This is a genomic window from Prevotella disiens (genome assembly GCF_900454955.1).
GTDB classification, from domain to species: Bacteria; Bacteroidota; Bacteroidia; order Bacteroidales; family Bacteroidaceae; genus Prevotella; species Prevotella disiens.
This window is the reverse complement of the sequence record NZ_UGTL01000002.1, coordinates 1-57,671: the sequence shown is the minus strand read 5'-3', so window position 1 is coordinate 57,671 and position 57,671 is coordinate 1. Positions and strand designations below refer to the sequence as shown.

The window sequence follows — 57,671 nt, the reverse complement described above, 5'->3', positions numbered from 1 at the left end:
TGAATGTTTCTGTGCTCCAATCCTTGTTAGAGGGAGGAATACTGACAGATCCAGACATACTAGCTTTTGCCTTGTTGCTGGAGCCTTGGTTGCTGGAATGATCCTTTCCTTTTACAATATGAGCAATCGTAGAACTTATCGAAATAATAGGGTCACTTCCCAATGCCCATCCTTCAGACTTATTTTCACTGCCAATGGTTCCGATTCCACTATACTTTTCGCCACTGATACCTCCTTGCGAATTTGTATATTGTATGATTCCCTTTTGAAAAATATCCGGGAAACCATCCCCATTGAAATCCATCATAGTGGAGCGAGTTACACTCTTACCACTTGCATCATTGTATGTAAAAGCAATGCCTGCCTGATTGACATCACTTGTTGCAACCATTTCCTGTGTTATAGCTACAGCACCGGTTCCTTGTAGACACGTACCGGAAACTCCTGTTATATCATCAATATGTTCGAAAGGGTTAGTTAATATTACATTTTGTTCAGTTAGTCTTGAAGCCCCAGCCTCTTTAGCTGTAAGGTACAATTCTGCTCGTTGTCCTATCCATCTGTCAAATGAACTTTGGTCTGTTCCTATTGGTACAAATGCCATTGTCAAAGGATCCATCTTGGCATCCTTGCTATCGGGGAGCTTCAGCAGTGATTCATCAATAGGTTTGCCATACCTACCTTCGGAAGCATTATAAACAAAGCCACCCCAACCACGATACATTGTGCCGAAGCCTTTGTTCTCTGTCTGGGCATAGAAGCCTGCCTGTGCTGTTCCTATGCCACTGACAGTAGCTGCAGAAGTTACTGTCTGACCTGAGATGTTACCTGAATAGAAGTAATCTATCCATATCTTGCCTGCACTGATACTGGTGATTATCAGTGGATCTCCTGAAAGACTGCCACCACTGAAAGTATAAGTCTTTTTACCCAGCAGTTTGTCTACAGTCTTGACAGTCATCGTTACCATTCCGTTTGCCGTTGGTGGTAGCATCGTGATACTCGGAGTAACTGTCAGGGTTGAAACATTGGAAGCAAGTACTACAGGCTTACCTTCACTAACCATGTCAGCAAAGAGAACATAATGGGTTGCCCCTGCCGTACGCTGCCTGCTACCATCCTTGCCTATGGTCTCTATTTGTGGGGTCCACTTTATTTTCGACCAGTCCACATTAGAAGAAGAACTGATTTCAAAGTTTAGATTTGTCAAGCCATCCGGATTAGGAATAGTCTGTTTAATTTCTCCGTCAAACGCTTCATTCCATGCTAAGGTACGGGTATAGATTTCTCTTTTTTTATAATTCGGATTATTATTACCCAAGCTGTCTTTTAACTCATTAGATGCGACAATTCTGAGCGTAACGTCATCTGTTGTGACGGGTTTGGTGAACTTGCCTGACAGGTTCAAAGAAGCGCTCTCTGCCACATTGGTCAGTGTATTGGCATCATAAATGGCACCCTCCTGAGGTTGATAAACAGTGGTAGATAATCCGCCGGGGAGTGTTTCTGCCGCACCTGTATAGGTAATGACAGGCGCCCATTTCACGTTGTCAAAGGCACCGTTGCTTGTTTCCTCCGTACCAGACTGGACACGGAAATAAATGCGGTCGTCTTTCTTGACAGTGATATTCTGTGCCGTAGCATTATAAGCCGTTGCATCTCCTTTGGTAATTTTCTTATTCCAGAGTTCCGTACGACCTTTCTGAATGGCTACGCGCACACCATCAGCATGAGCATACTCATCGGTATCGTATTCGCCTGTTGGAGTAATCAAACTAACTGTACCCGAGATGCTGATGATTCCATCTTTAGGTGCCTGCCATACACGTACCATATCTTCCATCGGAGAGGATTTAATCAGTTCTGCCTGTTCGGTAGGATCAACCTCTCCAATAGTTTTATCTATTTTCTTGGCATCATAGATGATGGGGCTTGGTGTATCGGCGCTGCTAAGCGTAAAATGAGGAATAGCATGACCTTGCGCATCAAATTCTATATGATTAAAATAAACCTTACCATTAGAAACTATATCTACAAGCCCATCACCATTAACATCACTGAAATATACAGAGGTTTTAGTAGTTGTGCGGGAGGTACTTGTAGCAACAGTAGCCATAATATACTGCCACCCAGCCTTGATGGCAGGTCCTCCGGAGAAAGTATTACTGGATGAAGCAGAAAATTTAGAGATACCAATAACTTTGATAGGTTCTCCATAGGTTATTTTCTTTTCGTCTGTGCATATTTGCGGACGATAGTACACAGAACCTCCATCCTGATATATCTTGTCGGGTAATCCATCTCCGTTAAGGTCTGCAAAAGTCAATAATCCCTTAGAATTATCATGAGAGTAATTAAAAGAACCACCAATAGTGCCGCTTGTTGAAGAACTTTGATCATCAACTCCTGCACCAGCATAGAAAGAACCACCATAAGAAAGGCTTGTTGTTCCTCCTAAGGCAGTAGGTTTGTCGCTGAATATGCCACCAACTTCTTTGAGAGGACTTATAAACCCTGCGTCAAGGCCGTCATTGTGCGTATTCCATATTTCCTGTTTTTCCTTAAAAGGCACATAACCCTTAGCAGCCTGTACATCATCATAATAGTCAAATTTCTGATACGACACTTCTGCACCTTTGTCGTCGAGTTGCTTCACACCCGTAAGCACATCTTTGTTGAACGCACCCTCGCTATAGGTAAAGGCATAACTGCGGAGCGTACTTCCTTGGAAGTGCACCGTTAGCTTCTCTAACAAACGATTCGATGAGGTTAGGAAGCCATATCTTGCATTGTTGTTTTTGAGTCGTTTCTGCTTACTGCCTTCTAAGACAACCACTGTGTGGGGTGCTTGTCCGCTATTACCAGCACGTACTTCCTTAAGATAAATGGCTTTTGCCACAAGTCCACCACGAACAGGTTCGTCGGCTGTCTCATAGACGTATTCGATATAATCACCGTGTGTTTCTTCCACACGTTTGAGCTTCCATTCGGTAATCACCTCACGGCTTTGACCGCTTGCATCGGTGATGGTACCTTTGAGAACGGCACCTTCTCCACCATAAATATATTTGATTCCTTGTTTGTCGGTTACTTCCCAAGTATAGTCGGCAGGAGAGTTACCCTTGCGGATGATACGGCTGAAGTCTCCTCCCTGACGAGTGTAGAACTGCCTGTCCGCTTTTCGGTTCATCTTCTCACCACGGTGAGCCACACCCATCTTGCCGTCGTCACCCATCGTAGAAAGCATAGAGCCCGACATCAAATAGGTCTCGGTTTCTTTACTTGTATCGTATCTTGGGACACCCCAGCGAGTATCCAACGTAATAGAAGGAACAGAGAGATTCCAACCCTCTCCAAGCCATCCACTACCGCCTTCACTACTGTACTGTATGCCCAAAGATGGAGCCATACCATTGCGTGCGGGAGGCATTTCAAAGCCATACTGAAGATTGGCAGAACCTCGGTTGTTGGCTGTAGGAGGTGTAATGAGATTGATTTTTGATGTCGGATCCGCTGCCTTGATGTCGTTCATCATCGTCGGGGTAAATCCATCGGTCTGTGGTGATTCCGGTGCCTTGATTACACCATTGATCATATCGGTGAAGTGCGTCGTTTTCGATACCACGCAGGCTGTAGCCTTATCCACCTTCACACGTTCCAAAGCCACCCAGTGCCTGGTGTCTTGGTCGAAGTAATAGGTATTGATGTCGTCTTCTGTAAAACCGCTCGGGATTCGCGTGCGGTCGTATTTTATCTTCACCGTTGCACCCTTGCCCTCGAAGTGGTTGCCGTGGGGCAGAAAGCGGTAGCCGTCTCCCTTGGCGGTGACGTTGGTCATGCCGTAGTCAAGGGCAGGAATGTCCGTCTCGCGGAGTGCCGTGATGGAGTATCTGCCATCCCTTGCGATGTCCGCAGCCTTCACGGAAAGGACGTTGCCGCCGATGGCGATGCTGTCCGCCCTGTGTGCGAGGAACTGCTTCTCCGCCTTTCCACCGACGGACACGAGGGCACGGGCATAGTCCGCCCTGCCTCCTTGTATGGGTGTTATTTTCCTACTGATGTTCCTGCCATCAATGACTGCCGTGAGCTTGAGCTGTCTGCCCGTCGATGGCACGATGCCCTCGAATTCTCCGTCATGGACGGTGATGGTTGTGCCGTTCACTGAGATACGGCTTGCCTTCCCTCGTACGAAGCCGTAGAGGTAGGTCTGACCGTCATAGGCTATGGGGGCGGAGGAAAGGATTATTTCTTCCTGCTTATTGGTATTAGTCTTTGTCTTAGCATCCGCTACGGTTTCGATATGTACGTTCCTGACCGAATAGGCGTAGGAAGCATCCGTCGGAATGGTGAAGAGGACGGTGTTCCTGCCGTCCTTCAGCCACTCGGGGCTTATTTCCTCCCTGACGGTCTTCCAGTCCTTGGAGAGAATCGTAAGGTAGCCGCCGACTGCCATGCGGTCGTTGATGCTCCTGCTGATACCCTGACCAGAACTTACGCCCTTGAGGTCATAGACCAGCCATGCGCGCATATTTGGAGAAACTTTCTCGACTGTTATCTCGAAGATGTTGTCCTCGGGGTTGTCCGAAACCCGTCCGTCGGGCTGTCCTATGATGCCCGATGGATGGTCTGCTGCATAGGTGGCTGCGCGGGATGCTGTCACTGTTTTAGTATTACCCCTTCTAATAGCCTGTGAGTTTCCCTGTGCAGCCTTCGCCGTGTTATGTGTGTTCGACGTGAACGTCTCGGTCTGTGCTGTCTCTTGTGATATACTCGTGCCGTTGTTCTCACGTACACTGTCCTGTCCCTTGTATATATGCGTCGCAGCGATGGCTGCGGTGATGGCTATCAGTAATGTCGCCGATATGAGGTAATGCTTTGTCTTCATAGCCGTTGGGGTTTAGTAGTTTGCCATTATCTTCCTTGTGAATTCCTCTTCTAAGGTGAGTGCTTTAACGACGTACACGCCCGTCTGCGGTACGGTGAAGTCGGCACGCTTGATGGTGCCTCCCGTCATGTCCGTCCGGCTCAGCAGTCTTCCTGATGTGTCATAGACGAGCAGTTCGGCATCGGTCTCCTTGGCAAGTCTCAGCTCGGCACTGAACGCCATACCAGTCCCGTCCTTCCTTGTCACGGTGAGGGCAGAATGGGCTTGTCTCTCGATGGAGGAGGTGTTTTCTGCCGACCTTGCCTGTGCCTTGGGCACGTTCGGGCTGCACTCGCTGCCGATAATTACCGCCATGCTGTCCTCGACCGCCTTCTTCGTCTCGTAGGCCACGCCCCTCGAAACGCTCGTCAGGGCGAAGTCTCCACCGTCGATGCTCAGCCCGTCGATGGTCGAGAGTCCCTTGTTGAAGCCCATGCCGAAGAGCCAGCCGAGACCGGCTTTCTTGGCCGCACGGTGGACGACGATGCCGTTTACCGTATAGCTTACCGTGTCGGGGGTGAAGATGATGCCGAGTGCGTCACCTCCATTCAGGGTGACGGCAGCACCCATGGGTTTACCCTCGACCACGACTTGTGCCGTGGCATTCTTCACGTCGAAGCCGTGGAGGATGTTCTTTCCCAGTCCGAGCGTGGTGCAGAGTCCCGCCCTGTAGTCGGAGGTGAGCGAGGGAATAGTCCATGTGACCTCTCCCTGCTTTCGTCGACCGACCGCATGGGCATACTCGACGCCTCCCGTGCTCTCCGCCGTGATGTCGATGCCCGCGTTCTGCTTAATGAGCAGACTGTAGTTTCCCGGGAGCAGGTTCTTCACCGTGTATGTCTTCGTGGTGAAGTTTCCCCGTGAAGCTACGGCACCTTTCTCCATATTCTCCACGGAGTCCGCCAACAGGCTGTATGAAAAACTCGGCAGGCCGACCACCATGCTGATGTCAAGACTGCCGTCCTTTCGCGGCTTTCCGCCCGTGCAGCTCGCATCGTGCGGTGTCAGCCGTGTCAGTATGCCGTCGAAGCTGGCGAAGGTGAACGTGTCGGATCCACTGCCGTCGGTGTCCATGAAGATGTTGTCGAAGACGAGTTTTTCACGGCTCGCGTCCTTGCGCGAGCATCTGATGATGGTGTTTTCCCGTATGTCTGTCTTGTCGCCCGCACCTCTGTCTATGAGCATGAAGACGTTGCGGTAGTCCGTGCCTGCGAACTTGTTGCCTTTGGCGAGGACTCCATATCCGAGCTCGACCATGTTGCCGCTGTCTCCGAATCCATTTCTGCGCAGTCTGGGGATATTTAATGCAGTCTCGCCGCTTGCGATCTCGAAAATCATGCAGGCTGCCTTTGCCGTGCTTTCACCAGGTACGGTTATCTGCAGTTCCTTGCTGCCCCGGCCGTCTATGAGCAGAGTTACGCTGTTTCCTTTCCTGCGTACGATGAAACTCTTTTCGCCCGTATTGCCTGTTAAAACACGATTCTGTATTGTTCCGTCCTCTACGATTCGGATCTCGCCGCGTACGCTGACGTTGAAGCCGTAGGCGCACTTCGTGCCCGATGCCTCGGTGAAGCCCACGTTGTAGGCGGGATGGAGCCTCGGGTTGGTGTATTCCATCGTGCCGTTTCCTGTGTCGAGCGGGGAGCTGACAATATATGCCCCCTCCTTGGGTTCTGCCTGCGACACGGCATCCGTGAAGCCGTCTGAGGTGACGGTGATGCCGTTCTGCGTCCAGATGTCCTTCCTGTACTCGGTGGAGTCGATGTTCGTCCTGACGAGCCACCTGCGACTCATGACGTGCCACGGCGTCTTGCCTTCTGTCTCTTCGGTGGTCGTGGAGCCGTTGTCATCGCCCCATAGCATGTAGCCGCCGTCGGGCATGGGCGAGCCATCCTCGCGTCCCATGACGAGAAGGCGTTGGATCGTCGGCAGGCCGTATGGGTCTGCGTCTCTGAAGCTGTCGTATGTCTTTTCAGTAGAGTATCTTGGTGCTTCCTCGTAGCTCGTCGTGGAGAGGGGCTGGAAGAGGTCGCCCGCATCATCGCGCCAGATGCCCGTCACCCTGTGGTGGTAGGCGGCGCTTTCGTCCCTGTCCCATGAGAGGTCGCCCGTACCCGTGTAGTACGAGCCGCTGAGCGTGATGCCGTACCTGATGGCGAGGTAGGTCTCCACCTGCCTGCGCTCCAGCGGTGTAAGTGTCCTGCCGTATGCGATGAGCTCGGGCGTGTAGCCATTGAGCGCACCGCCCCCGAACAGGGACTTGTCAAAGGCTGTCGTGAAATTGACGTCTCCGTCCCGGTATATTCCCGTGGTGATGGTCGCACGTCTGCCTTCTCCCCACACGGAATGCACGGGGGCGTATGCCCTGATGTATGAGACGATGCGGGGACTCGTGGACTTGAACTCCTCTGCGGTCTGCCTCTCGCCGCCCGAATAAAGAAGATCCTCGCCGACGGTGCTTCCGTAGTTGAGCGGTTCTATGCCCTGCTGCCCGACCGCCTTGTCCCTGTTCACGAGGCTTCCCGCACCCTTGCGTCCGTTGACGGCATATAGCACCTCGTCCTTGTTATAGGCGATAGTCGTCGGGGCAAACACCCCGATGACGGTCATCTGCGCGAGGTTGGAGTATTTCAGCAGGCTCTCCTTCGGCTGATTCCCCTCGGAGAAGTTCAGGGCGGGGTTGAAGTTGAAAGTCCGTATCCATGTGTGCCGCTGCGTGAACTCACCACCGTAGGCTGCGCCCTTGGCATCGTAGAGGTTGGTTCTAACGGAGTCGCCCGAGAAGTCGCGCCAATGATAGTACCCATGCAGATCCATCGTCAGGGGGACGGTCTTCAGCCATGCCTCCGCACCGCTGACCTGACCGGGTGACTGCGCACGGGACTGCACGGGAATGAATAAGGCTGTAACTATTAGAAATGCTGTTTCGTGTAAATGTCGTCCCATAAGTTAATACTGTCTATGTTCTTTTTCAGTCTGATAAGATACCCGCAATAAAAACGGTAAAGAGAGAAAATCCGTAAAATAAAAGTGGGATGGATTGTATCGTGTGTGCGAAAATTGATTAATGCAAAGCCTTTTCAACGAGTCCTGCATATCTCTCTTGACTGCCGAAAGTGGCGTTCCTTATGTCAAGGGGGCTGAAATTGGTAAAATCAACGTTGTCTTCATAAGCATGAGCGTTTAAGTTGTTTTTTCCTAAGTTCAAATATAGGTTATTCTTCTTTAATTTGCAAGGAATTGCACAGAAAAATTTTATTTTTAACACGCAAAAGGATGATGAAGACAATAAAAAGGAAGTATTAGACAGCAAATTCACGATGAGATGGGCTTTGGGCATAAAACGGCAATTCAAGTGCGGAAAAATGAAACGGACTGATAAAAGTGTGGATTTCTTTTGTTTTCATCGAAAATAAAGACTACCTTTGCAACGTTAGATAAGTGGTCTTTGAGGCATTGCAGAATAAAGAGAGGGAAAGAAACTCGCTCGTTTCCAAATCGTAACCCTTTTCTTCTTTATTCGGTGTTATTCTATTGATTATCTGAAAGATATAAAATTCTGAAATCTTTTGCGGGGATAGGTCGTGATTTTCTTCTCATAGAGGCTCTGGGCAATCGAGAGGGTTTTGTCTGCAGAAAAGCCTTGGCGTCTGTTGGCTTCCTTCTGCAAGGCAGTGAGGTCGTACAAGAGGGGTGGCGACGTATGTCCCACCTTTTTTGCGACCGAAGTCACGGTAAGCCGGCTCTGTTCGCGAAGCATGGCGAGAGCGGACTGTGCATCGGCTTCATTGTCAAATGCACTTCCGCTCACGGCTTTCAGCGATACGCCCTCTTTCTCTGCTGCTACGGAGAGTTTCCAATAGGGGACGGAAGAAAAATCACGATTTTCTATGTACCGACGGCAGACCATAGCGAGTGTAGGGGTTTGTACTCGTCCCAAAGAGTAACCGCCTTTGCGTGCGATGGACAGGGCACGGCTTGCATTGATACCCACCAGCCAGTCAGCTTCGCTTCTTGCCTTGGCAGAATGATAGAGATTATCGTAATGGCTTCCCGGCTTAAGATTGGAAAGTCCTTCACGGATGGCTTTATCCGTGAGGGAGGAAATCCAAAGTCTGTCAAAAGGTTTGTGGCAGTTCAAATGGTTGTAGATATAGCGGAAGATGAGTTCACCTTCACGCCCGGCATCGGTGGCTACGATGATGCGGTCAGCCTTGTCAAAGCAAACTCGAATGGCTTTGAGTTGCTTGAGTGCTGCGGGGTCTGATGTGTACTCCTTATCCTTGCGCACTTGTCGCACGATAAGTTGGAAGGGATTGGGACGAATGGGCAGGTCTTCGGCTTTGTAGGCGGAAAAGCCGTAGGCTTCGGGCATGGCAAGGGTAATAAGATGTCCCATCGCCCAAGTAACCACATAGCCACTACCTTCTATATATCCGTCTTGTCTATTATTTGCCCCAACGATACGGGCAATGTCTCTGGCTACCGAGGGTTTCTCGGCGATAATACAAGTTGTCATAGTCGGTAAAGGATTAAGGGTTACATCTTACGTCCACGGGACTTCTTCTGCTTGTTTTCGTCCTGCTTCTGCTTTTGGGCGGCAGTAGGTTGTGTCTGCCCGGTCTTCAACGGCTCCTTCACGTTCTTGGTGGCTTCATTGGTCTTACCGTGATTATTCACGGCAACCTGTGTCTTGTGTTCCTCCGCCACGGCTTCGACCTTGACGTTTTTTTGGCTCTTATCGGGATTCCATTTATAGAAACGAGGACGGTTCTGCTCCTTGTCCATACGGACATAGGCATTAAATGAGTTGCCCTCCTTATCGACCATGTTCTTCAGATAGAGCGTGCGCCCATTGTCCAAGGCTTCACGCTGCTTCGCTGAGAGTTCCAAGCCGCAGAGTTTGCGGGGTGCGCCCTGCTGTTGTGTCTGCTGCTGGCGTTCCTTGAAACCACGGTTGTTGTCGAAGATAAACTCAATCCCCTTCCGTTCGGCATTGACCTGCAGGGTGGCATTGAAGGTCTTGCCGCTCTTGGCTGTCATGCCCTCCATCTTCACGGCTTTGCCCTCCACGAGGTCTTTGTATTGTGCATCGGAAAGCGTAACACCCTTGATTTCCTTGGGAATGTTCACGCGGTCGGCACGCAGGGCGACAAGTTCATTGGTCTGTGGGTCGATGGAAACGTAGGCGGCAAAAGGCTCTCCGTTCTTGGGTGTTACCTCAATGGTCTTGCCGAGGTTGCCTGTAGTGAGTAGTTGCTCCTTATCTTCGGGCGAGAACTTATACCCCATATAGGGAAAATCGAGTTGTGGCTCTTTCCTCAAAGGATGGATAGCCAGCCCGATGTTGCCCTCGCCGTCCGTGCGGAAGGCAAGACGTGCATCGGTGTAGATGGTGGTATCGCCCATCGGGATGGCAATCGTAACGAGATTGCTTTTCTGCCAGTTGAGCATATTTGTGAGTTCTCCGCTCTGCTCCAACTGCTCACGGGAAAGTCCGAGGCGGTCGAGTTGCTTCCAGTCCACTTTCTCCGGGTCGATGGCGGTGGTGTTCTTCTGCTGTGGCAGATAGTCCTCAAAGGGTACGCCAATCTCTGCCAGCTGCTGCTTGCTTTCGGGCTTCTCACGGCTTTGGAGCAGGGTGCGCAGGTTGCCCACGCCCTGCTCCACATTGCTTGCCACCACCTTGTACAGTCCGAAACGGGTCGGCTCGTTGAACTGACGAAGGAAATTCTTCATGAAGTTCTCCAAGAGTCCCTCCTTGCTGTTGAACTTCAGAAATGCTGCTTGGTTGACGGCGGTGGCTTCGGTGGTCTTGAGGTTGCCCTTGTCGTCGATACCAGATACTACGGAGAGTTTCCCCGTTTCTTTCTCGTTCTTTACCTCTGTGCGGTCTTCCAAGACCAGCACATAGTTGTCATTGCTGTTTGATTCCATTTTTTATAAATTGTAATGATGAATACTAAAATCATCTGCTAAATTATAGTTATAATAAGAGAATGAAGAAGATGAAAGAAAAGCGGGAATTATTGGGAAATAACAAGAAAGTCTTTCTGTTTTAAATGAGTTTTTATCAGATGGAATCTGAATGATTGTCACCGTAAAAGTGTTGCGAAAAGTTAAAAAATAGCATTATGAGCATTTTTTTTATTTTTTATTGCGAACGATGCAAAAAAATTGCTATCTTTATGCCGTCAAAGACAATAGATGATTCCGGAATTTTATCGCGTCAAAAGACCTTACTATGGGATTCATAGTTCGTATATGTTTAACTTAAAGCACTTCATCGCTATGAAATTACTAAAAGTTGAAGCCATTGAAGACCTTTTCGCTGTAAAAGGTGGCATAGGAGAGAATGAGCCTGTTGAGCAGGACACTACAATCGTGGTTCATTGTAATGTTGCAAACTCAGGGATTATCGTAAAACATCAAACAGCTGGATAATCCCCACTATTAGGTAGGATTGGAGAATTTATGGTCTCCAATCCTACTTTTAAATATTCACGGTCGCAATGTATATTGTTTTTAATCCCAAATATGCTCTTCGTAGTGATGAAAAGAGAGTCGTTATCTTTGACTCTACTGATGGAGATGGTTGGATGTCATATATACATCCTATCCACGCTATTGTATTGGCTACAATAAGTTACACAAATAATGTAGCAGAAACAGAATCTTGGTTTTATGAAAACATGGGAATTTCTAAACAGATAATTACTTCTTTTGTACATTCTCTATTAGATAATCAAGAGATTACCTATGTTAAATTTGGGGATATGAACATTTCGTTCCCTCCTAATACATTAATATCATCTACAGAAGTAAATAAAAGGAAATTTGATGATATTATCCATATATCTCTGAATATGAACGATGTGGACTTGAAAACGAAAAGATTATATACAAGTCCCGACAAGATCGTTATTATGCTAAATAATAAATGTGCTGTCAAGTGTAATTATTGTTATGCTGATACATACACGACAAGCAGCGATTTAAATTTTGACGATTTTTGTAATCTCATTACAGAATGTAAGACCATTGGAGTAAGGAAAATAGAACTAATTGGAGGAGATGTTTTCGTCAAACCAAATTGGGAAGAATATATTTCATTCTTATTAAATTCTGGTTATCCTGTTGATTTTTTATCAACAAAAAAACCGTTGAAAGAGTCTGATGTCAATAAGTTAATAAATCTTCAATACAGAGGGGATTTGCAAATTTCATTAGACACAGTTGATGAAACAATACATAAATCATTATTATATGCTCCCAATGATTATTTAAAACAATTGCAACAGACATTTGATATATTATCTTCATTTCGTGAGTTACCATTTAAAGTAAGAATAAGTACAGTTCTTTGCTCTAATAACGCATCTTTTGATTCCATATTCCAACTGTTCTCTTTTTTAAATCAGTATAGTATAATTTCTCGATGGGATATTTGTTATGCATTATTGCCATTCAAAAAGGGCAATATTGAGTTATGTACATCTAGGCAAGAAAGTTTAGTACGCCAATACATTCGAAAGATTCAATTATCTTATAATCCATTTTTTGAGATTGTACTAAATGCCAAGGGTGTTGATTCCAAAAGCACAGAATTGCTTTGTAAAAATCAAGATGCTAATTATCGTTGTTCAGCCAATGTTAGTTCATGCTTTATTCTTCCAGATGGAAAAGTTACTTTGTGCGAACGATTATATTGGAACAAAAATTTTATCATAGGAGATTTGAAGCAAGATTCATTGGCAAAAATTTGGAGATCCCCACGAGCGATCTATCTGTCAGAATTAGAAAAACATATTGATGAGAAGAGTCCTTGTTTTTCTTGTATTGGCAAAACTGATTGTTATGGAAAAAACAAAAGATGTCTTGTTAATGTATTCTTACGATATGGTAATAATATTACCTTTCCAGACCCTTCATGTATAAATAGTATTTGAAAATGAAAAGATTCTTTATTTTTTTTATAGTTTTATTCTCGAATATCGTTATGTTCGCTCAGAATCAGAACTATAATATCAGATCACGAGTTTTAACCTTAGAAGATTCCATCCCAGTAAGTTTCGCAACAGTGAGACTCATGCAGACCGACTCCGTTATGGTTGGCTCAACCCTTACGGATTTGAACGGTCTGTTCGGTTTCGACACCCCATTAAAAGAAGGGATGTTTCTTTCCATATCCTCCGTAGGATGCAAAACCACAGATGTAATCCTTCCGTGTGATACCACGATTTATATTGAAAGCACCAATAAACTTGCAGAAGTCGTGGTTCGGGGAAGTAAGAGATATGTCAAGGGAACGCCGAGGGGCTTGCAAATCTCAATGGCAGGAAATCCTATTGCAAAACTTGGCAATGCTATGGAGGCGATCAAGTACCTTCCGATGATTGACGCATCTGGCGGTGGGATATCTGTCCTTGGACATGGAACACCCGTTATCTATATCAACAACAGGCTTGTGCGTTCAATAAGTGAGTTGTCTTCACTTTCCGCCAACGATATATCCAATGTAGAAATTATCACCAACCCTTCATCAAAATATGGCGCCAATGTGTCATCTGTCATTCTCATACGCACAAAAAAACTTAATGAGGGATTCCATGCTGTCGCAGCAGGTAATGTTTCGGCAAGTGAAGAATGGTCAGAATCTGTCGATGTGTCACTGAATTACCATACAGAAAGCGGACTTACCGTCTTGGGAGATTTATCATACGGCTTTTCTGGCTTCAAACAGGATAGACATTATATTGAAGGTTTTTATTCAGAGAGTAACCCTGAATCAAAATATCGTACTGATACTTATTCCAAAGCCAAAAGCAGAAGCCAGTCCCTCATGGCAGACGCTGGCCTAAACTACGATTTCGGGAACAACTCCATTGGTGCAAAATACACGTTTCAGCGCACTCCCAAGAGTCACTATAGCGGCAATGCCAAATCCGTTATGGAAAATCAAGGGACCGAAGATGTAATAGCATCAATAAGTGACCTGCATAGTCAAAGCTCTATGCATCATGTCAACACCTTCGGCAGTTTTTCCTTGCCTGCCAATATCGGGTTACGCATAGACGCCGATTATGTAAAATCCTATCGTACTTCCAACTCGGGTGTAGATGAGAACAATTCTACCAATATGATCTACAATTCGAATGTAAGCAAAGCCTCTTTATGGTCAGGAAAAATTGTACTGTCAAGAAAAATCAGCAAGGTAGAGATAGAGGCTGGCACGGAAATCTCATATACACGCAACAATCAGGATTATTTGGGGTCCTCCACCGGGAATCAGGATTTTATTGCTCCAGAAACAGACAATGTAAAACAAAATCTCTATGCAGGATTTGTCGGTTTTAACTGGACACCCAACAACACATGGAATATGTATGGTGGACTTAGACTTGAATCAACCAATACAGATTTCAGACAAAACAACGTTCTTCGTGAAGATTTATCAAAATCATATACAGACTTGTTGCCTAATCTGGGCATATCCTTTAACTCATCTATTCGTATGAGCTTGTTTTACAGAGCATCCGTGTCTCGTCCGGGATACCAATCTCTTGACAACACATACGTTTATGTTACTCCTACCCTTTGGGAAACGGGCAATCCTGAACTTCGTTCAACTCTCCGCCACAAAATAGGATTGAATCTTTATTATAAGAAATTTATCCTTCAAAGCTCATTCACAATGAACAAACGGAATGTGACCTCAATATATCGCTATGACAACACCGATCGTATTAATGTTGTACAACCAGTCAATCTGCCAGATTATAACTCATTCCAACTTGTGGCTGTCCAACAACTTGATTTCGGCTTTTGGCATCCCACCATACAGGGCGTGTTCTACGTTCAGGATTTGAAGTATGGCTCACCCGTAAGAAAATACAACAAACCACTCTATACTCTGTCGCTTAACAACCGGTTCGATATTCCCAGCAGCTTCTATGCTTATTTTAATCTGTTCGGTCTCGGGACCGGCAATCAAGATGTGATTTATAGCCGTGGTTCGTGGCAGGCATCGGTGACCTTGAACAAAACTTGGAGAAACTGGGTTTTCACACTCTCGGCTAATGATGTATTCAATACATGGAGACAGAAAATTGACACGTTCACCAATACTGTCGATTATTCTTCTGACATCCAAGGGGCATCCCGTTCAATCACATTAAGCATACGATATACTCTTAATGCAGCAAAGGGTAAATATAAAGGAAAAACATCTCGACAGGACGAGATAGATAGATTATAACTCCATACAATGAAGAAGATGAAAATTATCATGCAACGTGATGCTATGCAATGCGGTATAGCATCATTAGCTATGATTTCTAATTATTTTGGTCGATTTATTTCAATCGAAGAACTCTCCAAAATATGTTTTGCATCTTCGGAAGGTGTTTCTTTACAAGGACTATGTGAAGCCGCAACCACTCTAGGCTTTCATTCTATTCCTGGCAAAGTAACTATTGAGTCTTTGTGTAATGAAAATCTTCCATGCATACTTCATTGGAATCAGAATCATTTTGTTGTATTATACAAGGTTAAAAGGAATAAGTTTTATATTGCTGACCCAAGTAAAGGTATCCAGAAATGCACTATTGATCAAGTGAAAACACATTGGATAGCCACAACTTCTAATAACGAAGAGAAAGGAATTGCTTTATTCCTTGAACCGAATGATAATTTCAAAACCTCAAAGCAACAGAAGAGATTCCATCCTCGATCTTTTAGATTTCTATATGGATATTTTAAACAATACCGTAATTTTTTTACTCAAATAATCATTGGCTTAGTTTTAGGATGTGTTTTGCAACTAATCCTACCATTTCTAACACAGTCAATCGTAGATATTGGAATTAAAAATAATAATATTGGTTTCATTTGGCTTATATTATTAGGAGAGTTTTTGATTGTTATAGGGCGCACGGCTACGGATTTTATTCGCAGATGGTTATTATTGCACATATCAATGCGGATTAACATTTCGTTGGTGAGCGACTTCTTTATCAAACTCTTAAAACTGCCCATGTCGTTCTTCGACACCAAACTGATGGGCGACCTTATGCAGCGTATGAGCGACCACAGCCGTGTAAACTCGTTTCTGACACAGCAAACGCTCAGCATCGTGTTCTCGCTTTTTACATTTGTGGTATTCAGCGTTGTACTGCTGTCTTATAACTGGCTCATCTTTACCATTTTCATGCTCGGCAGTCTGCTCTATGGCGGTTGGCTTGCGCTATTTCTCAGACGTAGAAAGATGTTGGACTATGAACTCTTCGAGCAACAAACCATCAATAACAACAAGACCTACGAGTTCATCACCTCCATGCAGGAGATAAAGCTCCAAGATTGTGAACAACGCCGTCGCTGGGAATGGGAGGATGTTCAGGCAGACCTTTTCGGGGTGCAGATGAAGTCGCTGAAGCTCCAACAGACACAGGAGGCAGGCAGCATCTTCATTAACGAACTCAAGAACATTGTCATCACGGTGGTGGCTGCAACAGCCGTCATTCACGGACAGCTTACTTTAGGTATGATGCTTGCCGTGCAGTATATCATCGGACAACTCAACTCCCCCGTTGAGCAGTTGATGAGTTTCTTCTATTCAGTGCAGGACGTGAAGATAAGCCTTGAGCGTATCAATGAGATACACCGCATAGATGATGAGAACGGAAAGCAAGGATTGGAAATGGCAGTAAAAGAAGAACATAAGGGAATTGACCTTGAAAGCGTAAACTTCAAGTACGACCCTCACGCCCTGAAAACTATCATTGATGATGTAAGCCTCACAATCCCCAAAGGCAAGGTAACAGCTATCGTAGGCGCATCGGGCAGCGGTAAGACAACACTCATCAAGCTTATGCTGGGCTATTACCCTGTATTGGGCGGAAAAATCACCATTGGAGGAACTGATGTAAATGAGCTCAATAAGAAGTGGTGGCGCAGACAATGTGGCGTAGTGATGCAGGACGGTGTGATATTCTCCGAGAGCATAGCAAGGAACATTGCCGTAGATGATGGCGAGATAGACAAGGAGCGGTTGCAGAAAGCTGCAGAAATAGCCTGTATTCACGATTATGTGATGGGGCTGCCCTTAAAATACAACACAAAGATTGGTCGCGATGGCGTGGGGTTGAGTCAGGGACAGAAACAGCGTATTCTGATAGCAAGAGCCGTGTATAAGAATCCCGATTACATCTTCCTTGACGAAGCCACCAACTCGCTCGATGCCAACAATGAGCGCATGATTGTGGAACATTTGGACGGGTTCTACAAAGGCAAGACAGTCGTTATCGTGGCGCATAGACTAAGCACAGTAAAAAATGCCGACCAGATAGTGGTGTTAGATAAAGGTAAGGTAGTAGAGACAGGCAACCACGAAGCACTTACAGCGAAGCGTGGTGCTTATTACAACCTTGTAAAGAATCAATTGGAATTGGGTAACTGACAGCAGAAAGGAAGATTATGGCAGACAACAAGATAGAACTCCGCAGCGAGAAGGTAAAACACATCATTGGCGAGATTCCTTCAGGTATTGTACGCTATGGCATCACTATTATCACCATTGTAATATTGGGACTGCTGGTGGGCGCATACTTTATACCTTATCCCGAAACCGTCAGTGCAAAGGTACAGATGACAAATGCCCGTCAAGGCACAATAGACATTCCCTATAAATACGTGAATACGATAACGAGAGGAATGACGGTAAACATCGAAGTTGAGGGTTACGATGCAGAAACATACGGAGCTGCCAATGGTATCATAACATCCACATCGCATACACCCCGACAAACGGCAGCAGGCAGCGTGTTCACGGCACAGATAAGGATAACGGATTGCAGGTATAAAATTATCAGTGGAATGACTGGTACAGCATCTATATTAATAAGCAATGAAAGCATACTTCAAAAGATTGTAAGGCGAATTATAAATGTCCAGTAACTTCCATTGTAATAAAGCGATGAAAGAGGGCAATGTCTATGTTAATATGTCCACATTGCTGTTCAATGGAAATGATCAAAAGTGAGAAGAAACGCAATGGCAAACGGTGCTACTAATGCAAACATTGCCAAAAACGTTTTATTACCGGTTACACCGACAAAGCCTATCTTCCTGACACTGATTCTGAAATCATTCAACTGACCAAAGAAAAGTGGAGTATTCGTAGTACGGCACGAGTATTGGAAAGTTCAATTACCACTTTGCTTAAAAGGATTTTACAGATAACAAGTAAAATCAAATAACCGTCTATCGCTGTACGATAGAGAAATAAATCATGTAGTTGCCTTCAATGTAGGCAGAGTACCAATCGTACTTTGTCGGTAATACTTAAAAGCCCTTTCCTCTTCAAAGCTGAATTTATTTATACCGATAAATTGAAAAACTATGGCTATCTTATCAGTTAGGAAATACTCCATACCCGTTTTTCATTCCACCAACCATATCGAGCTGTACAATCTTACACTTCTCACTCACCTAAAACGGCTAAACCGGAAAACGATTTGTTACAGCCGTAGTTTATCAATGCTAACAGCTATCATAAGGATTTATCTGTGGGTATAGCCATGTTCCGTAATCATCACACTGCAACTACAATACCCAATCCGTGTTTGTATTATTTGTCTGGAATGAGATGGGACAAGGCAGGGGTGTTCTTTATCCTTTGAATCTCTGAATCAACCAGCGAGAGTATTTCTTGCTTTATCTTACGATAATTGGCTTCGATGGTTTCTTTGAGATTGTCTGAGCCATCTTCATTTTTGAATTCCACTATCATAGGGATGGGCTGGTATGCTTTCATTTCAGCCGACACCTTGGCACTATCCACAACAATCTCCGCGTGAAAAATCTTTTGGTCGATACGTTCATCAAAGTTGTCGGACACTGCACCCACAAACATACCCTGTGTAAGGTTACTGATTTTCGATGCAGGGATAAGGCTGTCCATCTGTGTGGAGATAGAGGTGGATTTGTCGTTTCGGTTGATGGTCATAGATTGTCGCTGCTGAAGTACCTTGCCGAAACGCTCGGAAAGAGTTTTGGCTGTTTCTCCAACCACCTGCCCTGAGAACACATTACCCACCGTATTCTGGATTACCTTGCTCTCCTTGTCGCCATAGTCACGGGTAAGCTGCGAAAAGTCCTGAAAACCCAAGCACACTGCCACTTTATTGCTTCGTGCTGTGGCTATGAGATTATCCAATCCACGGAAGTAAATCGTTGGCAACTCGTCGATAATTACCGAGCTTTTAAGTTGCTTCTTCTTGTTGATGAGCTTTACGATACGGCTATTGTAAAGTCCGAGTGCTGCCGAATAGATATTCTGCCGGTCGGGATTATTGCCCACAACAAGTACTTTCGGCTCGTTGGGATTGTTGATGTCAAGCGAGAAATCATCACCTGTCATCACCCAATAGAGAGCCGGAGAAATCATTCTTGAAAGCGGTATCTTGGCACTGGCAATCTGTCCCTGCAACTGGTCTTGCGCCCCTCCTTCCCACGCATCCATGAAGGGAGAAAGGTAGTTGGCAAGTTCATCGTAGGAGGTGAGTATGGGGAAAATCTGTGCGTAGGGGCGATTCAGAAACTCAATAGCGTGTGGAAATGTGCAATACTTCCCGTTTTCATAGATTTTCAGAAACCAAATGATGGCAGCCAGCAAGATAATCGGTGACTCGACGAAGAAATCTCCCTGCTTCTGTATCCACGAGCGGTTGAGGTTAAGCATGATGGTGTAGGCACTCTCGTAGGCATCCGATATATCCGTCATAAAGGCAGGATTGATGGGGTTGCAACGATGCGACTTGCGTGGGTCGTCGAAGTTTATCACATAGAACTGCGGCTTTACTTTGTAGGCGTCCAAATGATGAAGCAAGTGATTGTAGGCTATCTCCGACAAGTCGGGGAACTTGTAGTCATAGATATACATCGCAAAGCCTTTTTCTATCTGCTGCTTGATATAGTTGTTCACGATAGCGTATGATTTTCCCGAACCGGGAGTGCCTAACACCATTGAGGCACGAAACGGATTGACCACGTTAATCCAGCCTTTGTTCCACCTTTTCTTATAATAGAAGCGTGTAGGAAGATTGACCGAGTATTCATTTTCCATCAGCCTTGTTTCCTGCATAAAGCTCTCGTTCTCGGTATTGAACACATCGTCCATCAAGTTGTTTTTGAGCAGTCGGCTCATCCACACACCTGCCATCAGCAGACAGACATAGCCCACAGACAGCGTGAAGATATAGAGCGAAGCAGCACCCACCTTACCAATGGGCAATGCCAACAACCACCAATTCAGAAAGAAGAACACGAACCCGGCGAAAAGCACTGTCCAAATCTTTGGCCATGTGATTTTCTCCTCCTTCACGCCTTTTGTGCCTAAACACGATAAAGCGAGGAATACCACACAAAAGAGTTTCGTCCATAGGATGGATGAAAACAATCCTGTGGTACGCTGGAAATTCATCAGTATCTTATCAATGATTCCAAGCGTAAAACCCCAGACATGAAAAGCCTCGTAGCAGAACCAATAACAGTTAACGAGGAGGAAAATCACCGATATACCCCGCATAAAGTCCATGACCTTACCTAATGCCCTTAAATCATCTTCTTGTGCCATAATGCTGTGTTTTTAGCCTCCCCCAACCCCTCCGAAGGGAGGGGAGTTGTAAAGATCTTGTTTGTTGAATGAGTTTATTTAATGTTTTCTTCGTCTAAGTTTTACCTTACTTTGTCTTCGGAGCTTACGCTGCCATGCTGCTTCCTTCCAATCATCGTTGCCCGAAGAAGAGAAAGATTCTCCCACCATATCGTCGATAAGTTCATCGACAAGATTGTCGCTTTCCTGCTCATCAGACTGTATTGTCTGCATCTGCTGCTGTAAGGTGGTATCAATCTTTCCATAAAGCGATTCATCCAAGAATGGATTGTGTGCTGGATTAGATAGATATGCGTTGAATACATTGGCAGCATATCCTTTACCCAATCGGGAACCATTGAGCGCAATGCCTTCTTTGTCATCAATGAACGTAATACCATAGATGCGTCCATTATCATTCTTTCGGATTACCACTCGCAAGCCTTGTTCCTCCAATCTTTGTCGGAGTATTCCCTCCGTGTGGGGAGAAGTACGCATTACTTCTAATACCTTTCTTCTGATGGTTGGTATCAATGGCTTAACTATCTGCTTCGATTTCAGCATCTTGTTCTGAACGGCAGCATAGCCCACACCTCTACCAATGTCCGAGGCGTGAATGGGCGTGCTCACCTTATTGCCCTTGTCATCGGTAGGCACATAGACCAGTCCGTCATATCGCTTTCCTCGATACTCCGTTTTAACCTCCTCTACCGCAAGGTTGTATTTATGCAGAACGGCATTTAGTTCACCTAAGGAGCAGAATGTATAATGCTTCATCGCAGAACGAACAGTATTTGCCACTTGTTCCTTGATATTTCCTTGCGTAGTATCGACCTTTGGCGTTTCTGTTGTTGTTCTATCACTGACCTTTGAATTTGGAATGAGGTTATATTTCTTTTCCAGAGCATCAGTAATCTTTTTGCTTCGCCTGCCCTCATACCTGTCATTGATTTTTCTGCCTTGGCTATCCACCCGAAGCGAAACGATGTGGATATGCTCACGGGCAATGTCATTATGCTTAAAGACGATGTAGGGTTGCTTGCCATAGCCGAGTTCCTCCATATACTCCTTCGCAATCTGTGTGAGCCTTTCATCAGACAGCTTCTCGTCTGGGTGCGGATTGAGGGAGCAGTGAAAGACCGTTTTCTTTGTTCTGCATTGCTCAGGTATTGCCTTTTGCATATCGGCAAGTACCTTATCCATTTGAAAAGTGCCATCGAAGCCTTTCCGAAGTTCGTTCACGCAGAGAACTGCCGCTTCGTCGTGCTGCACCTTTTTGAAGTTATATCCCAATGCTCCTCCAAGGTTCTCGGTAGAAGAAATCTTTGCAATCATATTCCTTTATCGACTATCAAATTGTTCCGTCAGTTGGATGGCTTTCTGTTGTAGCGTGATGATTTGACCAGAGATTTTTTCCAATTTTTCAAGTAAAATCTGTGCAGTTTTCACGCTGTGATAAGAGTTTATTGCGCGTACTGTTTGGTTGTAGAGTACGCCTATCCGATGATTTTCGGCAATCAATTCCGAGAGTTTACGATAATAGTCCACAGCGGATTTATCCACTGTTATCACCTTGAACTTCCCTCCAAGAATACATCCACGCACAAAATCAGACTTCGATTTTGCACCGGATTTATGGAAAAGTTCAATGACTTTTTGCTGGTCTTTGGGATTGGGAAGGCGGGTATCCCATCTATCCCATCGTTCAATCTTTCCATTCATTGTTTTTATCCTTATCTAATTACGACTTTGGAGTAATTCTCTCCCCTTCGGGGCAAGGGTCTTTGTCGGCAGAAACGGAGTTTGTCGGACAAAGACACACCTTGCCAATATCAAGAAATGATACGATTGAAGTATCCACCCTTGTGGGGTGTCTGCTTCGGGATTTTACCTCCATGTATTATTCTCGCCTGCAAAGTTACGGCGAGTTTTCAAATATCTCATTATCAGTGGTATTCACTCTTTTTCCTCGCATTTCCCTGCACTTCATCGGTGGTTGAAAGTTAGGATAAAACCTTGTTATTTTGCAACCGAATTCAGTGAAAAGTCAACTTAAAATTCATTTGAATGAAGAGTGCAAGAAGATAGTTTCAACCTCTGTGATTCTTATCCGAATGAAATTCAGGATATAGTCAATTTTAATCCTTTGAGCTGAGTCAATTTTAATCTAAGTCAAAATTCGACTTTTGAGTCGGGTCAAGAATAAGGTTTCAACTTTGGACGTAATCAGACTTATCAGTCAAGTTAAAAAATAATTTATAACACAACTAACGACCATTCAAGATTATGAAAAAGAAAAACGAAACACCCATCTATCTGGGCTTCGCCTCACAGAAGGGCGGAGTGGGCAAAAGCAGCCTTGCGGAAATCTTGGCGGCTATCTTATACTACGAAAAGAATATCCCTCTTGCCGTCGTGGACTGCGATGGCACACAGGAATCGTTCTTCAAGCTACGCGAACGGGACAGAGACCTTATCGAGTCCTCCCCCGAACTGGGCAAGGAACTTCACGAGCGTCTGGCTTGCTATGGCAAAAAGTCATACCCAATCATCCGAAGTAAACCGGAGAGTGCCGTCGGTGATATTGAGAAATATATTAAAAAGAAAGCATCCCCTCCGCAACTCGTTATTTTTGACTTTCCCGGTCATGCTGTTACAAGTGCCTTGATGGACTTGTCCATTACGATGGACTACATTATCTCTCCGATAGAAGCCGACCCTCAGTCGCTGGCATCGAGTTTCGCCTATGCCAAAACCATCTGTGAGTTGGGGATTGGCTTTGAAGGTTCACGTATTCAGGACTTCTTCCTGCTTTGGAACAAGATCAATCGCAGTGCGAGTACCACGGTCATTGATTTGTTCACTGAAAACGCAAAAGAACAAGGACTGACCATCCTTGATTCACGTATCTACCATTCTGTTAGGATTAGTCGAGAACTGGCACAGGGAGGAACAAGAGGCGTGTTCCGATGCTCTTACCTTCCTCCTGCAATTTCCCTCCGTCCGCAGACGGGAGTGGATGAATGGGTGGCGGAAGTCATGCGGAAAATCAAACTGTAAACGGAGGATAGTGTATGAGTTCATTAAAGGAACAACGAGAACAGCTGCTTCAGAAAAAAATGAAGGAGATGGCGGATATTGGTGTCAAGAAACGCACGGCAGAAAACACTCCTGATTTTGATGAGCCTATCGACTTGGACGAAGAGATCATTTCGGAAGCCCCAGTCTCTGGGGGTGTGGAAAAAGAGGAAAAGACCAACGAGGTTTCTACCGAATTGATTGCTCTATCTCCTAAACGCAAGAAAGCAGGCAAAGGTATAACTACTCCTTCCATGCCAATGGACTTTGCAGAATACGAGCAGCGTTTTCTCACAAGTGTGCGCAACGGGCGCAACAAGTCAGGTTTCAGCATTCACACCGAAATCCTGCAAATTCTGCGTGATGTGTTGAGCGACCTTCGCTCGGAGGCTTCCATTACAGGATATATAGAAAACATTCTTCTTGACCACCTGAAGACCTATCAGGATATGTTGAACCACACCGCCTCACAGCGCAGGCGCAATAAAACCATAAACTTATGATGATGGAATTACTTATGAATATCTTGTTGCTGCTTGGAATTGTATGGATGCTTTTGGGCATCGCATACCTTTGGAGAATATTCCGACACACAGCACCACAACCGGCAGAAAAAGCCAAAAAGCGACCTGCCGTAACAAATGAGCAGATAGCACAAGCTCGCCATGTTCTGGTGGGCAGAAGTAAACCCTTCGTTTCCCCGTCTGTCCCCGAAGTTCCCGCCGTTTCCCCGTCTGAAAATTCAGCCGATAATCCCGATACCTTTGCAGCGCAAAATGTACGCAAAGAAGATGAAACGGAGTCGCCAATCCCACCTCAATCGCCATCGGAGCATACCGACGAACGGGAGAAGGACAATGAAATGCAGGTCGCCTACACAATGGACGAACCTGACGAGGATTCCATTTTAAAGGAAGACCTGCTGATTGCCGATGAAGCCATGCCCGAAGTTTCACCGACTTCAATCCTCTCACGGGACATCGCCCGTGTCAGTGGCTGGCACAAGAATGACGATGCGCTTCAGACAGAAAATGAGGAAACCATCCATGAGACCCTTCAAGCCATACGAGGCACGGAGTTGATGGAACACCTCAAAGAGAGCACGCTCAAGCAAGAACACGACCATCAACGACTTCTTGCCGCCATTCGCAAAGCTGAGGAGGCGGAACAGCAGGAAAAAGAAACAGCATCCTCTTCCGAGTCCGAAGCGGACGAAAGAGGAGACGACAAAGAAAACACGGCGGACGACAGACCGCTGTCCTATTATCTGTAAAAATGGTTTCTTGATTTTCATATTTCGGAGGAATGCAGGGGTGGCTCAAAAGTAAAATAATCAGCCAATATCTATCATACGATAAAACCGAGCCACCCCTGACACCTCCACAAGAAGACAATTCGTTTAACAACTTAAAATAAACAGCAAAATGAACAACAAAAAAATCACAATGATGCTGCTCCTGACGGCACTGACCACCGCAGCAGCGTACGCACAGGGAAACGGTATGGCAGGTATCAACGAAGCCACAAAAATGGTAACCTCCTACTTCGACCCGGGTACAAAACTCATCTATGCCATCGGTGCCGTAGTGGGTCTTATCGGAGGAATAAAAGTATACAACAAGTTCTCAAGTGGCGACCCCGATACGAGCAAGACAGCCGCTTCTTGGTTCGGTGCGTGTATCTTCCTGATTGTGGCTGCCACCATCTTACGTTCCTTCTTCCTGTAAACGATGGCACAGTGGGAAATCAATAAAGGTGTAGGTCGGACGGTAGAGTTCAAGGGTTTGAAGGCGCAATATCTCTTCCTATTTGCGGGAGGACTGTTGGCGGTCTTCTTTCTCGTGGTGGTGCTCTATCTCTGCGGCATTGACCAGTTGGTCTGCCTTGGTCTTGGCTTAGTGGGTGCAACACTCGTTGTGTGGCAAACGTTCGCCATGAACCGCAAGTACGGCAGATACGGACTGATGAAGCAGGGAGCCATTAAGATGCACCCTCGCTACCTATTGAACCGCCGTACCGTCTTTCACCTGATTCGTAACCTCAAACCAAAACGCAAGGCATAATGAGAAACAACAGTAAAATCACGACCTTGGAAGCGAAGTTCCCGCTACTCTCCATCGAGCAGGGTTGTATGGTGAGCAAGGATGCCGACATCTCGGTGGCTTTCCGTGTGGAGCTGCCCGAACTCTTCACCGTCACCTCCGCCGAATATGAGGCGATGCACTCCGCATGGCACAAGGCAATCAAGGTGCTGCCCAACTATACCATCGTGCATAAGCAGGACTGGTTTATCAAAGAATGCTATCAGCCCAAATCCACAGAGATAGGACTGAGCTTCCTGTCCCGTGCGTCTGAGCGACATTTCAACGAGCGACCCTACCTGCACCATTCGGTCTATCTCTTCCTGACAAAGACCAACAAGCAGCGTATGCAGCGACAGAGCAACTTCTCGTCGCTCTGCCGTGGACACTTACTTCCCAAGGAGATTACCGACAAGGAGGAAGTGATCAAGTTTATGGAAGCGGTGGACCAGTTCGAGCGTATCATCAACGACACGGAGCAAATCCAGCTCAGCCGTATGACGGAGGAGGGTTTGGTGGGTACAGCTGAGAAAAGCGGACTCTTAGACCGCTACTTCTCCCTTTCTGAAGAGGGACACGCCTCTTTGGAAGACATACGATTAGGAGCAGACCTTGTGCGTGTGGGGGACAACCGCCTTTGCCTGCATACGCTGTCAGATACGGACGACCTGCCCACAAGTGTTTCCACCGACACACGCTATGAACGACTATCGACCGACCGCAGCGACTGCCGACTTTCCTTTGCCGCTCCCGTAGGTTTGATGCTGCCCTGCAACCATATCTATAATCAGTACATCTTCATCGAGGATAGCGACGATAACCTGCAAAGGTTTGAGAAGCAGGCACGCAACATGCACTCGCTTGCAAGATACAGCAGAAGCAATCAGATTAACGAAGAGTGGATACAAGAGTATCTCAACGTCGCCCACTCACAGGGCTTGACCTCCATTCGTGCCCACTTCAACGTGCTGGCATGGAGCGATGACAAGGAAGAACTCCGTAACATCAAGAACGATGTGGGCAGCGCGTTGGCACTGATGGAGTGCAAGCCACGCCACAACACCGTTGATACGGCTACCCTCTATTGGGCGGGTATTCCCGGCAATGCCGCCGACTTTCCAAGTGAGGAGAGTTTCTATACCTTTATCGAGCCGGCTCTCTGTTTCTTCACGGCAGAGACCAACTACAAGGACTCGCTCTCTCCCTTCGGCATCAAAATGGCTGACCGACTTTCGGGCAAGCCAATCCACTTGGACATTTCCGACCTGCCGATGAAGAAAGGTATCATTACCAACCGCAACAAGTTCATTCTCGGTCCTTCAGGTAGTGGCAAGTCTTTCTTTACCAACCACATGGTACGCCAGTATTACGAGCAAGGGGCGCACGTGCTTTTGGTCGATACGGGTAACAGCTATCAAGGCTTGTGCGAGCTTATCCACCGCAAGACCAAGGGCGAGGACGGTGTTTATTTCACCTATACCGATGAGCATCCTATCTCTTTTAATCCTTTCTTCACCGATGATTACTTCTTTGACGTGGAGAAAAGAGAAAGTATCTGCACCTTATTGCTTACGCTTTGGAAGAGTGCCGATGAACATATTACCAAGACAGAAGCAGGCGAACTTGGTTCTGCCGTCAACACCTACATCGAACTTATCAGGACGGATCACACCATCGTTCCCTGCTTCAACACCTTCTATGAGTATCTTCGTGATGTGTATCGGGAGGATATGGAGCATCGGGACATTAAGGTAACGCTCTCTGACTTCAATATCAATAACCTCCTAACGACACTCAAGCAGTATTATAAAGGTGGCAGGTATGACTTCCTGCTGAACTCGGACAAGAACATCGACCTGCTCTCGAAACGTTTCATCGTCTTTGAAATCGACCAAGTGAAGGACAACAAGGATTTGTTTCCTGTCGTAACGATTATCATCATGGAAGCTTTCATTAACAAGATGCGCCGATTAAAAGGCATCCGCAAGATGATTCTCATCGAGGAAGCATGGAAGGCGATTGCATCCGCTAATATGGCAGACTATATAAAATATTTATATAAGACGGTCAGAAAGTATTTCGGGGAAGCCATCGTCGTGACACAGGAGGTGGACGACATCATTCAGTCGCCCATTGTCAAAGAGAGTATCATCAACAACTCCGACTGCAAAATCCTGCTTGACCAGCGCAAGTACATGACCAAGTTTGACGGCATACAAGCCATGCTCGGACTCTCCGAAAAGGAGAAGAGTCAGATACTTTCCATCAACCAGAACAACGATACCAACCGACTATATAAAGAGGTGTGGATAGGTTTAGGCGGTATGCAGAGTGCCGTCTATGCCACGGAGGTGAGCATGGAGGAATACCTTACCTATACCACCGAGGAGACGGAAAAGGTGGAGGTGATGCAACGTGCGGAACAGCTGGGTGGCGACATCGAAACGGCTATCAGGCAGTTGGCAAGTGAAAAACGGGAGAAAAGAAAGTAATTTTTCAACAACTTAAATATGACAACAACAATGAAAAAACAAGTTTTTATGCTACTTACCGCTTTGACTTTATTCTGCGGTGGTCAGGCACACGCACAATGGGTAGTAACCGACCCGGGCAACTTTGCGGGTAACATCGCCAATTCCGTCAAGGAAATAGCCACCGCCTCGAAGACGGTGAAGAACACCTTGGACGGATTCAAGGAGGTGGAGAAACTCTACAACGACACGAAGAAGTATTACGACGATTTGCGTAAGATCAAGAACTTAATCGGTGATGCCTATAAAGTAAAAGAATGTATCCTGATGGTGGGCGACATCTCGGAGATCTACGTTACCTCGTACAAGAAGATGCTCTCAGACAAGAATTTTCGTCCTTCGGAACTTGCTGCAATGGCTTCCGGCTATACCAAGTTATTGGAATTGAGCGGCGAGAGCCTGAAAGAACTCAAATCGGTTGCCAAAAGCAATGTGTTCTCGATGAACGACCACGAACGTATGCAGCAGATAGACCATATCTATACCACGCTACGTGAATATCGTTCGCTGGTATCTTACTACACCCGTAAGAACATATCGGTGAGTTTCGTGCGTGCCAGAGAGAAGGGAGAACTGAGCGAGGTAAAATCCCTCTACGGTAATATGGCAAGCCGCTATTGGTAATCAAGTAAGGAAAGGACAAACTTATGGATTTTGCCAGTTTACACGATTTGCTCCGCTCGACCTATGACGAGATGATGCCGCTTTGTTCGGATATGACAGGTGTGGCAAAGGGGATTGCGGGCTTGGGCGCGCTCTTCTATATCGCACTGAGGGTATGGGCTTCGCTTGCCCGTGCCGAGGCAATCGACGTGTTTCCGCTCCTACGTCCCTTTGTGATTGGTTTTTGCATTATGTTTTTCCCTACGATAGTGCTTGGCACAATGAATGGCGTACTCTCCCCAATCGTCAAGGGTACGGAAATGATGGTGGACAAGCAGGAGGGGACACTTGCCAAACTTATAGCACAAAGGGATAAGTTGCAGGAGGAAGCCTATCTGCGCAACCCCGAAACGGCATTTTTGGTATCGAATGAAGCCTTTGACCAAAAGATAGAAGAGATGGGCATCGTCGGTCCGGAGGATGCCATAACCATTGCGGGAATGTATGCGGAACGCTCTGCCTACCAAATGAAACAATGGATTTTGAAGTGTGTTCACGATATTATGGAGATACTCTTCCACGCTGCGGGATTGATTATTGACACGCTGCGCACTTTCATTCTGATTGTGCTCTCCATTCTTGGACCCGTCGTATTCGGCATTGCCGTATGGGACGGACTTTCGGGGTCGATGACGGCTTGGTTTTCTCGCTATATATCGGTGTATCTATGGCTACCGGTGAGCAGCATCTTGACCGCCCTTCTGACAAAGATACAAGTGCTGATGGTGCAGAAAGATATTGAAACCCTTAGCGATCCGAATTTCCTCCCCGATGCGGGCAGTTGGTATCACATCGTCTTCTTCCTCATCGGTATCGTGGGCTACTTCTGTGTTCCAACGGTCGCTGGCTGGATTATCGAAGCGGGTGGCGGCATCGGCTCATACGGTCGCAACGTCAATCAGACGGCTCAACGTGGAGCGCAGGGCGCATACACCGGAGGCAAGTATTTGGCAGGTGGAGCCAGAGCCGTTGCAGGCAATGCCATCGGACGTATCAAGGGTGCATTACTCAAAGGTAAATAACAAAAAACGAAAAAAACAATGGAATTCAAATCACTCACCAATATAGAGACCTCATTCCGTCAGATCAGGCTCTATGCCTTTGTCTTTGCCATCGTATGCGTGGCGGTCAGCGGCTATGCCGTCTATGCCTCGTATGGCTTTGCCAAAGAGCAAAGAGAGAAAATCTATGTGCTTGACCAAGGAAAATCCTTGATGCTCGCACTGAGTCAGGATGCTAGCAAGAACCGCCCTGTGGAAGCGAGGGAACACGTCCGCCGTTTCCATGAACTGTTCTTCACCATCGCGCCCGATAAGGATGCCATCGAGAAGAACATGGAGCGTGCCTTTCTGCTCTGCGACAAGTCGGCGTTCAACTATTACAAGGACTTGGCGGAAAAGGGCTATTACAACCGTGCCATTTCGGGCAATGTCAATCAGCGTATTGAGGTGGACTCCATCCGCTGCAATTTCGAGGTGTACCCCTACGAGGTAACGACCTACGCCCGTCAGTTCATCGTGCGACCGAGCAACATCACGGAGCGTAACCTGATAACGACCTGCACCTTGCAGAACTCTGTCCGCTCGGACAACAATCCGCAGGGCTTCCTCATGGAGCAGTTTATGGTGCGACAGAATCAAGACCTCCAAACCTATAAACGATAGCACGATGAAAAGGACAAGGGGATTTTCATTCGCACGGTACTATCTGAGGGCGCACTTGTGGCTCCGCCATCATTGCGACAGGCTCACGGCAAGGCAGCGCAAGCTGATTGTGTTCGGATTAAGTTTTGTCTATCTCGTCTGTTCCTTAGTGATGATAGCGCAGTTTTTCCTGCCGCACGATAAGGAGGAAAGACTACCTATCCCCAAGGGAAAAATAATAGACAGCGACATCCATACAGATAGCGTATTTATACGACTTTATCAACAATATTCAACTAACAGTAATGAAAATGGATAATAAACAGAAAGAACAACTGAAAAAAGGACTGGTATTCGGTGGGCTGGGACTGCTTTTCGCCCTCTCGATGTGGTTCATCTTTGCCCCGTCGGACAAGGACAAGAGTGCGGCGCAGCAGGGACTGAACGACAGCATACCGCAGGCGACCACCGAACAGTTGACGGGAAACAAACTCAAAGCCTACGAATTGGGCGACAAGAGCCGCCATGACGAACAGACACGCGAGGAGATGGGCAGGCTTTCGGATTACTTTGATAGTAATACCGCCCCCTCGGAAAGCGAGCGTGCGGAAGCAGCCGCTTCGACGGCAAAGATTGAAAGTTCGATGCACCGCTATGAGGAGAACAACCGCCTGCTGAACTCTTTTTATGCGCCCGACCCCAATGAGCAGGAGCGTGAGGCACTGCGCTCGGAGTTGGATAATCTCAAAAAGGAGTTGGCAGCGAAGAACGAGAATGAGGATGCGGAGGAGAAGCGACAGCTCGCACTTATGGAAAAGAGTTACCAAATGGCGGCAAAGTATCTGCCACAGTCTTCTTCAACTACCACTGCTGCCAATGCTTTTACACCCGCAAAGGAAAAAGGTGCTTTGAAAACATCGGCAACAAAACAAGTATCGGTAGCCGGTTCTCTTCCTGCAATGGAGGTATTGGCAGAACGTAAGCAGGTGGTGTCTTCGCTCGACCAGCCGATGACAGATGCCGACTTTGTTCAGCAATACGGCACGAAGCCACGCAATATGGGCTTTCATTCGCTCACGAGTGCGGTTGCTGCCGTGTCCCGCAACACGCTCAGCGTGGTGGTGGACAGGACAGCGACACTCAAGGAGGGCGATAATGTGGCGTTGCGCATGCTCGAAACTGCCCAAGTGCAGGGCTTGCGTATTCCACGACAAAGCCGACTCATAGCCATTGCCAAGATTGAAGGCAACCGTATGCACCTGCTCATTAAGAGTATTGAGGTGGACGGGCATATCATAGCCGTCAAGCTCTCGGCTTACGACACGGACGGACAGGAGGGGGTGTATATACCAGGCTCGGAGGACATCAATGCGCTTAAGGAAGTTGGGGCGAACATCGGCGGTTCAATGGGAACATCCTTTACCTTCGCTTCCTCTGCCAAAGACCAAATTATCTCCGAGACTGCCCGTGGGGTGATGCAAGGTGCAAGTCAGCTGCTTCAGAAGAAACTGCGCACTATCAAGGTAACGCTCAAAGGGGGCTATCGCCTTTTCTTGGTTCAGTCCAAATAAAACAATCAAAAATTACAAGTAAAAAAATAACATCAAATCAACAGCAACAATGAAGAAACTTATTTTATCAATGGCTATGCTTGCCATGGTGGGAGCAACAGCCACAGCACAGGGAAACAATGATGGTCTTACACCAAACCGTCCGCTTACTTCGGGAGAGCTCTTTCAAGGTATGAGCCGTGCCATTCCTACGGGGCGTGTCGTACTGCCGTATGGTCTGGAGGTTACCTTTGACAAAACTGTGCATCTTATCTTCCCTTCTGCCATTCGCTATGTAGACTTAGGTTCGCAGAACATCATCGCAGGGAAGGCGGAGGATGCTGAGAACGTGTTACGTGTAAAGGCTTCGGTGAAGGACTTTGAAACGGAAACCAACATGAGCGTGATTTGTGAGGACGGCTCGTTTTACGCTTTCAGTGCGCCCATAATAGGGGCTTGATAATAATCACTTTGGCAAGTGATTAGGTTAGTATTCCAATTTATAAACCTATCCCAGACCGACTTATCCGAATGGGAAACCAAACGGGGAGTGAAGCATGTCGGTAACGCGATAAGTCAGTTAATTGCTAAACTGCGACTGAATTGCTATGGGAAAAGACAGACACGAGGATGAAACCTGATTGGTTGAACAATAGTCCTATGACTAATGTAGAGGTGGCAACGGAAAGCAGTTATATACGTTGCCTCGCAGTACCCACGCTTATTGAACGGAGTGATGGGCAAGGAATTTACTGCGACATATCCGTCAGAGAACAGAAAAGGATGTACGTTGCATCCGACAGTCTGTCAAGCCAAGTTATCAAGTCCACTAAATGGGGATTGCCTACACGGAGATGCCGAAAGGCTATGAGCACAGGCTCTGAAAACTCCGCATGGCAACGGAGTTCCCGTAGTAGTCTGAGCGTGGGAAAGCCACGTACATGGCGAAGGGGAACAGCTCGGTAATTTTAATATTGTCAAACGATAACGTGTGAGACGTATGAGAAATCCAGAGACCATATTAAACAGTTTATCTGCACATAGCAAAGATGTGCATTACAAGTACGAAAGGTTGTACCGCATCCTATTCAATGAACAGATGTTTTATGTAGCCTACCAGCGCATTTATGCGAAACCGGGCAACATGACACCTGGTTCAGACGGCAAGACCATTGACGGAATGAGTGTTGATAGAATAGGACATCTGATAGCTGCGCTAAAGGATGAAAGTTACATGCCAACGCCTGCCCGAAGAGTCTATATACCTAAAAAGAATGGGAAGAAAAGACCATTGGGCATCCCATCAATTGAAGACAAGATGGTGCAAGAGGTCGTTAGACTTATTCTTGAAGCTGTCTATGAGGGGCATTTTGAGAACACCTCGCATGGATTCAGACCAAGAAGAAGCTGTCATACGGCTTTGCGTTCCATCCAAACTCTTTTCACTGGTGCGAATTGGTTTATCGAAGGTGACATCAAAGGATTCTTCGACAATATTGACCACCATATTCTGATTGAAACTCTTCGTGAGCGCATATCAGATGAAAGATTTCTTCGACTGATATGGAAATTCCTAAAGGCAGGCTATATCGAAGATTTTACATTTCACAAGACGTATTCGGGAACTCCTCAAGGAGGGATAATAAGTCCTATCTTGGCTAATATATACCTTGATAAGTTCGACAAATACATGCGTGAATATGCGGAATCTTTTGACAAGGGTAAGAAAAGGCGGGAAAACCCACTCCACGCAAGTTATAGTCGAAAGGCTGTAAGATTACGCAAGGCTATCCGAAACGCCACTAATGAAGACACGAAACGTAAATTGCTGACACAACTGAAAGAGATGGAAGCAAAGACACGGAGAGTGCCGGCATCTATGGCAATGGATAGTAACTACAAGAGACTTAAATATATCAGATATGCCGATGACTTTCTAATCGGTGTAATTGGTAGTAAAGCAGATTGCGCAAGAATGAAAGAGGACTTTACAAACTTCATGAGAGACAAGCTAAAACTTGAATTATCCGAAGAAAAGACCTTAATCACTAATGCACAGGATTCTGCAAAGTTTCTTGGGTATGAAATCTCTATCAGAAAATCCGAGGCCATGAAGCGAAATAAGCTGGGATGGTTGAAGAGACCGTTCAGCGGACGCATAATGCTGACTCTGCCTATTGCCACAGTCCAAAAGAAATTATTGGAACTGAAAGCAATGGAACTTAGGGTAATCAATGGAAAGGAAATTTGGTATGCCATGCCACGCAATTACCTGACCAAAGAAGACCCTGCTACAATCTGCGCACGCTATACAACTGAAATCAGAGGATTGTACCAATATTATAGGATTGCGGACAACATCTCTTATGCAGGAAGTAAATTCGGTTACATAATGCGATATAGTTTCTGCAAAACTTTGGCAAAGAAACTAAATTCATCAACTGCCAAGGTTATACGAAAGTACAGAAGAGACCATGACTTGGCGATACCCTACCAAGCAAAGAAAGGAGAAACCAAGTTCCGAATATTCTATAATGATGGCTTTGCGAGGCAAGAGCCGGACAAAGACGCAACCTGCGATAATCTACCTAACACATTTGTACTTCCTTTCCCTACTCTTGCGGAGAGACTTATGGAGCGCAAATGTGAATTGTGTGGAGCAACCAATGTCAAGACCATAATGTATCAAGTCCGTAAACTCAGAGGTATAAATACCGATACTGAATGGCACCGACTGATGATTAAGAAATGGCGTAAGACATTGGCTGTATGCAAACATTGTAATGCAAAAATTCATGCCCATGACAAATAAACTGATATTACCAGTGGAGAGCCGTATGCAGGGAGACTTGCACGTACGGTTCGGGGGCAGGCCATGGGAAACCTACCACCGAAAGGTGGCAAGGCACCCATTGCCGAGCCTACACGTGAAGTATGCCGATGAGCCAGAGAAGCTGAGCGTGGAGATGAAGGACTTTCTGTCGCCCGTCGAGGGACGTTTGCCGAGCAATCGTGCGGACATCTACTTCAAGGAACTCGGCAACGAGTCGCCCGTACTCGTCAAGCTGATGATGAAGACCATTTATCAAAATGATAAACGTGTATTTAGGCATATCGGCGCCCAAATGTTCGGTATGAAATTCCTGCTTAGGGGATTGTATGCGCACAATGGCTTGCTATATTTTCATACCCGAATAGACAATATGACCAACATGCCGTATTCGGTGGACTTTATCACCTTCAAGGTTGTGGATAAGAAAGTAGCTAAACGCACTGCCATTCAGGAGAGAGTGCAACAACCACTCCGTGCCTATCATCAGGTGAACTATATCAAGGGAAAGCACACCGAAAGTTCAGTGTTTGCCTTGGAACAGTTCTCACTATCAGAGGATAAACAGCTTGAAGTGACGCTTTATGAGCATAATGGTGGACGAACGCTTACCTTCTATGTCGAGCCGCAAGATTTACTTTTGGCTCAGAAGATTGATAACCTCAAACTTAAATGGTAATGAAGAAGTATCTTTTCCTTCTTATGTGTGCGGTGGCCATTGCGCTGCCCACACAGGCACAACGGCTGATTCCAAAGCAAAAAGGCTTGGAAATAGTAGGTAACGTGCCAATTATCAAAGGCGAGAATTTGTTTGCCAAAGACAATTTTGGCATAGGTATTTTGCTCACTCGCTATCTGAAGCGTGAGAATTATTCATTTCTTACGGTAGAATATGAGCAACAAAATATGCCGTATCGCAGCTATGATGTGAAACTCAAAGATGCCTTCGTGCATTTGGGTTATATGCAGCCTATTGTTTCTGACAATGGTAAAAATGTATTTGCCTATGCTGGAATATCCGCTTTGGGTGGCTATGAGGAACTTAACGAAGATAAGAAACTACTTCTTGATGGCGCAAAACTACTCGATGACTCTCACTTCGTCTATGGTGGAGCGGTGCATCTATCCATAGAATGTTTCTTATCGGACAATGTGCTGTTGCTACTCAAAGGACAGGGACGCATACTCTTTGGTACGGATGTTCATCATTTTCGCCCTGCTGTATCGGCAGGAATCAGGTTTAATCTATAAATGTAGGGAACAATGAAAAAGAAAATTTTTAATAGTATATGGGTAATGGGAGTACTTGCCCTTGCCGTGTTTTGTTTATCTGCTTGTGATAGGGAGTTGGATGTTCAGCAGTCTTACCCGTTCACTGTCGAGACGATGCCCGTTCAGAAGAACATCGTCAAGGGACAGACGGCAGAAATCAGGTGTACACTCAAACGTGAAGGCTACTTTGCCGACACTCGCTACACCATCAGATATTTCCAGCTGGACGGGAAAGGAACGCTAAGAATGGATAATGGATTAGTCTTTAAGCCCAACGACCGCTATCCACTCACAAAAGATGTGTTTCGACTCTACTACACCTCCGCTTCGACAGACCGACAAACCATTGATGTGTATGTGGAGGACAACTTCAAGCAAATCGCCAAACTGTCGTTCAACTTCAACAATGAGAAGGCGGAGGACAAAGGAAAGTCCGGCGCAGTAGTAACCAAAGCCTTGAACGATGCGAACAGCTAAACGCTTTGCTTTATTCTGTATAATATGTTTGTTCTGTCAATCACTCCCGGCTCAGCGTGGGGTGCGATTGGCAGACTTATCACCTTTTGAGCGTGTCGTAGTGGTCGTAAAATACTTCGAGGGACTACATAGAAAGGATTGTTATCCCTATGTAGGATACGGTCATCGGTTGCAGCCACACGAGCATTTTTCTCCTAATATGTCAGAGCGGCAGGCAGACTCTCTCCTGCGTGCCGATCTTTGGAAATGCTTTGAACACTTCAAAGGATATGGTAAGGATGCACTACTACTTACTTTGCTTGCCTACAATGTAGGAGTAGGTCGTTTGATCGGTTATGGTAATCATCCCAAAAGCCGACTAATACGAAAGATAGAGTTGGGCGACAGGAACTATTATCGTGAATTTGTCTCTTTCTGCCGATACAAAGGAAAGGTGCTACGAGGACTTGTCAAACGACGAAAGGTGGAGTTTGCCCTGTTTTACATACCCTGATTATCAAATACACCCCTTGCGACATTTTTATGCTCCGTAAGGGGCGTTTTCTTGTCGTTTTAGTCGCCTTCTTCGTTATGATTGAGTAACTTTGCAAAAAATGGAAATTGTCAGACTTTTTGTATGTAACCTTAATTCCGCAACACTATTATAACTTAAACTTTTTAAGTACCTGAGCAACAAAAAGTTGCCCAGGATTTTGCCATGTCAAAGAATTCACTTATCTTAGTGTTGCAAAACAAGCAAGCAAAACTCTGATATGGCATGGCAAAAATACATATTAAATCCGATAAACTCACTCCTTTTGGAGGAATATTTTCAATCATGGAGCAATTTGACTCCACATTGTCATCTGTAATCGCCTCGACCCTCGGTCTAAGGTGTAGATCATTCGGTTATCAGTACAGCGAAATCATCCGTTCACTCATGAGTATCTACTTCTGTGGTGGCTCATGTGTTGAGGATGTCACTACTCATTTGATGAGCCATCTCTCGCTTCATCCGACACTTCGAACTTGTAGCTCTGATACTATCCTCAGAGCGATAAAGGAGCTGACGCAAGAAAACATCTCATACACGTCAGATACGGGTAAGAACTACGATTTCAACACGGCTGACACTCTCAATACTTTACTGCTCAATTGTATGTTTGCATCTGGCCAACTGAAAGAGGACGAGATGTATGATGTTGATTTCGACCATCAGTTCATAGAGACAGAGAAGTATGATGCAAAGCCTACATACAAGAAGTTCCCTGGTTATCGCCCTGGCGTGGCGGTTATTGGCGACTTAATCGTTGGCATTGAGAATAGCGATGGCAACACAAATGTTCGTTTTCATCAGAAGGACACGCTGAAGAGGTTCTTTGAGAGATTTGAACAGAACGGCCTTACTATCAATCGTTTCAGAGCTGACTGTGGATCATGTTCCGAGGAAATCGTAGAAGAAGTAGAGGAACACTGCAAATCCTTCTATATCCGCGCAAACCGCTGCAGTTCGCTCTACAATGAAATCTTTGCTCTCAGAGGTTGGAAAACTGAGGAAATCAATGGCATTGAGTTCGAATTGAACTCTATCCTTATTGAAAAGTGGAAGGGTAAAGCATACCGACTTGTGATTCAAAGACAGAAACGGTTGGATGGTGTATTGGATCTCTGGGAAGGAGAATACACATACCGTTGTATCCTGACTAACGACTATGTATCTTCCGTAAGAGAGATTGTCGAGTTCTATAACCTTCGAGGGGGAAAGGAACGTATCTTCGATGATATGAACAATGGTTTCGGATGGGACCGATTGCCCAAATCCTTCATGGCAGAGAACACCGTGTTCCTTCTTCTTACAGCACTTATCCGTAACTTCTACAAGGCCATTATCCAAAGACTTGATGTAAAGAGGTTCGGACTCAATACAACAAGCCGCATAAAAGCGCTTGTCTTCAGGTTTGTCTCTGTACCAGCAAAGTGGATCAGGACATCAAGGCAGTATGTGCTGAATATCTATACTTGTAACAATGCTTACGCGGATGTGTTCCAGACAGATTTTGGATAACGCCTACAATTTATGGGTATGATACTGCGTATTGCCTCAAGTCGCATTGTGGGGTAAGGGGATGTTGTAGGCTGAAGTGGGGGATTTCAGTTCTAATTATCTGCAAATTCAGTAATGAGAGGATGTGTACACGCAAGAAGGACGTTGAAAAGTTAAGTTGCGGATTTGAGGTGTAATTAAATTATAATGCAATTATTGCGACTTTCTTTTGCTTCTTTTCTTTGGTCGCCTGCTCGTTCAAAGAAAAAGAAAAGAAGCCACGCAATTTTTTAAGGTTGCGTGGCTCATTGTGTTAGAGATTTTCGGTTGTTTCAATTATCCGCTCTTCGGGGTGGGTATTAAAAGCCCAGTTGATTTGTTCATCGGGTAGTGTGCTGTGTATTCCTCTGCCCATCACCATTCCACAATCTTCAAGGATTTTGCGCTCGGCTTCTTCTCGGTCTGTGGCTACAACCTCAAACACACCTTCAAAAACGTATTGGGTGCATACTCTGTAAACTTTCCTTTCCATATTTTCAAAACTCAGCGATTAGTAATCTGTGTTCCATTGGTTCACCATTCGATAGCCAACGGTGGGTTAGCCAAAAATGATGTGCACCGTAACCATAGACAAAAAACTTGTCAAGTTCCGTTTCTTGGGAGATTTGGAGGAGTGCGGTCTGCAACTCCTCCTTGTTCTCGGCTATGCTTATGGCATTGATAACTCTCACGATGATGATGGGTATTTCATCTGCCCACGAGTTGTTGAGAGCTTTGCTCGAAAAATTATGAATAATGCCTTCTACTTGTACTTTCATATTGTTGTCGTTTATAGGTTGATGTTTTTATTTACTCTCTGCAAATAAGGGTGCAGTCCTCTACTTCGGTTGGTAGTCCAAAGGCTGGAACGTGGGTAAAATAAGGTTGCATATTCCCCTCTATGTCTGTGTGGGGCGATATAACCTCCGCTTTGGTGTCCTTACTCCATTGGTCTGCGAGTGCGATTTCTTCGTCTGTCAGTCCTGTACTATCTCCATTGATAAGGTAGCCTAAACTCCACGTTGGAATTTTCTCTATTGTCTTGTATGTCGCCATAATCGTTGTTATTATAGGATTGTTATGCGGTTGCTCTCTGTGCTATCATTCTCATATTCTTCTGCATCAAGGCGAGTATCTGTTCGTGATACTCGGTGTTCTTGTTGCACACTCCACGACTTTGTACCACTTTCATCGTTTCCAATGATACCTCAATGGTTTCGATGCGCTCTCCGTCCTTTGTGGCAGAGAAGATAAGCGACTGCGGTTTGCTGTAATAGTGTGCGTCATATACGCAATGGTGCATTGCCGTGCCTTCCTCTAAATGCTCTTGCACACTCTCCAAAACGTGGATACGGATAATGCCGTCAGTAAACTCTATGCCAAAGAATTTTGCTTTGAGTTGCTTGTACTCTTGTTCGGCTTCTATTGCTTCCTTACGCTTCTTGATAATGTTCTCACGCTCTTTCATCGCTCTGCTCTTGGCTTGGTAATGGTCGTGCGCTGCTCTTAGGTCGGTGGGGCAAACATACTTGGCATTGTGAATATCCTTGCCTAATTGATTGAGCATATCCACCATATCACACCATAGACTTCCGTCCTCTATATGGTAGCCGTTTCGCAAACAGATGCGGATAGATGCCCAATAGCTATCAATGCTTCTTCGACCATTGTGCATGAAGAATTTGAGTAGCGGGATTTGCCCCGACTTCAACAAGGTTTCCACACGGCTATCGGAAAGCAGTGCCGGTATAAGTTCGGTAGGCACTATATTGTGGAAGTTTCCCTCAAAACCATTTCTGCGGAGTGTGTCCGTAACCTTGAACTTGGGATATATCGGTGAGTACGATATATGGCGGTAGGCTTCGTTGTCGTTGCGTACTGCCATTGGCGAACAGAAAGAAAAGGTGTCAATGTATCTGCCTAATGTTCGTTGAACGGCAATAATCGTTTTTCTTCCTTGTGCGTTCCACCAATACTGACCGATTTCAAAGGTATATGAAGATGCCTTGCAACCTTTCTCCATTTCCACAGAAAGGAGGAACATTCTTAGTATTTGGTATTCTCCGCAAGTGGTAAGTATTGTAAAGTACTGCTTCTGCCTAATCTTGCGTTCAAAGGTTTCCTTGACCTGCAACCTTGCCCCGCAATGGGGGCAGATGCAAGTGTCCGTAGGCTTTTCTATTGTCCAACTATGCCCACAATCCATACACGTTGTGCGACCTTTGGGCAGTCGGTAGGCGAAATGGTCTATACATTCACGGAATGCCCATTTGCTCTGTGTCTTGGTTATCGGGCGAAGGTGCTTACTCTCGGCAAGGACTGCCTTCTCATATTTGTTTCTTGGTTTCATAGGCTTAAAAATCAAATAGTGACGGTTGTGTTTGGGGTGCTGCGCTTTCGGTTTTCTTCACTCGTGCGTTACGGCTCTGTATCTTGGCGAGTTCCTCACGTTGGTACTGCTTGATGGCTTCTTGCCTTGCTTCGGCTTTCTCCTCCTCTGTGAGTTCCACAATATGATTTACTGCCACTCTGCAAGTGATTTCCTTTTCTACTTCAATTTCATCCTCGTCATAGTAGTGTACTGCCATTGAGTAGATTTCATCGTCCTCAAATCCATTGCAGCCACTCGTCTGCACTTGGTTCAAGATGTAGGTTACACATTCCTCGATGCTCTTGTTAGGCTTCATCAAGTTGGGTGCAAACAAAGAGTCTGTCGCTGCACGTTGGTTCAGATACTCGGCTATTGCTCTCGTAAAATGTTCTGTTCCTTTCATATCGCTTAGTATTTAGGGATTTCTACAATTTGGTTTATCTGTCCGCAAAGGAAACTTCTTAGGCTGGTGCGGTCGGGTGCATAATACTCTGACCAATGTCCGTATTGATTGACCAAATACTTCTTCAATACGTCCATAAAGTCAAACCGATAACCCATAAGGGGTACGGCTGTACGGAAGTAGGTGTTAGTGTTCACCGCTTCGGCAAGCCAATTCTTTTCCTCACGGCTCATTCGCTCCCCACGATTGAGTTTCACACGCAATAAATAAACCTTGCTGTGGCTCAAAGTTTCCAAAGGCTCAACTTCCCACTGCACAAACTTAGTTGCCACCAAACGCTCACTTTCTTCAACCACCGAACTTATGCGGTAATGAGAGGAGGAGCTATATCCTTTTTTCTTCATCGAAGATGTGATATTTACTTTCTGCTGTTCCATAATGACATTTTTTTTATGCGTCCAAAGATCGGAGTATGCTGATTCCTTTTTGTAGCAAGAACAAGGTAGGGGGCGCAGCCGGCACAAGGTTTTGTAGGAAAATACTACCCGGAATGAAATGTAGGTGTGGAGATTTTCCGTGCAAACCAAAGGCACAGACCTTGTGCAAGCCGTAGCCCCTTACTACCTTTGCGAATAAAAAGAAATCAGCACCGACTTATGGCACATCAAAGTGGAATAGATGGATGTGAGAAGCGAAAGTGCAACGCCTGTATGGAAAACGAAAAAGGTGGCTACCTCACGTGAGATAACCACCCATAAAGAAGAATGAATCGAAGAATATCTTTCCTTGTGCCTTAGAGCACACAGAGCAGGATTGCCAAGATGACGGCAAGCCAGAACAGCCAACGCAGGATTGTAAAGGTTACTTGCAGAATAACTTTGACAATGAAGCGTAGTATAAGGAAACCGAGAATAACCGAAACGGCGGTTACGACTTGCGGCGTAACTATCTTCGAGATGAGGTAAATCGCACCGATAACGATGGAAAGCAGAACGGCGAGTTCGATGAAGCGTGTCCAACCAAAGCGGCGGACTTGCTTGGAAGAAGTCGGCGGCTGCCTGTTCTTATCGGTTTTGTTCGATGCGTCTGCCTTGATGAAGGCGGGCTGATGAATATCTTGATTCATGATGATTGTTTTCATAATCGGGGCTTTTAATAGTTCAAGAGCGATAACAAGATGCTCTAACGACCCAAAGACAAGTGTTTGGAAAACTCTTGACGTGTGGAGTGGAGCGTTTATCTTGGCTCTTGACACTACAAAAGCCCCCGATGGTGAAGTATCAAGCCATGTTCTCACCGCCTATCGTTGGCAGACCATTGACCTTAATGAGCAGCACGATTGTACCAGTCAGCTCGGTGTACAGTTTGTCGTATTCTGTACCTGCCGCAAAGTCGTCCGTGAGTTCGTACTTGGCAAATACCGCTTGAATTGCCTTGTTGTTCAGCAAAATTAGTGCTAACCTTTCGGGAAGCGGACTTGGCAGTTCCTTCTCAAACTCCTGCTCCAGTACGGAAACAAGGGTATCATACTTTGAGAAGTGTAGGTTGTGGTACAGCACCTCGCTTGCCATCGTCTCTGCTTCGGGATGTGAGAAACCTTGCGCCACGGCATCGCAGTAAGCCGTCAATGCCTCGTCTGCGCGAGCGGTTATAAACGCATTGTCATTCTCTCTCTCAGGGAAATGCTCTCCGAGATACGCTTCCAACTTCAGATGGAAGTAGGAAAGTTCTTTCTTTGTCGTTGTCATAAATTCAAAATTTTAGGGTTATATACATTATTTTTTGGAAATGCCTAATGCCGTATTGAAAGTACCCAACTTGTCAGCCAGCTCATCCATATCGTGTTCTATCTTCTTATTGGTAATACGGGCATAGATTTGCGTTGTCTTGATGTTGGTGTGTCCTAACATCTTACTTACGGATTCGATGGGAACTCCCTTGGATAGGGACATCGTGGCAAATGTGTGCCGGGCGAGGTGGAATGTCAGGTTCTTCTTGATACCGCAAATATCGGCAATTTCTTTCAGATAACTGTTCAGTTTTTGATTCGTCAGCATGGGGAAAAGTTTGCCATCACGATAGGTCTTGCCACTATATTTTGCAATGATGCTCTTGGGTATATCGAGTAAAAGAACGTTGGTTTCCACGCTTGTCTTCTGCCGCTTGGTCATTATCCACTGCTTGCCGTTGAGCGTGACGATGTTTTCAGGAGCGAGGTTGTACACGTCTATGTACGCAAGTCCCGTGAAGCACGAGAACACGAACACGTCCCTTACAAGTTCCAAACGACCGATGCCGAAATCTTTGTTGGCAATTTTAAGGATTTCCTCGTCTGTGAGGAATCCACGATTGACCGGTTCCATGTGAAAACGGATGTTGAGGAACGGATCATGGTGCAGGACACCTAGTTTCCTGCCCAGAATGGTAATCGTCTTGAAGGTTTTCATCATCCTCGTGGCTGTGTTGGGATTCTGCCCGACAACCGTTCGAAGATAAATGTCGAAGTCGTGTATCACGATATAGCCGAGTTCGGACAGGCGGATGTCAGACCGACCGTATTTATCACGAAGGAAATTTGAGAAGTGTTTCTTGCAGACGTTGTATTTCTGTAAGGTTGCAGCTTCGACCGACACGCCTACCTGCCGTGCAACGTCACTATTGTGCTTGTTGAAGAGGCTCATTAGGGTGTCCACATCCTCCTTCTTACCAAGATACTCCGACTTGATACGCTCCAAGGACACCTCGTCCGTCATCTCGACTTTCTTGAAGATGGTCTGGAGTCCGCTCTGAATGTTGTCAAGTTCGAGGTTGGTGGAAAGTGCTTCAGTTGTCCTTCCCTTCAATCGTTCCTTCTCCCTGTCCCATTGAGACTGTTGGACAGCAATGCCCGTCGAGCCGATGGAAAGGCGTTCGTTGTTGAGATAGATTCTCAGCATGACAGGGGTCTTGCCCTCCTTGTTCACATAATTGCTTCTGAGATAGAAGACTGCTCTGAAAATAGCTTTCATACATTTTACTGCTTTTAGTTGTAGCCTGAATAGAGGTCTTGTCCTAACACCTGCCATCTGTAGCCGTAGCTTGTCGGACACATTGTTGCCCGAAGTGGTGTATGGTAACAAAAACACCTCTGTAATCACGCTGCAAAGTTCAACATATTTGTTTGAATAGCAGTAATTTACGCATACTCCTTATGTACTCTGTATGTACTCTTGGCTACATTTTTATTTTGCCTTGAAAATGTGTAGCCTGATTGTAGCCTTTTTAGAGTATTTTGGGAGTTTCTGCCCCCTCCGTGCATACTCTGAAATTTGGGATGGGTATAAAAGAAAAGTATCATAACTACTTGTAGCTATGATACTTACGATTTTCTTAGGTTTCCCTCTGATGTTCATTTCAGAGTACCTAAAGCGGAGAGAGAGGTTTATGAACCAAACTCTGCTAACTCGTTGTAATTAAATGTTCTATCAATTTTGACAAATCGGTAGTGTAGCATTTTTGTAGCAGTATTTTGACCGCTTGATGACTACCATTCTGACTACCTGTTGAAAGCACAACTGCTCTCTTTTCTTGGGTACAAAAGTATATAAAATTGTACTAACCTCCAAATCTTTGTACCATAAATATTTAGATATTTTACTGCTACACTTTCCAGTGCAAGGTGCAAGCCCCTATATATAAGGGGACTTGCACCTTGCACTGGAGGGATTTTCTCAAAATTATTTGATTTTGTTCTGGAATGATTGTTATTACAATGTATTTTCGTTTATGAATTCTAGAAAACAAACCAATTAAATCATCCCATGTTGACATCGCCCATCATATTCATCTGCACCTAATGCAAGCCACCTTGCATGGGATGCAAACATTTGAATGTGGCGGGTTGCTCAAATTTAGGTGCTTTTGTAACTTTATACATATGAAACAGTTGCACAAAACCCTAAAGGAAAAGCGAGAACATGAAGGATACTCACAGGAGTATATCGCTGAAAAACTGAAAGTTAGCTCAAGTACCATCTCAAGATGGGAAACAGGAGCCGTATCCATGAGTATAGTACAAATTTGCAGCTATGCCAAAGTTTTGGAAATGGATGAGAGTGATCTGCTTGCATCTATTGCAAGGAGAAGAAGAGAAATACCACCCCCATTTATCCGACTGGGCATAGACGTGTTTGACGAAGAGACTTATGGAAAGATAATGGATCTCGCCAAGGAATTGGGACCGCAGCACATTATCTTACAAACCAAATTATAAAGGCTGATGGAAATAATAGCAGTAGAAAGCCAAGCCTATCAGGAACTGATAGACAGGCTCAACCGAATTGAGCAGTATGTTGAGCGCACCTCCCGTCTTATCCAAGATATAGATGATGAGCTGGAGATGACCACGAAAGACCTTATCGGGACTCTGAATGTTTCAGAGTCCACCCTTTACCGTTGGCGCAAGAAGCAGTTGGTGAGGTATCGCTACACCGAGGGTGGTGATGTGCGTTATTTTTTCAAGTCTATCGTGATTGCCACGAAATGCAACCGCCTCCGTGTTTCCGGTATGAGGAATGACGAGGTTCTTGGTCGGCTCAACCGTTTTAAGGATAATCTTATCATGAGTTCATGTCTTAACCCTAAAAACAGACAACTATGATAGAAAAAGAACAGATTCTTTTGCTTACTCAAGGAGGTTTGAATGTATTTTCCCATTTCCTTGGTTTTGAGGTGAATCTTCACCGAAACTTCCGTAGCCCCTTTTATGACGACAAACGGGCTTCCTGTCATATCTACTATGATAGGAAAACTTCTTCTTATAAATTCTATGATCATGGCGATACCACCTATTCAGGGGATTGCTTCTGGTTTGTGGCAACGTTGCGTAGTTTGAATTTGAAAACGAATTTTCCCGAGGTGTTGGAAATCATCGTACAAGAACTTGGATTATATTCTTTATGTGATGCTGAAAAGCATAACAAGCATATCACACCGTCATATAAAAATCCTATAGCCTCCAGTCCTACGGTCGAAAAGACCAAGCGGACGAAAGAACGACCATATAGTTTCGAGATACAGCCATTTGACGATGGACTGCTGAACTATTGGGCGCATTATGGTATCCATGAAGATACACTCCGGCTTTTTCGGGTACGGAGTCTTAAACGGTATGAGAGCGTATCTGCCGAGGGCAAGAAGTTTGAACTTCACAGCTCACCGACAGAACCTATATTTGCCTATATCGGAAACGGCTATGTAAAGATATACCGACCACACAGTCCGAAAATCCGCTTTCTCTATGGTGGAAGAATGCCTGCCACCTATTGCTTCGGTATGGAGCAGATTCCCACCAAAGGAGATATGCTTTTCATTACAGGTGGTGAAAAGGATGTACTCTCATTGTATGCACACGGCTTCAATGCAATTTGTTTCAACAGTGAAACCGCACAGATACCGACAAGTATCATCGAGAGCCTTCAGCTTCGCTTCCGACATATCATACTTCTGTATGATGCTGACGAGACAGGCGTACGCGAGAGTCACAGACAAGCAGAACATCTGACAGAATACAAAGTATTGAACCTTTCACTTCCGCTAAGTGGTACGAAGTCTGAAAAAGACATTTCAGATTTCTTTGCCTTGGGCAACGGTGCAAAGGAACTGAAAGAGCTGCTTGCCAAGATGTTCTCAGACCTATACAGCCAAACCATGATGATGTTACGTTCATGTGAAATTGATTATGAGAATCCACCAGACATTTCCAAATCAGTAGTAGCAGTAAACGGTGTGCCACTCGGCACGCAGGATAACCTGTTCTGCATTACTGGAGGTGAGGGGACAGGCAAGAGCAACTATGTCGGAGCCATCCTTGCCGGAGCGTTGGGAGAAAAACGATTGCCGATAGAGAATACCTTGGGATTGGAGATTACCGCCAATCCCAAAGGCTTGGCGGTCCTACACTATGACACGGAACAGTCCGAGGCACAACTCCACAAGAATTTGGGCAAGACATTACGCAGGGCTTCTCTGACAGCAGTACCTGAATATTATCATTCTCTGTATCTTGCTTCGCTTTCCCGTAAAGACCGGTTGAAACTTATCCGTGAGAGTATGGACCTGTTTCATCACAAGCATGGGGGCATCCATCTTGTGGTGATTGACGGCATAGCTGACTTGATACGTTCCGCCAACGATGAAACGGAAAGTATTGCCATTGTGGATGAGCTTTACCGTCTGGCAGGGATTTACAACACCTGCATCATCTGCGTACTGCACTTCGTACCGAATGGTATCAAACTCCGTGGGCATATTGGCTCCGAACTTCAACGCAAGGCGGCAGGCATTCTCTCCATAGAGAAAGATGACAATCCTGAATACTCTGTGGTGAAAGCTCTGAAAGTCCGTGACGGAAGTCCGTTGGACGTACCGATAATGCTTTTCGGCTGGGATAAGGCTGAGGACATGCACGTCTATCGTGGCGAGAAGTCTAAAGAGGACAAGGAAAAGCGCAAGACCGATGAATTGATTGGCGTTGTCAAAGAAGCCTTCCGAAATTCTTTCAAGCTCACTTACCAAGAACTTTGTGAAGTTCTGATGCGAGAAATGGAAATCAAGGAAAGAACCGCAAAGAAGTACATCGCCTATATGAAAGAACAACGTATCTTGGCACAAGATACCAATGGTAACTATCAAAAAGGAGAACTATGCCGTACATAGATTATAAAACCGAAGACACTTGGCAAAAACGCCTGTTCAACAAGCTGATAAGCGTCGAGGATAAACTCGACCGCCTGCTGATCCTGCAAGAGCAATCTGTTGATACAACTGTCCATCCTCCCCTGAAACCGGAATATCTGGATATCATAGATGTATCCAAGATACTCAAAGTAGAACAAAAGACCATCTATAATTGGGTGTGGGCAGGAAAAATTCCCTATCTTAAAGCCAATGGCAGGTTACTTTTTCTTCGGGAAGAGATAGATAAAATGGTACGGAAGCGAGATGATTGGTAATTTTTATCACTTAAAAAATATCTGCAATTATTTTGCTGAAACAAAAAAAATACTTACCTTTGCAATCAGAAAGTTAGTTGTGGATTTCCACACTCAAAGATAACAGTACTCGCTTGGCATACCGTAAGATCTGCTGGCGAGTCATTTTTTTTATAGATACTATGGCGAATAAAGAATCACGTTCCATTCAGGAACAAATCGATTTACTGAAGCATAGAGGCATGATTATAGAAGATGAGGAGTTTGCCCATCTTCATTTAAGTCATATCAGCTACTACCGTTTGAAGGGGTATTGGTGGGATATGCAAACAGACAAAGAACGGCATATATTCAAGAATGACGCCAATTTTAAGGACGTTATCACACGATATTTCTTTGATAAGGAGTTGCGTCTTATCTTGTTCGATGCCATTGAAGCCATAGAGATTGCGTTGCGGACGAAGATGATTTATCATCTTTCACAATCATACGGTGGGCTGTACTATATGGATAAGGGACTTTTCAACAATGAAGAGCTCCAACAGCAACATATACATGATCTGATGGGCGAGTTTATGCGTAGCAGTGAGATTTTCATAAAAGACTACAAATGCAAATATGGAGTGTGGGAGGACAGAAAATGTATATCTCTTACCCAACAGCCTGACGCATGGATTATTTTTGAAGTTGCGACTTTTGGAACACTTTCAAAGATATATAAGAATCTTAATCATCAGTTACCGGAAAAGGCAAGAATTGCCAATGAATTCGGACTTAATATGCATACAGAACTCTCAAGCTGGCTTGAAGCCATCTCCTATTTGAGAAATATTGTCGCCCATCATTCAAGAGTATGGAGTCGAAATATGGTAAAACGTCCAATGGATATTAGTAATCCAAGAGGCATTTGGCTGCAACATCCTCTTTCGGAATTCTCTAAAAAGAAGCCATTTCTAATCATTACTTCCATGTTATACTTGTGCAATGCTATCAATGCTGGAGATACATATAAGAGAAAGACAATCTCACTGATAGAGAAAAATCCGGACATTCCTATTTATAAGATAGGTTTTCCAGACCATTGGAATAGGGAATCTATCTGGCAATAATTTTGTACGGGAATTTCAATTGCAATATTCCCGTACTTTATTTATGTCTACTAAAAAAAATGAAAGTAAGACATTTTTGCTTCCATTGGATAATAAACATGCGTTTAGTGTCTCCATTTGGGTCTGAAGTTTTGTGAACGATTGTCTTCTTTCTTGTCATGAGTAGGATAACTCTCGTTCTTTACTCCAGCTGAGTGATTGTTGTTAGACAAATTCTCTCCTTGGTTTACTTTCTCCGTCTCTTCTTTTTCCTCCTCTGGCGGTGCAAGCGTAAGCGCAATCTTTCTGTCCAATTCTGCTGCCTCCCCCTTGAGCACGCGCAGTTCGCCCTCTTTCTTCCATGAGCCATTGGCAATATTGGTGTAAACGTCTTTGTTGGCTGCTGCCTTTGCCATTTCCTTCTCATGCGACTCTATCACTTTAGGGATACGCTCCAAGGCATTTACGAAGTTCTCGCAGGCAAGTTTCGGGTCTGCCGCTAACTTACCGTTATTATAGGTATAGTGGATGCTTTCCTGTCCCTTGACAAAGAAGCGGTTCATCGAGCAGTCGAACAAGTCCTTGGAAGTGCTCTCCGTCTTGACCATGATGGAAAAGCCGTAAACCTCGCCAATCTTGTTGTACTCGCTCTTGGTACGAGCCTTTTCCTCTATCTCATGCAGACGGGCGGCGATGACCTTTATGTCGGTGCTGTCCTCTACACCTTTGATTGTCAGTTTATTGACGGGCAGTCCCTCCTTGTCCCGTTCCACACGCTGCTCAAAGCAAGCCAAGTCAGCTTTAGCTTCCTTAATCTTGTCGGAATGGAAGGACACGGAACTCTCAATCTCTGCCAGCTTGCCCGTTGCGGCATCACGCTCACGGAGAAAATTCTTGCGCTCTGATTCCAAGGTGGTAATCTTCTTATCCAATCTTGCTTTCTCCAAAAGGTCTGTGTTGCCTGAAAGCACTGCTACATATTCTGAGAAGTTCATACCACTGTCCTCGTCCATCGAACCCTCATCAATGGTACGGCTACCCAAGGTGTTTGTTTTTAGCTGGTTGATAAAGAGCTGTTTGTTGTGCAACAGATTGAACTTATAGCTATCCAAGGAACGCTCTACGGCATAGATGATGACATCGACCTTGTTGTCCGCAAACTCCTTGGCGACAAGATTTCCCTTTCGGATGGCACGCCCATTGCGCTGCTCCAAGTCCGAAGGTCGCCAAGGCGTGTCCAAATGATGGATAGCCACAGCTCGTTGCTGGGCATTGACTCCAGTTCCCAACATAGAGGTAGAACCGAAGATAATGCGAATGTCACCACGATTCATCGCATCTACCATCGCTTTCTTTGCTTTCTCGTTCTTGCACTCCTGAATAAAACGTATCTCGTATGCCGGGATATGGTAGTCCTCCACTAATTTACGCTTTATCTCCGAATAGACATTCCATTCGCCGGGCTTGTAAGTCCCCAAATCAGAGAAAACAAACTGCGTCCCTTTCTGCGCATCATACTTTTGATAATAGTCATTGAGCATCTTGGCACAGTGACTTGCCTTGTTGTCGATATGATCTGAGTAAGCATTTTCATCTATCATGCGTAAATCTAAGCTCATCTTGCGGGCGTAGTCGGTTGCTATCAACATCTTTGCCTTTTCCTCGCTCTCGCTGAGCGGTGCACGTCCCAAGAGTGTGGCATTGCCCGTCTTGGCGAACTCCATCAGCTTGCCGATGAATTCTTCCTGCTCTGGCGTGGGCGGTATGTTGTGCAGTATCTCGTTTTTCTCGGGACGGTCGATACCGATGTCCTTTGCCGTGCGGAAATCGCAAATCTCCGCATAAAAGGCAGCCAGCTCTGGCACCTTGATGAAGGTGCGGAACCGCTCTTTCTGGATAATCTCATTGGTGATGGAGAACTCATAGTCGGTCGATTTCTTGGCAAAAACTGCTGCCCAAGCATCAAAACTGTTGATACCCTGCTTCTCCAAAGCCTGCGGGCGCAGATACTTGAACAGAAGATACAGTTCCGTCAGACTATTGGAAATGGTCGTTCCTGAAAGGAAAGTAGCTCCCAAATCCTTGCCCGACCGTTCTTGTATGGTACGAATGGCAAAGAGCATGTTCAGGGCACGCTGCGAGCCGTCCGGATTGCCCAAGCCCGACACTCTGTCATGGCGAGTGTTGAACATCAGGTTTTTGAATTGGTGGCTCTCATCCACGAACAAATGGTCGATACCCATCATCTTGAAGTCCACGGCATCGTCTTTTTTTTCGGCGATGCTGTCCTGTATGTTCTGTAACTTGGCTTCAAGTGTCTGCTTGCGCTTTTCCAAGCCTTTGAGCATACCACGGGAAATCTCCGCTCCTTGCATACGCAGGACTTCGAGGTTTTCCTCCACAGAGTCCTTCTCCTTCTGCAAGATAGCCTCTTGTACTTCCAAGGCTTGCGGTATCATGCCGAACTGCTCGTGCGTGAGTATGATACAATCCCAGTCATTGTTTTTGATGTCATTAAAGATGCGCTGGCGGTTCTGCTTGCTGAAATCATTCTTGCCCGGATAGAGAATCCTTGCATTGGGATAAGCCTTGCGGAAGGTATCGGCAATATCGAATACATTTGCCTTCAGTCCGATAATCATCGGCTTGTTTGCCAGTCCCAACCGCTTCATCTCATAGGCTGCCGTACACATGATGAGTGTCTTTCCCGCTCCCACCTCGTGGTCGCAGATGCCGCCACCATTGGTTTTGAGCATCCATACGGCATCCTTCTGACTCTTGTAGAGGTCGGCAATGCCCAATCGTCTAAGGTCAAGGTCTGGAAACGTCTGGTGCGTGCCGTCAAAGTTGGGTCGTACAAAACAATTGAAAAGGCGGTTGTAACGGTCGGATAACTGCTGCTTGAAGGTGTCTGGCGTGCGTCCGAGCCAATCGACAAAGCCCTGTCTGATTTCCTCAATCTTGGCATTTGCCATCTGTATGGCGTGTCCGTCACGCACCTTGATGGTCTTGATTTCTCCCGTAACCTTATCCGCCACCTCCTTGCTCTTGTTGATGTCGGGAATGGTATTGTGCAGGGCGTGCTTCAGGAGATTGATACCGTCATAACGGCGGAACTCACCCTGTACGGCATACTTGTGCCAGATATTGGCATTCTTTCGGTCGCAGACAATGCTGTACTCGTCCATGTTGGAATGGTAGGATACGCCAATATCCGTGCCGAAAAACTCCGAAGCGAACCTACCATAGACCTTGGCAGGTATCCAGCGTTCACCGAGATTGAAGTCAAGGTCTGCAAAAGGAATGGGTGTTGGCGTGGCTGCACGCAGCGCAGCAAGGCTCTGCTTTGCCTCTTCGTGGTCGGGATGTTCCAAGAGCCATGACTCAATACGCTCCGCCTTTTCTATTACATTGCCCGAAATGAACTTGTCCGCAACCTCATAAGCATTCTCTTCGGGATTGAAATAGATGCGGCCTTCTAAGGAAGAAATGATGTCGCTTTCCTCCATATCAGGTAAAAGCGAACTCATATAGTCAAGTTCCACCGTACCGTACTTGTTAAGCGATGCGCCCAGTGCCTCCATCGGGTCTGTGGCAACGGTCAGCTCCGTGGTAGAAAAAACTGTTGGATGGTCAAAGATGTCCGCCTTGACGTACCTGCCGTTTTCAGAGCGTTCCAAGAAGAGCATTTCCACGCCTGTGGCATCCATCTTGATGATGTCGGTGTTCGCCTTCTGGTTAAAGTAGCCCCAGCGTGCAACATAGTCATCATATAGGTGGTTGAGCCTGTTTCTATCTTCCCTGTCTTCTGCATGGTTCTCTGCCTCGTAGTCATAGAGACGATGATAGCACTCCCGTATCTCGATATAGCTTTTTAGTCGGGAAAGCTGCGCATACGGCAAGTCCATCGGGTTAAAGGTTGGATGTCGCTTTAAGTCGGAAAGAAACCCCACCTGACCTTTCTGCACGACAATGGAACCATCTCTCAGGTGAGAGTCCGGCAATGATAGAAAAGGGCGTGGTGAAGCGTCAAACTCTTTCTTAACCTCTGTTATCGGTTGTGGCTTCCGCTCTTCGGCTTCGTTCATAAAGTCAAAGAGGGATGGCTCAAGGTATGAAGGGGAGGCAGTCTTATTATTGCCCTTTCTTTTGGTTTTACGCCCCGGAGTGACAGTCGAGTGTGTTTCCTTGTTCTCCTTTCCTACTTTGTTTTCTGGATGCTTTTGGACTGTCTGAACCTGTGGTTTAGGGGCTTCCTTAATCTCGCCGTTCACGCGCTTTACTTCCTGCGTCCAGAGATTGTATTCCACCGGAGCGAATAGTGAAGGCTGCTCCGTTTCCTGTCGCTCGTCCATGCTGTCCATCACCGGGTGGTGGTCATCATCAAAATAGACAGTCTGCCCGTTCATCTCCCGTGGGGCTTCCACATCGGTGCGAATTTCTCTCACCTTCTGCTCATATTGACGGTGAAGGCTAAGTACGGGTACGCCCTCTGGGACTGATTCTTCAATAGTAGAGCCTGCCTCTTGTATCTGTACTGTCTGCTCACCGCCCGTTTTATCCACTTGCCCACTTACCTTTTCAACTTGGACTTCCTCTTTGGCATTTTCCGTAGAAAGGCTATCCTCCATTGTCGGAGTCTGAACTTCGGGTGCAGCCTTTTCCTTGATTTCCTCTGTCACCACTTCTTCTTTGGTATATTGTCCCCTGACGACTTCTTCCAGTTCGGCTATCTCGTGCAATTTCTTAGGAGAGAAGTACAGGTCTCGCTCAATACCCAATCCATGTATCTTCACTTCCTCCATCTCGTCAAGCGACATATTACCCAACTCCCAGCCGTAGCCCATTGTTACGACACCGAAACCAATGCGAGTTTTGGGGTCATATTCTAAGAGATAAGCCGTATATGCTCCCATCGGGAAGAAATAACGTGCGTAGGCGACCTTATCACCAATAAGTTCCTTTTCCGTGCTGTAAAGTTTAGGTAGTTGCTTCCTGATACTGTCGGGCATCAAATTATAGGCATTCTTCGCCTCCTTGTGCACTTTGGGATCCTCTTTGGGTAAATTTACCGTTATACCTAACTTTCTCAGTTGTTTTTCAGCTTCTTTCTGCCGTTCCTCCTCCGTCATAGGTATGCCTGTTTCATAGAGTTTTCGATCAAAGCGTTGCTCAAATTCCAAGGAGAGCTGTGCCCTGATACTCTCCGCCATATCGTCAATGCTGCCATCGAAGCGATACTCCCATGCAGGCTTGCCGTATGGGTCTTTGCCCATTATGCGTTCCGTGGCGATGATACGGTGGGCAATGTCTTTCCAATCTCCTGCAAAAAGTGAGTTGTGCTTGAAGACGACAGAAGAGCCTTCTTCTTTGGGAACGGAAAGAGTTTCTACAAACTGCTGTTCAATCCCCTCGCTGATTTCTTTACCAGTCTGCTTCTGCAGGACGATGAGGTCACTGCCTACGTCTGTTCCTGCATTGTCTGAAAACATACCTGATGGCAGTCGGAGAGCAGAGATAAGGCGGCTGTTCTGCATAAGATAACGACGTATGGCTTCATTGCGGGGACTGTCCAATACACCCTGCGAGGTGATGAATGCCAGCAAGCCACCTTCCTTGATGCAGTCCAATCCCTTTACAAAGAAGTAATTGTGGATGGCTCGTGTGGATTCCCTCTTAAGAACATCCTTGCCCTTGCTGTACTCACGGTCATAGACCATAAAATCCCCGAAAGGAATGTTACTTGTAATAAGGTCGTATTTTTCCTTATCTTCCAACTCTCCGATGGCTTCAAAGGGTTCTTGGCGGACAATGATATTGCCTTGCCCATAAGGATGAATGGATTGTGAGATACGGGCAGTGAGCAAATCTTTTTCCATTGCATCGACCATTCCAGCCCTTTTAGCAAAAGTCTCGGTAAAGGCTCCCATGCCTGCCGAAGGGTCCAAGCAGCGACGTATGGGTACATCTACAGAAGTAAGCGCATCGGAAATGGCGGCAACGATACGGGTATCTGTATAGAAAGACGTTAGTACGCTTGCCTTGATGCTCTCCCAGTACCGCTTGGCGGTATTGGCATCGACGGCATCACGGTAAATCATCTGTTTGAGCCTTTGGGTAGGCTCGAAGAGTTGTTGCTCCGACTGGCTCCAATAGCGGAGATCATCGGGACTGTCACATCGGTTCAGCACGCATTTCAAGCCACCGAAGCCCTGATAGTTGCGCAATATGTCTTTCTCGGCTTCGGTGGCTTCGCGGCGTTCTTTTTCCAAGCGAAGCACAACACGGATGGCTTCTGTGTTGGCTTCAAGGACGTTTTTCTTATTGTATGCCATAGTGTTTCTTTTTTAATTAAGGAGGAGGAAAAAGGTCGGAAGATAAAAGAATATCACCTTCCGACCTCTTCTGTTCCGCTTTGTTTCTATAGAGATTATCTCCCTCGTTGTTTTCCTTTCCTGTTTTCAAATTCAAAAGATGTGGTGTAATCTTCATTAAGGACAAGTCGGGCGTTGAACTTTTTGCCTGCCTTGCTCGTCAATCCTCTGAGGATGGGTGTATGTCCTGTAGCCAGCAAGTCCTGGATATGGTCTTCTGTGAGAAGCGTGCCGCAAACCTCACGGAAGACGCGGAAGTCGCAGCCCTCGTGCCTGCATTTGGCGACTTTGGTATAGATGCCCACGCTCTCACTGCCACACTTGGGGCAGCGATAGGTGGGATAAGACTTCTGTTTGGGGGCAAGAGAAAGCAGTTCCTCACAAATGGTGCCAACGTAGGAGTTGATGCCTTGTGCAAACTTTTCGGGCGGCATCTGTCCTGCTTCGATGGCAGCAAGGGTAAGTTCCCATGAGCCTGTCATCTCCGCATTGGCGATTCGCTTGTCCTTGACAATCTCATAGACAGCCAAGCCTTTCTCGGTCGGTACAATGGCTTTCTTCTCTCTGCGGATGTAATCACGGAGGATAAGCGTTTCGATGATGTTGGCACGGGTAGCAGGTGTTCCTATACCGCACTCCGCCATTGCCTTACGCTTGTCTGACTCCTCCACATCCTTACCCGCATTCTCCATAGCAGAAAGTAAAGTAGCCTCCGTGTAGAGTGGTTTTGGCTTGGTCTTATGCTCGGTGATCTCAGCAGAAACAAGAGGCAAAATCTCTCCCTCTGTCAAGTCAGGAAGGGAAGGCAACACCTGTTCATCATCGTTTACCTTTTTCTCTACATCAGCAACCAGTTCTTTCTGTACGGCTTTCCAACCCAAAGAGATTTGTCGGCATGCTTTCCAAGTAAAGGTGTTGGTGCCGTCCGTGAACCGTACCTGCATATGCTCTTCCTCTGAATTGGAGGAAAAGGCTTCGACAAAGCGATTAACCACCATTTGATAGATAGTTGTTTCATCTGCCGACATTCTTGAAGGCGTTTCTCCTGTAGGAATAATGGCGTGGTGGTCAGTAATCTTGGCATTGTCCACCGAATGACGGTTAAGCGGAGTCGGAAGTGTTTCTCCTATCTTGCGGAGCAGGACGGGTACTTCCTCGAAAACATCCTCACTGATGTATCGGCTGCCTGTGCGGGGATAGTTCATAGAATAATGACAATGAAAGAAGAATGGGTAAGTACAAACGGAAACACTTGAACAATAACAACTTATACACTTTTCTGCATTTTGAGATATGGCAAGATTGAGCGAAAAACGGCAATAGTTCCGTTACCAACTCGTAACCCATAGGGCACAAAGCAAAAAGGGGTTACGAATTGAATATAAACAACTGTGGCATAGGTTTTTATTCCTCATCTTTCATTTTTCTGCATAGCTCAAGAACTCTTGTTCGTATTACCTTTGCAAGCAAAGGAAATTAGAAAAAAAACGACAGAAAAATGAAAGAAAACAAACTGAAAGTCTCGTTTTTCACACAGGCTAAACGAGCGGACAAAAAAGGCATGGTGCCGCTTATCGGACGGATAGAACTGGGCAGGAAGTATTCCGCCTTTTCCGCCAAAAAGAAAGTCCCATTATCTCTTTGGGATAGCAGAAAGCAACGTCTTCTCGGCAAGAGTGCCATCGCAAATTCTATCAACCA

At 45.8% G+C, this 57,671-nt stretch carries 45 protein-coding genes and 5 pseudogenes (1 of these 50 running past the window's edge); 32 read left to right on the top strand and 18 right to left on the bottom strand.

The window, feature by feature from the left end; genetic code table 11:
* The 4 genes and pseudogenes from DYI03_RS10705 to DYI03_RS10685 all read right to left on the bottom strand — a co-directional run.
* Nucleotides 1-4,885, bottom strand: partial view of a toxin TcdB middle/N-terminal domain-containing protein gene (locus DYI03_RS10705; RefSeq protein WP_244916352.1) — the beginning only. It extends 5,024 nt beyond the left edge of the window; the window shows 4,885 of its 9,909 coding nt (coding positions 1-4,885); the start codon lies at nt 4,883-4,885; its stop codon lies beyond the left edge, outside the window.
* Nucleotides 4,886-4,897: 12 nt separating this feature from the next.
* Nucleotides 4,898-7,870, bottom strand: coding sequence for a hypothetical protein (locus DYI03_RS10700; protein WP_115367966.1), 2,973 nt, complete (start codon nt 7,868-7,870; stop codon nt 4,898-4,900).
* A 625-nt stretch (nt 7,871-8,495) separates the two neighbouring features.
* A pseudogene (locus tag DYI03_RS10690) lies at nt 8,496-9,443 on the bottom strand (DNA topoisomerase); the annotation flags it as partial.
* 20 nt (nt 9,444-9,463) lie between these two features.
* Nucleotides 9,464-10,861: a DUF4099 domain-containing protein gene (locus tag DYI03_RS10685; protein ID WP_004336030.1), complete on the bottom strand. Its 1,398-nt coding sequence runs from the start codon at nt 10,859-10,861 to the stop codon at nt 9,464-9,466.
* 354 nt (nt 10,862-11,215) lie between these two features.
* Between DYI03_RS10685 and DYI03_RS13480 the strand changes: the two genes are divergently transcribed.
* From DYI03_RS13480 to DYI03_RS13960, 6 genes are all read left to right on the top strand, one after another.
* Entirely contained in the window at nt 11,216-11,368 is a 153-nt protein-coding gene (locus DYI03_RS13480) for a hypothetical protein (protein ID WP_004339333.1), read from the top strand.
* A gap of 68 nt (nt 11,369-11,436) precedes the next feature.
* A complete protein-coding gene (locus DYI03_RS10675; protein WP_004336029.1) occupies nt 11,437-12,873 on the top strand; it encodes a radical SAM/SPASM domain-containing protein in 1,437 nt (478 codons plus the stop codon).
* Nucleotides 12,874-12,923: 50 nt separating this feature from the next.
* Nucleotides 12,924-15,182 carry an outer membrane beta-barrel protein gene (locus tag DYI03_RS10670; protein ID WP_244916351.1) on the top strand — a complete coding sequence of 753 codons (2,259 nt, stop codon included), beginning with the start codon at nt 12,924-12,926 and terminating at the stop codon, nt 15,180-15,182.
* A gap of 9 nt (nt 15,183-15,191) precedes the next feature.
* Complete coding sequence (locus tag DYI03_RS10665) at nt 15,192-17,381, top strand: peptidase domain-containing ABC transporter (protein ID WP_004336027.1); 2,190 nt, start codon at nt 15,192-15,194, stop codon at nt 17,379-17,381.
* A gap of 17 nt (nt 17,382-17,398) precedes the next feature.
* A complete protein-coding gene (locus tag DYI03_RS10660; protein ID WP_004336026.1) occupies nt 17,399-17,878 on the top strand; it encodes a hypothetical protein in 480 nt (159 codons plus the stop codon).
* Between the two features lie 444 nt (nt 17,879-18,322).
* On the top strand, nt 18,323-18,499 hold the full coding sequence (locus DYI03_RS13960) for an IS1 family transposase (protein ID WP_080547849.1): 177 nt from the start codon (nt 18,323-18,325) through the stop codon (nt 18,497-18,499).
* A 52-nt stretch (nt 18,500-18,551) separates the two neighbouring features.
* Here the strand turns inward: DYI03_RS13960 and mobC are convergent, their stop codons facing one another.
* The 3 genes from mobC to DYI03_RS10640 form a co-directional block, all read right to left on the bottom strand.
* Nucleotides 18,552-20,558: a conjugal transfer protein MobC gene (gene mobC, locus DYI03_RS10650; RefSeq protein WP_025064688.1), complete on the bottom strand. Its 2,007-nt coding sequence runs from the start codon at nt 20,556-20,558 to the stop codon at nt 18,552-18,554.
* 78 nt (nt 20,559-20,636) lie between these two features.
* Complete coding sequence (mobB, locus tag DYI03_RS10645; RefSeq protein WP_021668797.1) at nt 20,637-21,911, bottom strand: conjugal transfer protein MobB; 1,275 nt, start codon at nt 21,909-21,911, stop codon at nt 20,637-20,639.
* Nucleotides 21,912-21,917: 6 nt separating this feature from the next.
* A complete protein-coding gene (locus tag DYI03_RS10640; protein WP_021668798.1) occupies nt 21,918-22,298 on the bottom strand; it encodes a plasmid mobilization protein in 381 nt (126 codons plus the stop codon).
* Between the two features lie 62 nt (nt 22,299-22,360).
* Between DYI03_RS10640 and DYI03_RS13475 the strand changes: the two genes are divergently transcribed.
* From DYI03_RS13475 to DYI03_RS10545, 20 genes and pseudogenes are all read left to right on the top strand, one after another.
* Entirely contained in the window at nt 22,361-22,576 is a 216-nt protein-coding gene (locus DYI03_RS13475; RefSeq protein WP_159105339.1) for a hypothetical protein, read from the top strand.
* A gap of 286 nt (nt 22,577-22,862) precedes the next feature.
* Entirely contained in the window at nt 22,863-23,636 is a 774-nt protein-coding gene (locus tag DYI03_RS10635) for a ParA family protein (RefSeq protein ID WP_115367965.1), read from the top strand.
* 14 nt (nt 23,637-23,650) lie between these two features.
* Nucleotides 23,651-24,157 carry a DUF3408 domain-containing protein gene (locus DYI03_RS10630; protein WP_021668235.1) on the top strand — a complete coding sequence of 169 codons (507 nt, stop codon included), beginning with the start codon at nt 23,651-23,653 and terminating at the stop codon, nt 24,155-24,157.
* A complete protein-coding gene (locus tag DYI03_RS10625) occupies nt 24,157-24,927 on the top strand; it encodes a hypothetical protein (RefSeq protein WP_025064687.1) in 771 nt (256 codons plus the stop codon). The genes DYI03_RS10630 and DYI03_RS10625 overlap by 1 nt, the downstream gene beginning before the upstream one ends.
* Before the next feature lie 151 nt (nt 24,928-25,078).
* A complete protein-coding gene (locus tag DYI03_RS10620; protein ID WP_008448479.1) occupies nt 25,079-25,381 on the top strand; it encodes a DUF4134 domain-containing protein in 303 nt (100 codons plus the stop codon).
* A gap of 3 nt (nt 25,382-25,384) precedes the next feature.
* Nucleotides 25,385-25,717, top strand: coding sequence for a DUF4133 domain-containing protein (locus DYI03_RS10615; RefSeq protein WP_025064686.1), 333 nt, complete (start codon nt 25,385-25,387; stop codon nt 25,715-25,717).
* Complete coding sequence (locus tag DYI03_RS10610; RefSeq protein WP_025064685.1) at nt 25,717-28,227, top strand: TraG family conjugative transposon ATPase; 2,511 nt, start codon at nt 25,717-25,719, stop codon at nt 28,225-28,227. Before DYI03_RS10615 ends, DYI03_RS10610 begins: the two co-directional genes overlap by 1 nt.
* Nucleotides 28,228-28,257: 30 nt before the next feature.
* Complete coding sequence (locus tag DYI03_RS10605) at nt 28,258-28,890, top strand: DUF4141 domain-containing protein (RefSeq protein WP_025064684.1); 633 nt, start codon at nt 28,258-28,260, stop codon at nt 28,888-28,890.
* A 23-nt stretch (nt 28,891-28,913) separates the two neighbouring features.
* Nucleotides 28,914-29,951, top strand: coding sequence for a conjugative transposon protein TraJ (traJ, locus tag DYI03_RS10600; RefSeq protein ID WP_021668275.1), 1,038 nt, complete (start codon nt 28,914-28,916; stop codon nt 29,949-29,951).
* A gap of 18 nt (nt 29,952-29,969) precedes the next feature.
* Nucleotides 29,970-30,593, top strand: coding sequence for a conjugative transposon protein TraK (traK, locus tag DYI03_RS10595; RefSeq protein WP_004360055.1), 624 nt, complete (start codon nt 29,970-29,972; stop codon nt 30,591-30,593).
* A gap of 4 nt (nt 30,594-30,597) precedes the next feature.
* On the top strand, nt 30,598-30,891 hold the full coding sequence (locus DYI03_RS10590; protein ID WP_026302408.1) for a hypothetical protein: 294 nt from the start codon (nt 30,598-30,600) through the stop codon (nt 30,889-30,891).
* The gene (gene traM, locus DYI03_RS10585) at nt 30,884-32,143 is read left to right on the top strand and encodes a conjugative transposon protein TraM (protein WP_115367992.1); all 1,260 of its coding nucleotides are present in this window, start codon (nt 30,884-30,886) and stop codon (nt 32,141-32,143) included. Before DYI03_RS10590 ends, traM begins: the two co-directional genes overlap by 8 nt.
* A gap of 49 nt (nt 32,144-32,192) precedes the next feature.
* A pseudogene (locus DYI03_RS10580) lies at nt 32,193-32,561 on the top strand (DUF4138 domain-containing protein); the annotation flags it as partial.
* Between the two features lie 221 nt (nt 32,562-32,782).
* Complete coding sequence (locus tag DYI03_RS13720) at nt 32,783-33,088, top strand: hypothetical protein (protein ID WP_225683919.1); 306 nt, start codon at nt 32,783-32,785, stop codon at nt 33,086-33,088.
* A 34-nt stretch (nt 33,089-33,122) separates the two neighbouring features.
* Nucleotides 33,123-34,934, top strand: coding sequence for a reverse transcriptase/maturase family protein (locus DYI03_RS10570; protein WP_025073257.1), 1,812 nt, complete (start codon nt 33,123-33,125; stop codon nt 34,932-34,934).
* Nucleotides 34,935-35,040: 106 nt separating this feature from the next.
* Nucleotides 35,041-35,631, top strand: a pseudogene (traN, locus tag DYI03_RS10565) (conjugative transposon protein TraN); the annotation flags it as partial.
* On the top strand, nt 35,625-36,203 hold the full coding sequence (locus DYI03_RS10560) for a conjugal transfer protein TraO (protein ID WP_004339670.1): 579 nt from the start codon (nt 35,625-35,627) through the stop codon (nt 36,201-36,203). The pseudogene traN and the gene DYI03_RS10560, both read left to right, overlap by 7 nt.
* A gap of 12 nt (nt 36,204-36,215) precedes the next feature.
* Complete coding sequence (locus tag DYI03_RS10555; protein ID WP_025064881.1) at nt 36,216-36,701, top strand: DUF3872 domain-containing protein; 486 nt, start codon at nt 36,216-36,218, stop codon at nt 36,699-36,701.
* Nucleotides 36,688-37,194: a glycoside hydrolase family protein gene (locus DYI03_RS10550; RefSeq protein ID WP_021668738.1), complete on the top strand. Its 507-nt coding sequence runs from the start codon at nt 36,688-36,690 to the stop codon at nt 37,192-37,194. The genes DYI03_RS10555 and DYI03_RS10550 overlap by 14 nt, the downstream gene beginning before the upstream one ends.
* Before the next feature lie 264 nt (nt 37,195-37,458).
* On the top strand, nt 37,459-38,745 hold the full coding sequence (locus DYI03_RS10545; protein ID WP_115367874.1) for an IS1380 family transposase: 1,287 nt from the start codon (nt 37,459-37,461) through the stop codon (nt 38,743-38,745).
* Nucleotides 38,746-39,037: 292 nt separating this feature from the next.
* On the opposite strand, the gene DYI03_RS10535 is transcribed toward DYI03_RS10545, so the two are convergent.
* From DYI03_RS10535 to DYI03_RS10495, 9 genes are all read right to left on the bottom strand, one after another.
* Nucleotides 39,038-39,256 carry a hypothetical protein gene (locus DYI03_RS10535; RefSeq protein ID WP_021668302.1) on the bottom strand — a complete coding sequence of 73 codons (219 nt, stop codon included), beginning with the start codon at nt 39,254-39,256 and terminating at the stop codon, nt 39,038-39,040.
* A 4-nt stretch (nt 39,257-39,260) separates the two neighbouring features.
* Complete coding sequence (locus DYI03_RS10530; protein ID WP_021668301.1) at nt 39,261-39,542, bottom strand: hypothetical protein; 282 nt, start codon at nt 39,540-39,542, stop codon at nt 39,261-39,263.
* A 31-nt stretch (nt 39,543-39,573) separates the two neighbouring features.
* Nucleotides 39,574-39,819 (bottom strand): DUF6926 domain-containing protein, encoded by a 246-nt coding sequence (locus tag DYI03_RS10525; protein WP_004338370.1) that lies wholly within the window; start codon nt 39,817-39,819, stop codon nt 39,574-39,576.
* 22 nt (nt 39,820-39,841) lie between these two features.
* Complete coding sequence (locus DYI03_RS10520) at nt 39,842-41,113, bottom strand: PcfJ domain-containing protein (protein WP_036869724.1); 1,272 nt, start codon at nt 41,111-41,113, stop codon at nt 39,842-39,844.
* Between the two features lie 4 nt (nt 41,114-41,117).
* A complete protein-coding gene (locus DYI03_RS10515; protein ID WP_021668299.1) occupies nt 41,118-41,537 on the bottom strand; it encodes a PcfK-like family protein in 420 nt (139 codons plus the stop codon).
* A 5-nt stretch (nt 41,538-41,542) separates the two neighbouring features.
* Nucleotides 41,543-41,974 carry a hypothetical protein gene (locus DYI03_RS10510; RefSeq protein ID WP_021668298.1) on the bottom strand — a complete coding sequence of 144 codons (432 nt, stop codon included), beginning with the start codon at nt 41,972-41,974 and terminating at the stop codon, nt 41,543-41,545.
* 356 nt (nt 41,975-42,330) lie between these two features.
* Entirely contained in the window at nt 42,331-42,678 is a 348-nt protein-coding gene (locus DYI03_RS10505) for a hypothetical protein (protein WP_025064764.1), read from the bottom strand.
* A 139-nt stretch (nt 42,679-42,817) separates the two neighbouring features.
* Nucleotides 42,818-43,285 (bottom strand): DUF1896 domain-containing protein, encoded by a 468-nt coding sequence (locus tag DYI03_RS10500; protein ID WP_025064765.1) that lies wholly within the window; start codon nt 43,283-43,285, stop codon nt 42,818-42,820.
* Between the two features lie 27 nt (nt 43,286-43,312).
* Nucleotides 43,313-44,545: a site-specific integrase gene (locus tag DYI03_RS10495; RefSeq protein WP_004339662.1), complete on the bottom strand. Its 1,233-nt coding sequence runs from the start codon at nt 44,543-44,545 to the stop codon at nt 43,313-43,315.
* Nucleotides 44,546-45,453: 908 nt separating this feature from the next.
* On the opposite strand from DYI03_RS10495, the gene DYI03_RS10490 reads away from it, so the two are divergent.
* From DYI03_RS10490 to DYI03_RS10470, 5 genes are all read left to right on the top strand, one after another.
* Nucleotides 45,454-45,789: a helix-turn-helix domain-containing protein gene (locus tag DYI03_RS10490; protein ID WP_025064766.1), complete on the top strand. Its 336-nt coding sequence runs from the start codon at nt 45,454-45,456 to the stop codon at nt 45,787-45,789.
* Nucleotides 45,790-45,795: 6 nt separating this feature from the next.
* Nucleotides 45,796-46,176 carry a MerR family transcriptional regulator gene (locus DYI03_RS10485; RefSeq protein WP_025064767.1) on the top strand — a complete coding sequence of 127 codons (381 nt, stop codon included), beginning with the start codon at nt 45,796-45,798 and terminating at the stop codon, nt 46,174-46,176.
* Nucleotides 46,173-48,233 (top strand): bifunctional DNA primase/helicase, encoded by a 2,061-nt coding sequence (locus DYI03_RS10480; protein ID WP_115367964.1) that lies wholly within the window; start codon nt 46,173-46,175, stop codon nt 48,231-48,233. Before DYI03_RS10485 ends, DYI03_RS10480 begins: the two co-directional genes overlap by 4 nt.
* Nucleotides 48,221-48,529 (top strand): helix-turn-helix domain-containing protein, encoded by a 309-nt coding sequence (locus tag DYI03_RS10475; protein ID WP_021668077.1) that lies wholly within the window; start codon nt 48,221-48,223, stop codon nt 48,527-48,529. The genes DYI03_RS10480 and DYI03_RS10475 overlap by 13 nt, the downstream gene beginning before the upstream one ends.
* A 161-nt stretch (nt 48,530-48,690) precedes the next feature.
* Entirely contained in the window at nt 48,691-49,617 is a 927-nt protein-coding gene (locus DYI03_RS10470; RefSeq protein ID WP_021668076.1) for an Abi family protein, read from the top strand.
* 104 nt (nt 49,618-49,721) lie between these two features.
* On the opposite strand, the gene DYI03_RS10465 is transcribed toward DYI03_RS10470, so the two are convergent.
* Both DYI03_RS10465 and DYI03_RS10460 read right to left on the bottom strand, forming a co-directional pair.
* Nucleotides 49,722-55,931: a DUF2958 domain-containing protein gene (locus DYI03_RS10465; RefSeq protein WP_115367963.1), complete on the bottom strand. Its 6,210-nt coding sequence runs from the start codon at nt 55,929-55,931 to the stop codon at nt 49,722-49,724.
* Between the two features lie 95 nt (nt 55,932-56,026).
* A pseudogene (locus tag DYI03_RS10460) lies at nt 56,027-57,169 on the bottom strand (type IA DNA topoisomerase); the annotation flags it as partial.
* 299 nt (nt 57,170-57,468) lie between these two features.
* Here DYI03_RS10460 and DYI03_RS10455 point away from each other — a divergent pair.
* Nucleotides 57,469-57,671: pseudogene (locus DYI03_RS10455) on the top strand (site-specific integrase); the annotation flags it as partial.

Coding starts and splice junctions, on each gene's coding strand:
- DYI03_RS10700 (WP_115367966.1), bottom strand. CDS start 7,870: ATGGGACGACATTTACACGAAACAGCATTTCTAATAGTTACAGCCTTA.
- DYI03_RS10685 (WP_004336030.1), bottom strand. CDS start 10,861: ATGGAATCAAACAGCAATGACAACTATGTGCTGGTCTTGGAAGACCGC.
- DYI03_RS13480 (WP_004339333.1), top strand. CDS start 11,216: ATGAAATTACTAAAAGTTGAAGCCATTGAAGACCTTTTCGCTGTAAAA.
- DYI03_RS10675 (WP_004336029.1), top strand. CDS start 11,437: ATGTATATTGTTTTTAATCCCAAATATGCTCTTCGTAGTGATGAAAAG.
- DYI03_RS10670 (WP_244916351.1), top strand. CDS start 12,924: ATGTTCGCTCAGAATCAGAACTATAATATCAGATCACGAGTTTTAACC.
- DYI03_RS10665 (WP_004336027.1), top strand. CDS start 15,192: ATGAAGAAGATGAAAATTATCATGCAACGTGATGCTATGCAATGCGGT.
- DYI03_RS10660 (WP_004336026.1), top strand. CDS start 17,399: ATGGCAGACAACAAGATAGAACTCCGCAGCGAGAAGGTAAAACACATC.
- DYI03_RS13960 (WP_080547849.1), top strand. CDS start 18,323: ATGGCTATCTTATCAGTTAGGAAATACTCCATACCCGTTTTTCATTCC.
- mobC (WP_025064688.1), bottom strand. CDS start 20,558: ATGGCACAAGAAGATGATTTAAGGGCATTAGGTAAGGTCATGGACTTT.
- mobB (WP_021668797.1), bottom strand. CDS start 21,911: ATGATTGCAAAGATTTCTTCTACCGAGAACCTTGGAGGAGCATTGGGA.
- DYI03_RS10640 (WP_021668798.1), bottom strand. CDS start 22,298: ATGAATGGAAAGATTGAACGATGGGATAGATGGGATACCCGCCTTCCC.
- DYI03_RS10635 (WP_115367965.1), top strand. CDS start 22,863: ATGAAAAAGAAAAACGAAACACCCATCTATCTGGGCTTCGCCTCACAG.
- DYI03_RS10630 (WP_021668235.1), top strand. CDS start 23,651: ATGAGTTCATTAAAGGAACAACGAGAACAGCTGCTTCAGAAAAAAATG.
- DYI03_RS10625 (WP_025064687.1), top strand. CDS start 24,157: ATGATGGAATTACTTATGAATATCTTGTTGCTGCTTGGAATTGTATGG.
- DYI03_RS10620 (WP_008448479.1), top strand. CDS start 25,079: ATGAACAACAAAAAAATCACAATGATGCTGCTCCTGACGGCACTGACC.
- DYI03_RS10615 (WP_025064686.1), top strand. CDS start 25,385: ATGGCACAGTGGGAAATCAATAAAGGTGTAGGTCGGACGGTAGAGTTC.
- DYI03_RS10610 (WP_025064685.1), top strand. CDS start 25,717: ATGAGAAACAACAGTAAAATCACGACCTTGGAAGCGAAGTTCCCGCTA.
- DYI03_RS10605 (WP_025064684.1), top strand. CDS start 28,258: ATGAAAAAACAAGTTTTTATGCTACTTACCGCTTTGACTTTATTCTGC.
- traJ (WP_021668275.1), top strand. CDS start 28,914: ATGGATTTTGCCAGTTTACACGATTTGCTCCGCTCGACCTATGACGAG.
- traK (WP_004360055.1), top strand. CDS start 29,970: ATGGAATTCAAATCACTCACCAATATAGAGACCTCATTCCGTCAGATC.
- DYI03_RS10590 (WP_026302408.1), top strand. CDS start 30,598: ATGAAAAGGACAAGGGGATTTTCATTCGCACGGTACTATCTGAGGGCG.
- traM (WP_115367992.1), top strand. CDS start 30,884: ATGGATAATAAACAGAAAGAACAACTGAAAAAAGGACTGGTATTCGGT.
- DYI03_RS13720 (WP_225683919.1), top strand. CDS start 32,783: ATGACTAATGTAGAGGTGGCAACGGAAAGCAGTTATATACGTTGCCTC.
- DYI03_RS10570 (WP_025073257.1), top strand. CDS start 33,123: ATGAGAAATCCAGAGACCATATTAAACAGTTTATCTGCACATAGCAAA.
- DYI03_RS10560 (WP_004339670.1), top strand. CDS start 35,625: ATGGTAATGAAGAAGTATCTTTTCCTTCTTATGTGTGCGGTGGCCATT.
- DYI03_RS10555 (WP_025064881.1), top strand. CDS start 36,216: ATGAAAAAGAAAATTTTTAATAGTATATGGGTAATGGGAGTACTTGCC.
- DYI03_RS10550 (WP_021668738.1), top strand. CDS start 36,688: ATGCGAACAGCTAAACGCTTTGCTTTATTCTGTATAATATGTTTGTTC.
- DYI03_RS10545 (WP_115367874.1), top strand. CDS start 37,459: ATGGCAAAAATACATATTAAATCCGATAAACTCACTCCTTTTGGAGGA.
- DYI03_RS10535 (WP_021668302.1), bottom strand. CDS start 39,256: ATGGAAAGGAAAGTTTACAGAGTATGCACCCAATACGTTTTTGAAGGT.
- DYI03_RS10530 (WP_021668301.1), bottom strand. CDS start 39,542: ATGAAAGTACAAGTAGAAGGCATTATTCATAATTTTTCGAGCAAAGCT.
- DYI03_RS10525 (WP_004338370.1), bottom strand. CDS start 39,819: ATGGCGACATACAAGACAATAGAGAAAATTCCAACGTGGAGTTTAGGC.
- DYI03_RS10520 (WP_036869724.1), bottom strand. CDS start 41,113: ATGAAACCAAGAAACAAATATGAGAAGGCAGTCCTTGCCGAGAGTAAG.
- DYI03_RS10515 (WP_021668299.1), bottom strand. CDS start 41,537: ATGAAAGGAACAGAACATTTTACGAGAGCAATAGCCGAGTATCTGAAC.
- DYI03_RS10510 (WP_021668298.1), bottom strand. CDS start 41,974: ATGGAACAGCAGAAAGTAAATATCACATCTTCGATGAAGAAAAAAGGA.
- DYI03_RS10505 (WP_025064764.1), bottom strand. CDS start 42,678: ATGAAAACAATCATCATGAATCAAGATATTCATCAGCCCGCCTTCATC.
- DYI03_RS10500 (WP_025064765.1), bottom strand. CDS start 43,285: ATGACAACGACAAAGAAAGAACTTTCCTACTTCCATCTGAAGTTGGAA.
- DYI03_RS10495 (WP_004339662.1), bottom strand. CDS start 44,545: ATGAAAGCTATTTTCAGAGCAGTCTTCTATCTCAGAAGCAATTATGTG.
- DYI03_RS10490 (WP_025064766.1), top strand. CDS start 45,454: ATGAAACAGTTGCACAAAACCCTAAAGGAAAAGCGAGAACATGAAGGA.
- DYI03_RS10485 (WP_025064767.1), top strand. CDS start 45,796: ATGGAAATAATAGCAGTAGAAAGCCAAGCCTATCAGGAACTGATAGAC.
- DYI03_RS10480 (WP_115367964.1), top strand. CDS start 46,173: ATGATAGAAAAAGAACAGATTCTTTTGCTTACTCAAGGAGGTTTGAAT.
- DYI03_RS10475 (WP_021668077.1), top strand. CDS start 48,221: ATGCCGTACATAGATTATAAAACCGAAGACACTTGGCAAAAACGCCTG.
- DYI03_RS10470 (WP_021668076.1), top strand. CDS start 48,691: ATGGCGAATAAAGAATCACGTTCCATTCAGGAACAAATCGATTTACTG.
- DYI03_RS10465 (WP_115367963.1), bottom strand. CDS start 55,931: ATGGCATACAATAAGAAAAACGTCCTTGAAGCCAACACAGAAGCCATC.